Annotated in this window: 49 protein-coding genes, 1 pseudogene and 3 riboswitches (1 of these 53 running past the window's edge); of the genes and pseudogenes, 45 read left to right on the top strand and 5 right to left on the bottom strand. The window is 29.6% G+C overall.

Translation table 11 applies throughout. The features are described 5' to 3' along the window. From cdaA to fabZ, 18 genes are all read left to right on the top strand, one after another. Nucleotides 1-19: the 3' end of a diadenylate cyclase CdaA gene (cdaA, locus tag VN21_RS06070; protein ID WP_046822493.1), read on the top strand. The gene continues 830 nt to the left of window position 1, outside the view; the window shows 19 of its 849 coding nt (coding positions 831-849); the start codon falls outside the window, past its left edge; the stop codon is at nt 17-19. Further along, the gene (locus VN21_RS06065; protein WP_046822492.1) at nt 16-1,206 is read left to right on the top strand and encodes a CdaR family protein; all 1,191 of its coding nucleotides are present in this window, start codon (nt 16-18) and stop codon (nt 1,204-1,206) included. The genes cdaA and VN21_RS06065 overlap by 4 nt, the downstream gene beginning before the upstream one ends. Before the next feature lie 136 nt (nt 1,207-1,342). Further along, on the top strand, nt 1,343-2,248 hold the full coding sequence (gene ptb, locus VN21_RS06060; RefSeq protein ID WP_046822491.1) for a phosphate butyryltransferase: 906 nt from the start codon (nt 1,343-1,345) through the stop codon (nt 2,246-2,248). Between the two features lie 22 nt (nt 2,249-2,270). Then, on the top strand, nt 2,271-3,374 hold the full coding sequence (buk, locus tag VN21_RS06055; protein ID WP_046822490.1) for a butyrate kinase: 1,104 nt from the start codon (nt 2,271-2,273) through the stop codon (nt 3,372-3,374). A gap of 11 nt (nt 3,375-3,385) precedes the next feature. Then, nucleotides 3,386-4,063 carry a hypothetical protein gene (locus VN21_RS06050; RefSeq protein WP_046822489.1) on the top strand — a complete coding sequence of 226 codons (678 nt, stop codon included), beginning with the start codon at nt 3,386-3,388 and terminating at the stop codon, nt 4,061-4,063. 41 nt (nt 4,064-4,104) lie between these two features. Further along, complete coding sequence (locus tag VN21_RS06045; protein ID WP_021428297.1) at nt 4,105-4,320, top strand: 4Fe-4S binding protein; 216 nt, start codon at nt 4,105-4,107, stop codon at nt 4,318-4,320. A 24-nt stretch (nt 4,321-4,344) separates the two neighbouring features. Then, entirely contained in the window at nt 4,345-5,427 is a 1,083-nt protein-coding gene (locus VN21_RS06040) for a 3-methyl-2-oxobutanoate dehydrogenase subunit VorB (RefSeq protein WP_021428273.1), read from the top strand. Continuing rightward, on the top strand, nt 5,427-6,179 hold the full coding sequence (locus VN21_RS06035) for a thiamine pyrophosphate-dependent enzyme (protein ID WP_035117711.1): 753 nt from the start codon (nt 5,427-5,429) through the stop codon (nt 6,177-6,179). The genes VN21_RS06040 and VN21_RS06035 overlap by 1 nt, the downstream gene beginning before the upstream one ends. A 1-nt stretch (nt 6,180) precedes the next feature. After that, nucleotides 6,181-6,741 carry a 2-oxoacid:acceptor oxidoreductase family protein gene (locus VN21_RS06030; protein ID WP_021428304.1) on the top strand — a complete coding sequence of 187 codons (561 nt, stop codon included), beginning with the start codon at nt 6,181-6,183 and terminating at the stop codon, nt 6,739-6,741. Between the two features lie 175 nt (nt 6,742-6,916). Continuing rightward, a complete protein-coding gene (gene glmM / locus VN21_RS06025) occupies nt 6,917-8,263 on the top strand; it encodes a phosphoglucosamine mutase (RefSeq protein WP_046822488.1) in 1,347 nt (448 codons plus the stop codon). 242 nt (nt 8,264-8,505) lie between these two features. Beyond that, a complete protein-coding gene (glmS, locus tag VN21_RS06020) occupies nt 8,506-10,332 on the top strand; it encodes a glutamine--fructose-6-phosphate transaminase (isomerizing) (RefSeq protein WP_046822487.1) in 1,827 nt (608 codons plus the stop codon). A gap of 227 nt (nt 10,333-10,559) precedes the next feature. Then, nucleotides 10,560-10,643: riboswitch (cyclic di-GMP riboswitch) on the top strand. A gap of 166 nt (nt 10,644-10,809) precedes the next feature. Further along, nucleotides 10,810-11,556: a YwmB family TATA-box binding protein gene (locus VN21_RS06015; RefSeq protein ID WP_046822486.1), complete on the top strand. Its 747-nt coding sequence runs from the start codon at nt 10,810-10,812 to the stop codon at nt 11,554-11,556. 18 nt (nt 11,557-11,574) lie between these two features. After that, entirely contained in the window at nt 11,575-12,828 is a 1,254-nt protein-coding gene (gene murA / locus VN21_RS06010; protein WP_046822485.1) for a UDP-N-acetylglucosamine 1-carboxyvinyltransferase, read from the top strand. Nucleotides 12,829-12,902: 74 nt separating this feature from the next. After that, complete coding sequence (gene spoIID / locus VN21_RS06005; protein ID WP_046822484.1) at nt 12,903-13,943, top strand: stage II sporulation protein D; 1,041 nt, start codon at nt 12,903-12,905, stop codon at nt 13,941-13,943. Nucleotides 13,944-14,163: 220 nt separating this feature from the next. Beyond that, nucleotides 14,164-14,844, top strand: coding sequence for a M23 family metallopeptidase (locus VN21_RS06000; RefSeq protein WP_046822483.1), 681 nt, complete (start codon nt 14,164-14,166; stop codon nt 14,842-14,844). Between the two features lie 97 nt (nt 14,845-14,941). Beyond that, a complete protein-coding gene (gene spoIIID, locus VN21_RS05995) occupies nt 14,942-15,208 on the top strand; it encodes a sporulation transcriptional regulator SpoIIID (protein ID WP_021428251.1) in 267 nt (88 codons plus the stop codon). Nucleotides 15,209-15,314: 106 nt separating this feature from the next. Then, nucleotides 15,315-16,358, top strand: coding sequence for a rod shape-determining protein (gene mreB, locus VN21_RS05990; RefSeq protein ID WP_046822482.1), 1,044 nt, complete (start codon nt 15,315-15,317; stop codon nt 16,356-16,358). 4 nt (nt 16,359-16,362) lie between these two features. After that, complete coding sequence (gene fabZ, locus VN21_RS05985; RefSeq protein ID WP_046822481.1) at nt 16,363-16,791, top strand: 3-hydroxyacyl-ACP dehydratase FabZ; 429 nt, start codon at nt 16,363-16,365, stop codon at nt 16,789-16,791. A gap of 56 nt (nt 16,792-16,847) precedes the next feature. On the opposite strand, the gene yyaC is transcribed toward fabZ, so the two are convergent. After that, complete coding sequence (gene yyaC, locus VN21_RS05980) at nt 16,848-17,357, bottom strand: spore protease YyaC (RefSeq protein WP_021428266.1); 510 nt, start codon at nt 17,355-17,357, stop codon at nt 16,848-16,850. A 138-nt stretch (nt 17,358-17,495) separates the two neighbouring features. After that, a riboswitch (SAM riboswitch) is annotated at nt 17,496-17,600 on the top strand. A gap of 145 nt (nt 17,601-17,745) precedes the next feature. Here yyaC and metK point away from each other — a divergent pair. The 10 genes and pseudogenes from metK (at nt 17,746) to VN21_RS05935 (ending at nt 31,411) form a co-directional block, all read left to right on the top strand. After that, nucleotides 17,746-18,936, top strand: a complete 1,191-nt coding sequence (gene metK / locus VN21_RS05975) for a methionine adenosyltransferase (protein WP_046822480.1) — start codon at nt 17,746-17,748, stop codon at nt 18,934-18,936. Nucleotides 18,937-19,065: 129 nt separating this feature from the next. Then, nucleotides 19,066-21,294 (top strand): SF1B family DNA helicase RecD2, encoded by a 2,229-nt coding sequence (gene recD2, locus VN21_RS05970; protein WP_046822479.1) that lies wholly within the window; start codon nt 19,066-19,068, stop codon nt 21,292-21,294. Further along, a pseudogene (locus VN21_RS19400) lies at nt 21,290-21,451 on the top strand (double zinc ribbon domain-containing protein); the annotation flags it as partial. The gene recD2 and the pseudogene VN21_RS19400, both read left to right, overlap by 5 nt. Nucleotides 21,452-21,619: 168 nt before the next feature. After that, nucleotides 21,620-22,039, top strand: coding sequence for a ComF family protein (locus tag VN21_RS19065; protein ID WP_226896678.1), 420 nt, complete (start codon nt 21,620-21,622; stop codon nt 22,037-22,039). Nucleotides 22,040-22,657: 618 nt separating this feature from the next. After that, the gene (hpf, locus tag VN21_RS05960) at nt 22,658-23,209 is read left to right on the top strand and encodes a ribosome hibernation-promoting factor, HPF/YfiA family (RefSeq protein WP_046822477.1); all 552 of its coding nucleotides are present in this window, start codon (nt 22,658-22,660) and stop codon (nt 23,207-23,209) included. 123 nt (nt 23,210-23,332) lie between these two features. Beyond that, the gene (secA, locus tag VN21_RS05955; protein WP_046822476.1) at nt 23,333-26,005 is read left to right on the top strand and encodes a preprotein translocase subunit SecA; all 2,673 of its coding nucleotides are present in this window, start codon (nt 23,333-23,335) and stop codon (nt 26,003-26,005) included. Nucleotides 26,006-26,019: 14 nt separating this feature from the next. Then, nucleotides 26,020-27,133, top strand: a protein-coding gene (prfB, locus tag VN21_RS05950; RefSeq protein WP_408633643.1) for a peptide chain release factor 2 whose coding sequence is annotated in 2 segments (ribosomal slippage) — nt 26,020-26,082 and nt 26,084-27,133 — 1,113 coding nt in all. Because the reading frame shifts where the segments join, the coding sequence is not laid out codon by codon here. 56 nt (nt 27,134-27,189) lie between these two features. After that, complete coding sequence (locus VN21_RS05945; protein WP_046822474.1) at nt 27,190-29,340, top strand: Tex family protein; 2,151 nt, start codon at nt 27,190-27,192, stop codon at nt 29,338-29,340. Nucleotides 29,341-29,349: 9 nt separating this feature from the next. Beyond that, entirely contained in the window at nt 29,350-30,513 is a 1,164-nt protein-coding gene (locus tag VN21_RS05940; RefSeq protein WP_046822473.1) for an amidohydrolase, read from the top strand. A gap of 63 nt (nt 30,514-30,576) precedes the next feature. Beyond that, nucleotides 30,577-30,695, top strand: a riboswitch (FMN riboswitch). A 110-nt stretch (nt 30,696-30,805) separates the two neighbouring features. Then, nucleotides 30,806-31,411: an ECF transporter S component gene (locus VN21_RS05935; protein ID WP_046822472.1), complete on the top strand. Its 606-nt coding sequence runs from the start codon at nt 30,806-30,808 to the stop codon at nt 31,409-31,411. Nucleotides 31,412-31,556: 145 nt separating this feature from the next. Here the strand turns inward: VN21_RS05935 and VN21_RS17825 are convergent, their stop codons facing one another. Next, the gene (locus VN21_RS17825; protein ID WP_052951993.1) at nt 31,557-32,405 is read right to left on the bottom strand and encodes a GNAT family N-acetyltransferase; all 849 of its coding nucleotides are present in this window, start codon (nt 32,403-32,405) and stop codon (nt 31,557-31,559) included. Between the two features lie 168 nt (nt 32,406-32,573). Here VN21_RS17825 and tsaE point away from each other — a divergent pair, with 168 nt between their 5' ends. The 10 genes from tsaE (at nt 32,574) to VN21_RS05880 (ending at nt 45,462) form a co-directional block, all read left to right on the top strand. Further along, nucleotides 32,574-33,026: a tRNA (adenosine(37)-N6)-threonylcarbamoyltransferase complex ATPase subunit type 1 TsaE gene (gene tsaE, locus VN21_RS05925; RefSeq protein WP_046822471.1), complete on the top strand. Its 453-nt coding sequence runs from the start codon at nt 32,574-32,576 to the stop codon at nt 33,024-33,026. Further along, nucleotides 33,026-33,742, top strand: a complete 717-nt coding sequence (gene tsaB, locus VN21_RS05920) for a tRNA (adenosine(37)-N6)-threonylcarbamoyltransferase complex dimerization subunit type 1 TsaB (protein WP_046822470.1) — start codon at nt 33,026-33,028, stop codon at nt 33,740-33,742. The genes tsaE and tsaB overlap by 1 nt, the downstream gene beginning before the upstream one ends. Continuing rightward, nucleotides 33,732-34,190 carry a ribosomal protein S18-alanine N-acetyltransferase gene (gene rimI / locus VN21_RS05915; protein ID WP_046822469.1) on the top strand — a complete coding sequence of 153 codons (459 nt, stop codon included), beginning with the start codon at nt 33,732-33,734 and terminating at the stop codon, nt 34,188-34,190. The genes tsaB and rimI overlap by 11 nt, the downstream gene beginning before the upstream one ends. A gap of 1 nt (nt 34,191) precedes the next feature. Then, the gene (tsaD, locus tag VN21_RS05910; RefSeq protein WP_046822468.1) at nt 34,192-35,208 is read left to right on the top strand and encodes a tRNA (adenosine(37)-N6)-threonylcarbamoyltransferase complex transferase subunit TsaD; all 1,017 of its coding nucleotides are present in this window, start codon (nt 34,192-34,194) and stop codon (nt 35,206-35,208) included. Nucleotides 35,209-35,488: 280 nt separating this feature from the next. Next, the gene (gene glgB / locus VN21_RS05905; protein WP_264303192.1) at nt 35,489-37,393 is read left to right on the top strand and encodes a 1,4-alpha-glucan branching protein GlgB; all 1,905 of its coding nucleotides are present in this window, start codon (nt 35,489-35,491) and stop codon (nt 37,391-37,393) included. 36 nt (nt 37,394-37,429) lie between these two features. Further along, nucleotides 37,430-38,557, top strand: coding sequence for a glucose-1-phosphate adenylyltransferase (locus tag VN21_RS05900; RefSeq protein WP_152650778.1), 1,128 nt, complete (start codon nt 37,430-37,432; stop codon nt 38,555-38,557). Nucleotides 38,558-38,569: 12 nt separating this feature from the next. Further along, entirely contained in the window at nt 38,570-39,697 is a 1,128-nt protein-coding gene (gene glgD / locus VN21_RS05895; RefSeq protein WP_046822465.1) for a glucose-1-phosphate adenylyltransferase subunit GlgD, read from the top strand. Nucleotides 39,698-39,710: 13 nt separating this feature from the next. Then, nucleotides 39,711-41,168, top strand: a complete 1,458-nt coding sequence (gene glgA, locus VN21_RS05890; protein ID WP_046822464.1) for a glycogen synthase GlgA — start codon at nt 39,711-39,713, stop codon at nt 41,166-41,168. A 2-nt stretch (nt 41,169-41,170) separates the two neighbouring features. Continuing rightward, nucleotides 41,171-43,591 carry a glycogen/starch/alpha-glucan phosphorylase gene (locus tag VN21_RS05885; protein WP_152650777.1) on the top strand — a complete coding sequence of 807 codons (2,421 nt, stop codon included), beginning with the start codon at nt 41,171-41,173 and terminating at the stop codon, nt 43,589-43,591. Nucleotides 43,592-43,623: 32 nt separating this feature from the next. After that, nucleotides 43,624-45,462 carry a glycoside hydrolase family 13 protein gene (locus VN21_RS05880; RefSeq protein WP_046822463.1) on the top strand — a complete coding sequence of 613 codons (1,839 nt, stop codon included), beginning with the start codon at nt 43,624-43,626 and terminating at the stop codon, nt 45,460-45,462. Between the two features lie 266 nt (nt 45,463-45,728). Here VN21_RS05880 and VN21_RS05875 read toward each other — a convergent pair whose 3' ends face one another. Further along, nucleotides 45,729-47,105, bottom strand: a complete 1,377-nt coding sequence (locus VN21_RS05875) for an MATE family efflux transporter (RefSeq protein ID WP_046822462.1) — start codon at nt 47,103-47,105, stop codon at nt 45,729-45,731. A 108-nt stretch (nt 47,106-47,213) separates the two neighbouring features. Next, nucleotides 47,214-49,127, bottom strand: a complete 1,914-nt coding sequence (locus tag VN21_RS05870; RefSeq protein WP_046822461.1) for an ABC-F family ATP-binding cassette domain-containing protein — start codon at nt 49,125-49,127, stop codon at nt 47,214-47,216. Between the two features lie 131 nt (nt 49,128-49,258). On the opposite strand from VN21_RS05870, the gene VN21_RS05865 reads away from it, so the two are divergent. After that, the gene (locus VN21_RS05865) at nt 49,259-49,888 is read left to right on the top strand and encodes a redox-sensing transcriptional repressor Rex (protein WP_046822460.1); all 630 of its coding nucleotides are present in this window, start codon (nt 49,259-49,261) and stop codon (nt 49,886-49,888) included. 55 nt (nt 49,889-49,943) lie between these two features. On the opposite strand, the gene VN21_RS05860 is transcribed toward VN21_RS05865, so the two are convergent. After that, nucleotides 49,944-50,114: a DUF362 domain-containing protein gene (locus tag VN21_RS05860; RefSeq protein WP_021428309.1), complete on the bottom strand. Its 171-nt coding sequence runs from the start codon at nt 50,112-50,114 to the stop codon at nt 49,944-49,946. A 181-nt stretch (nt 50,115-50,295) separates the two neighbouring features. On the opposite strand from VN21_RS05860, the gene VN21_RS05855 reads away from it, so the two are divergent. From VN21_RS05855 to VN21_RS05830, 6 genes are all read left to right on the top strand, one after another. Then, entirely contained in the window at nt 50,296-51,381 is a 1,086-nt protein-coding gene (locus VN21_RS05855; RefSeq protein WP_046822459.1) for a CapA family protein, read from the top strand. 154 nt (nt 51,382-51,535) lie between these two features. Then, nucleotides 51,536-53,437, top strand: a complete 1,902-nt coding sequence (cooS, locus tag VN21_RS05850) for an anaerobic carbon-monoxide dehydrogenase catalytic subunit (RefSeq protein ID WP_046822458.1) — start codon at nt 51,536-51,538, stop codon at nt 53,435-53,437. Beyond that, nucleotides 53,430-53,900, top strand: coding sequence for a 4Fe-4S dicluster domain-containing protein (locus VN21_RS05845; protein ID WP_046822457.1), 471 nt, complete (start codon nt 53,430-53,432; stop codon nt 53,898-53,900). Before cooS ends, VN21_RS05845 begins: the two co-directional genes overlap by 8 nt. Next, nucleotides 53,875-55,104 (top strand): NAD(P)/FAD-dependent oxidoreductase, encoded by a 1,230-nt coding sequence (locus tag VN21_RS05840; RefSeq protein WP_046822456.1) that lies wholly within the window; start codon nt 53,875-53,877, stop codon nt 55,102-55,104. Before VN21_RS05845 ends, VN21_RS05840 begins: the two co-directional genes overlap by 26 nt. Nucleotides 55,105-55,263: 159 nt before the next feature. Then, nucleotides 55,264-56,073, top strand: a complete 810-nt coding sequence (locus VN21_RS05835; protein ID WP_046822455.1) for an ATP-binding protein — start codon at nt 55,264-55,266, stop codon at nt 56,071-56,073. 132 nt (nt 56,074-56,205) lie between these two features. Beyond that, nucleotides 56,206-57,504 (top strand): Glu/Leu/Phe/Val family dehydrogenase, encoded by a 1,299-nt coding sequence (locus tag VN21_RS05830; RefSeq protein WP_046822454.1) that lies wholly within the window; start codon nt 56,206-56,208, stop codon nt 57,502-57,504. The last annotated feature ends 167 nt before the right edge of the window (nt 57,505-57,671 follow it).

Below are 57,671 nucleotides of genomic sequence, written 5' to 3'. Positions count from 1 at the left end.
AGGTGGTATATTTAGATGAAAAATAGATTAAAAAATAATACTAAAATAAAATTAATATCATTATTAAGCGCATTAGTTCTATGGCTATATGTTATGACAGTAGAAGATCCAGTAGAAACTAGGACCTTTAGTGATATACCTGTAACAATTACTAATATGAGCATACTAGAAGAAAGAGGGTTAACGGTATATCCAAAAGAGGAATTACTTGCAGATATATCTATAAGAGCTAATTTATCAAGCTTAAGACCTATAAATAGAGATAACATATACATTTATGGAAGACTAGATGATCCTAAAGAAGGAAAAAATGTAGTATATTTACAAGCTAATTTACCTGAGCGTGTAAATAAGTATGATATTAAGCCAAATGTCATAACATTAGATTTAGAAAAAGTAGTAAATGAGAAAAGAAGTATATCTGTAGATGTTGAAGGAGAACCAAAAACTAATATTGATAATATAGATATAAATAAGAAAACTGTAGATGTGAGTGGACCTAGAACTCTTGTTAATAAGGTGACTAGAATTAAAGCTACTTTGGATGCATCTGATAAATATAAAGACTTTTCGACTAAGTTGAAATTAGTGCCAGTAGATGCTAATGGAGATGTAGTTAAAGGGGTTAAATTAGATGATAATTTTGTTGTAGCAACAGTAAAATTTTTACAAGAAAAGGTAGTTCCAGTTAAGTTAGTATTTGATGACAGTGTAGCTAATCAATCTAATTTAGAAAACTATTCTATAAATCCAAAGGATATAACTATAGAAGGAAAGAAAGAAGCACTAGACAATATAAATGGTATAAACACAAAACCTATAACTGCTAATGATTTGAAAAGTAATAATAGCATAGATGTAGCATTGGATATACCTAAGGATATAAAAATTAAAAATAATATCTCAAGTATCAAGCTAAACATAAATAAAAATATAACAAGTGAGTTTCTAATTTCAAAATCTGATATAGAAATTATCTCAAAAGAAAATGAAACTGGAAAAGAGGTCGATTTAAGTAAAATTCCAGAAAATATAAAAATAACAGTTAGTTATTCTGATGAGATAAAGGATTTAAGCCAAAAAGATATACAATTATATATAGATATGGCGGATACATCCCAAGGTGAAGGTAAATACGTTATAAAATATAAAAGTGAATATAATTTTAAAAATGTTCAAATAGAACCTAAAACGGTAGAAATATAGCGAAAAATAAGAGGATGTGGCAAAAATTAGTAAGTTAAATAAATAATTTTTGTTGCATCTTTTTTATTTTAGATATATGATAAAAATGTGAAGGAAAACAATTTCATAGATATCTAAAATAAAATGGGGTGACGTTTTGAGAAGCTTTAATGATGTAATAAAGTACGCGAAAGAAAGAGGGCCTAAAATCATATCAGTTGCTTGCTCTCAAGATAAAGAAGTTTTAATTGCTGTTGATATGGCGAAAAAAGAAGGAATAGCTAATGCAATATTAGTTGGAGATATAGAAAAAACAAAAGAGATAGCGAAGGAATTAAATATAGATTTAGATGGATATGAGTTAATAGATGAAAAAGACTTAGCTCAAGCATCTTTAAAAGCGGTTAGTTTAGTATCTGAAGGTAAAGCAGATATGGTAATGAAAGGCTTAGTGGACACATCAATAATATTAAAGGCGGTATTAAATAAAGAAGTTGGATTAAGAACAGGAAACATATTAAGTCATGTTGCTGTTTTTGATGTTAAAGGATATGATAGACTTTTCTTTATAACAGATGCTGCTATGAACTTATCACCAGATGTTCAAGGTAAAAAACAAATCATAGAAAACGCTTGCGTAGTTGCGCATGCACTAGATATAGAAGAACCAAAAGTAGCTGCTATTTGTGCTAAAGAAAAAGTAAATCCTAAGATGCAAGATACTATAGATGCAAAGGATTTAGAGGAAATGTGTGCAAATGGAGATATAAAAGGATGTATAGTAGGGGGACCGTTTGCTTTAGATAATGCTGTTTCAGAAGAAGCTGCAAAACATAAAGGAATGAGTCATCCTATAGCAGGAAAAGCAGATATATTACTAGCTCCAGATATAGAAGCTGGAAATATACTATATAAATCACTAGTATTCTTCTCTGAAACAAAAAATGCAGGAGTTATAGTAGGGGCTAAGGCACCAATAATATTAACTTCAAGAGCTGATAGTGAAGAGACTAAGCTAAATTCTATAGCATTAGGAGTTTTAATGGCTGCAAAAGTTAAATAGATGAATATACAGGGGGCTTAATATGGAAAATTTATTTAAAATACTAACGATAAATCCAGGATCAACATCAACTAAGATAGCAGTTTTTGAAAATGAAAACTTATTATTTGAAAAGACATTAAGACATTCATCAGAAGAAATTGGACAATATGAAAAAATATCAGATCAATTTGAATTCAGAAAAAAAGTTATAGAAGATGCATTATTAGAAGGTGGAATAAAAGTATCAGACTTAAATGCTGTAGTAGGTAGAGGTGGACTTTTAAAACCTATAACAGGTGGTACATATAGTGTAGATGAAGATATGATGGAAGATTTAAAAGTAGGAGTACTAGGAGAACATGCATCTAACTTAGGAGGGCTAATAGCTAAAGAAATAGGTGACAGTGTAGGACTACCTTCATATATAGTAGATCCAGTTGTAGTTGATGAATTACATGATGTAGCAAGAATATCAGGAATACCAGAAATATCAAGAAAAAGTATATTCCACGCACTAAATCAAAAAGCTACTGCAAGAAGAGCTGCTAAAGATTTAGATAAGAAGTATGAAGATTGTAACTTTATAGTTGCTCATATGGGTGGAGGAATTTCAGTTGGAGCTCATAAAAAAGGTTCAGTTATAGATGTTGCAAATGCTTTAGATGGAGAAGGTCCTTTTTCTCCAGAAAGAAGTGGGGGTCTTCCAGTAGGAGACTTAGTAAAAATGTGTTTTAGTGGAGAATATTCACTTGATGATATAAAGAAAAGAATAAAAGGCAATGGAGGTTTAGTAGCATACTTAAATACTAATGATGGTAGAGAAGTAGAATCTATGATTGCTGAAGGAAATGATAAAGCTAAATTGGTTTATGAAGCAATGGCATACCAAGTTGCTAAAGAGATAGGAGCTTGTGCATCAGTATTAAATGGAGATGTAGATGCAGTTTTATTAACTGGAGGAATAGCTTACTCAAATATGTTTACGAACATGATAATTGATAAAGTTAAATTTATAGCTGAGGTAAAGGTTTACCCAGGGGAAGATGAAATGATAGCATTAGCTCAAGGTGGTCTTAGAGTTCTAAATAAAGAAGAAGAAGCCAAAGTTTATGGAAAAGAATTAGCTACTGCTAATACATTATAAAAGGTGATTATATGATAAAAAATGACAAGAGGATTAGAATCATTATAGGTCATTATGGTAGTGGCAAAAGTGAGTTTTCTATGAATTATGTAACAAAGCTTAGAGACCTTACTGATGCTAAAGTTGCGATATCAGATCTTGATATTGTAAACGTTTACTTTAGGACTAGAGAAAAAAGAGATTTTTTACAATCTAAAAATATAATGCCTATAGATAGTTCAATACAAGCAACTTCATTAGATTTACCAGCTGTATCAGCTCAAGTTACAGCGCCTTTAACAGATAAATCGTATGATTATGTAATTGATGTAGGAGGAGATGATGTAGGGGCTAGAGTTTTAGGTAGATTTAGTCATCTTGTAGAAAAAGACGATTATGATATGTTTTGCGTGGTTAATGCAAATAGAGAGCAAACTCAAACTACGAGTGATGTGATAAATCATATTCGAGCTATAGAAAACTCATCAAAATTAAAAGTAACAGGACTTATAAATAATACACATTTAGTTAGAGAAACTACTATAGAAGACATCCTAAAAGGACAAGAACTAGTTAAAGAAGTTTCAAATATAACTAATATACCAATAAAGTATGTTACTTGTTTAGAAAGCTTAATACCTCAACTTCCAACAAACTTAGATGGGGATATATTTCCAATAAATTTATACATGAGAGAATGTTGGATGTAAAATGAGGTTTAAATATATACAGTTCAAGGAGGCTAATTAAAATGGCTAAGGGAAAAGTTACTTTTGACCAAGACTTATGTAAAGGGTGTGCACTTTGTGTTTCAGCATGTCCAGTTAAGATTGTAGAAATAGACAAGGCTACAATAAACAAAAAAGGATATAATCCAGCTTCTGTTTCTGATATGGATAAATGCGTAGGATGTGCAAATTGTGCAACTATGTGTCCAGATGCAGTTATAACAGTAGAGAGAGACTAAATACAAACTTAAGGGGGAATTAAAATGGCTAAGATACTTATGAAGGGTAACGAAGCAATAGGGAAAGCAGCTATGGAAGCTGGCTGTAAGTATTTCTTTGGTTATCCAATAACACCACAAAACGAGTTACCAGAATATATGTCTAGAGAACTACCAAAAAATGGAGGAGCTTTTGTTCAAGCAGAATCAGAAGTATCTGCGATAAATATGGTTTATGGAGCAGCAGGAGCAGGTGCTAGAGTTATGACATCTTCATCTTCGCCAGGAATAGCTTTAAAACAAGAAGGTATAACATACGCAGCAGGAGCAGAGCTTCCATGTGTTGTTGTTAATATAATGAGAGGTGGTCCAGGACTTGGAGGAATACAACCATCTCAATCTGACTACTTTATGTCAACAAGAGGTGGAGGAAATGGAGATTATAGAACTCCAGTTTATGCACCAGCAACTGTTCAAGAAGCTGTTGATATGGTAATGGAAGCTTTTGAAGTTGCAGATTACTACAGAACTCCAGTTATGGTAGTTGGAGATGGTATGATAGGTCAAATGATGGAACCAGTAGAATTTAATAAGCCTAAAACAAGAGAATTAGCTCCAAAAACTTGGGCTAGTGTTGGAACTAAAATGGAGAGAAAACCAAATATAATAAACTCTTTATACTTAGATCCAAAATCTCTAGAAGATCACTGTATAAATTTAGATGCTAAATATAAAGAAATAGAAAAAAATGAAACTGCATATGAAATGTACAAAACAGAGGATGCTGAAATAGTATTCGTAGCATACGGAACTACTTCAAGAATCGTTAAAAATACAATAGAAAGTTTAAGAGAAGAAGGTATAAAAGCTGGTCTTATAAGACCTAAAACTTTATGGCCATTCCCATTTGAAGCATTTAATCAAATACCAGAAGCTAAGAACTTATTAACAGTAGAAATGAGTACTGGACAAATGGTAGAGGATGTTAGACTAGCTATAGAAGGTAGATTACCTGTTCACTTCTATGGAAGAACAGGTGGTATGATACCATCACCAGCAGAAATAGCTGCAAAAGCTAAAGAAATAGTAGAACAATCTCAACAAGTTGCTATGGGAGGTGCTAGATAATGACACTTGTATTCAAGAAAACTCAAGGATTAACAGATAACCAAACACACTACTGTCCAGGATGTACACATGGTATAATCCATAGATTAGTAGGAGAAGTATTAGAAGAACTAGGTGTATTAGGAGATACTATAGGGGTTGCTCCTGTTGGGTGTTCAGTTTTAGCATACAATTACTTTAACTGTGACATGCAAGAGGCTTCTCATGGTAGAGCACCAGCTGTTGCTACAGGTATAAAAAGAGTTCATCCAGATAAAGTAGTATTTACTTATCAAGGAGATGGAGACTTAGCATCTATAGGAACTGCTGAGATAGTTCATGCGGCTGCAAGAGGAGAAAAATTTACAACAATATTTGTAAATAATGCTATATATGGTATGACAGGTGGGCAAATGGCTCCAACAACTTTATTAGGTCAAAAAGCTACTACAGCTCAAAGTGGAAGAGATATAAATTTACAAGGAGCTCCTATAAGAATGGTTGAAATGTTAGGAACTTTAGATAGAGCTGTATTTGTAGAGAGAGTTTCTGTAGATACTCCTGCTAATGTAAGAAAAGCTAAAAAAGCTATAAAGAAAGCTTTTGAAGTTCAATTAGCTGGATTAGGATTTGGTATAGTAGAAGTATTATCAACTTGTCCTACAAACTGGGGATTAACTCCTCAAGATTCATTACAATGGCTAAGAGATAATATGATGCCATACTATCCAATAGGAAATATTAAAGATGTTAAAGTTGAGGAGGCGAAGTAATATGGCTACAGAAAGAGTAATATGTGCAGGATTTGGTGGTCAAGGTGTTATGTCTATGGGACAATTACTTACTTATGCAGGAATGCTTGAGAAAAAGGAAGTTTCATGGCTACCATCATATGGACCAGAAATGCGTGGAGGAACTGCTAACTGTTCAGTAACAATTTCTGATACTCCAGTAGGATCACCAGTTATAACTGATGATGCAACTTGTGCTATAGTTATGAACTTACCTTCACTTGATAAATTTGAAAAAGATGTTGTTCCTGGGGGTAAAATACTAGTGAACAGTTCATTAATAGAGAAAAAAGTTGAAAGAACAGACGTAAAAACTTACTACATACAAGCTAATGAATTAGCTTTAGAACTTGGAAATCCAAGAGTTGCTAATATGATAATGTTAGGAGCATACTTAGAGTTAAATAAATGTGTGGAAGTAGATTCTGTATTAGAAGCATTTAAAAAAGTTTTCGGGCCAAGTAAAGAAAAATTTGTTCCATTAAACAAAGCCGCTTTACTAAAAGGTGCTGAAGCAGTTAAATCTCAAGAAGCGCTTGCATAATTGAAATATGTCATATTTAGTTAATTAAAGACAGAAAAAAGACAATGGTGTAAATACTATTGTCTTTTTTTGTGAAACATATTACAATAACAATTATGAACTAAAGACTATGATTGAACATAATATAAAACTGTGATATATTTAAAAGTCTTTATTGCTGGAAGGAGTTTTTTTGATGAGAAAATATTTTGGAACTGACGGAGTAAGAGGAATAGCCAATACAGAACTTAACTGTGATCTAGCGTATAAGCTAGGTAGAGCAGGTGGGTATGTTTTAACTAAAGGGAAAGATAAAGTTAAGGTTGTAGTTGGTAAAGATACTAGAGTATCTGGAGATATGCTAGAATCAGCTCTTATAGCTGGACTTATGTCAGTTGGATGTGATATTATAACTGTTGGTGTAATACCAACTCCAGGAGTAGCATATTTGACTAAACACTACAATGCAGATTGTGGAGTAGTTATATCAGCATCTCATAACCCAGTAGAATATAATGGAATAAAATTCTTTAATGAACATGGATATAAACTTGATGATTCTATTGAACTTGAAATAGAGTCATATATAGATGATATAGAAAAAGTAGAAGTACATCCAACTGGAGATAAAGTTGGTAAAAAGATACACGAACATGACGCTGTAAGAGATTACGTTGATTATTTAAAAACTATAGTTAATATAGATTTTAATGGATTAAAAGTTGTGTTAGACTGTGCGAATGGAGCTGCATACAAAGTTGCGCCAATGGTGTTTGAAGAGTTAGGAGCAGATGTTGTAGCTATAAATAATACACCAGATGGAAATAACATAAATGATAAATGTGGATCAACACACCCAGAAGGACTTCAAGAAGCTGTATTAAAAAATAAAGCTGATTTAGGACTTGCATATGATGGTGATGCAGATAGACTAATAGCTGTAAATGAAAAGGGTCAAATTGTAGATGGTGACCATATAATGATATTAAGTGCAATATATTTAAAGAAGCACAACAAGTTAGCTAAAGACACTTTAGTTGTTACAGTTATGAGTAATATAGGTTTAGTTATAGCTGCAAAAGAAAACAACATAAATCTAGCAACAACAGCTGTAGGAGACAGATATGTTTTAGAGGAAATGAAAAACAGTGGATATAATTTAGGTGGAGAGCAATCAGGTCATATGATTTTCTTAGATTATAATACGACTGGAGATGGAACTTTAAGTTCTTTAGTTTTGGCTCAAATAGTTAAAGAAGAAGGTAAAACTTTATCAGAACTTGCAGCAGTAATGAATCAATATCCACAAGTATTAGTTAACGCTAGAATAAAAAATGAAAATAAAAATAGATACATGGAAATACCAGAAATTAAAGCTGAAATAGAAAGAATAGAAAAACTAATGGATGGATGTGGAAGAGTCTTAATAAGACCATCAGGAACAGAGCCATTAGTAAGAGTTATGTTAGAGGGTAAAGATGAAGGTCAATTAAAAGAGTTAGCTACAAATTTAGCTAACTTAATACAAGAAAAATTATCATAATTTAATAAGTAAATGCTGAAGGTTATATTCAGTATTTACTTTACAAGCGCCAGAACTTAGTAAAATCTAAGTTGACGAGGACAGAGTTAATCGAATTGTCGGCGGATACTCTGCGGTGTGTTTACCATCGTAAAGCTTTTACAAACCATATAAGTGATTATATGTACAAAAAAAAGTTTATGTAAACTGACCTGAATCTTAAAAATATATATAAAATTAATATTTTTAGGAGGACACAAATTATGTGTGGTATAGTTGGATATTTAGGAAATAAAATGGCAACAGAAGTTTTAGTAGAAGGATTATCAAAGCTTGAATACAGAGGGTATGATTCTGCAGGTGTTGCTATAAATACAGGAAATGAGTTAGAAATAAGAAAGTTTAAAGGAAGATTAGCTGTTTTAGCAGAGGATTTAGAAAAGAACCCTATAAATGGAGGTTTAGGAATAGGACACACAAGATGGGCGACTCATGGAGAGCCATCAGATGTTAATTCACATCCTCACTTTAATATGGATAGAACAATAGCTGTAGTTCACAATGGAATTATAGAAAACTATATGGAATTAAAAGAAGAATTACAAGCTGAAGGTGTAAAATTCTTATCTCAAACAGATACAGAAGTAGTAGCACATTTAGTTGATAAATATTATGAAGGTAATTTACTAGATGCAGTATATAAAGCTACTCAAAGATTAAGAGGAGCATATGCATTAGGTGTTATATGTAAAGATAATAATCAAGAATTAGTATCAGTTAGAAAAGATAGTCCTTTAGTTGTAGGACTTGGAGATGGAGAAAACTTTATAGCATCAGATATACCTGCAATATTAAAATATACAAGAAATGTATATTTCTTAGAAAATGGTGAATTTGTTCATATAGTAGGAGATAAAGTTACTATATTAAATGAAAATAGAGAAGTAGTAAATAAAGAAGTTAATGAAATTACTTGGGATGTTGAAGCTGCATCTAAAGGTGGATACGAACATTTCATGTTAAAAGAAATATATGAACAGCCTAATGGAGTAAAAGAAACATTAGTAAGAAGATTAAATGAAAACGGAGAAATCCATTTAGATGATATAAAAATGACTAAAGAAGATTTAGACAATATAAATAGAGTTTATATAGTAGCGTGTGGAACTGCTTATCATGCTGGACTTATAGGAAAGTTCGCTATAGAAAAATTTGCTAAGATACCAGTTATAACAGATATAGCATCAGAATTTAGATATAGAGATCCATTTATAGATGATAAGACATTATTAATATTAGTAAGTCAATCAGGAGAAACTGCAGATACTTTAGCTTCTTTAAGATATGCTAAAGAAAGAGGAGCTAGAATATTATCAGTAACTAACGTTGTTGGGTCTTCAATTGCAAGAGAATCAGACGATGTATTCTATACTTGGGCAGGACCTGAAATATCAGTTGCATCAACTAAGGCATATACAACTCAATTAGTATCATTCTATATGATAGCTTTAGACTTTGCTATAAAGAAAGGTACTATAACTAGAGAGTACTATAATGAAATGATAGAAAAACTAAAAGAAATGCCTTCAAAGGTTGAAGAAGCTTTAAAACAAGAAGATCATATAAAAGAAATTGCTAAGACTTTAAAAGAAAAGCATAGCGCATTCTACCTAGGTAGAGGATTAGATTATAATATAGCTATGGAAGGTGCTTTAAAAATAAAAGAAATATCATATATACATGCAGAAGCATTTGCTGCAGGTGAGTTAAAGCATGGAACTATAGCATTAATAGAAAAAGGAACTCCTGTAGTTGCTATAGCTTCTCAAGGAGAGTTATTTGAAAAAATGGTTTCTAACATGGAAGAGGTTAGAGCAAGAGGAGCATATGTAATTGCTGTAGCTCAAGAGAAAAATAAAGAAGTTGAAAAATCTGCTGATGAAGTGGTATATATACCTAATGTTGAGGATGTTTTATCAAGTATATTAACAGTTTTACCACTTCAATTATTATCTTACTATGTTGCAGTTGAAAGAGGTTGCGATGTAGATAAACCAAGAAATTTAGCCAAATCAGTTACTGTTGAATAATAAAAATCAAAGGTGATATCTCGATTTTATATTGAGAATCACCTTTTTAAACTTTATGTATAATTTTATATACAATACTAATTTAAGATACTGAGTAATTAACTAAATCTTAAAAATAGTGATTTGAAGCTTTTGAGAGTATAAGATAGGGTAAATCCAAATGAAACTCATACGAAAGCTTAAAAGCGCCAAATTTAGCCTCTAATGCGCAATTAAATATATTTCATAATGAATTGAGAAGCGAAGAACTATATCCTATATGTGGGCATCTTGGATATATGGAGTTATTGATGCAACCAGCTACACTTAAAATATTAAGTATAGCTTTTTTATTGTGTAAAATTATATATAATTGAATGTATATAGAAAAAATTATAATAATATATTAAAATATTTTTTGGAATCGATAATAGTATAACCGACCATTTTTTGTTAATACTTTATAGTATAAAACTGGAAATATGGGGAGGAAATACTATGAAAAAAATATTAGTAAGTACAAGTTTGATATTTATATTTTTATTAGGGATAGTTGTTTGCTATGGAGAATCAAAAAATGAAATAAAGAGCAATGGATATAAGCAACTAGTAAATACTTTTGAAAGCATAGATAGCAATTTTAAATTTTATAATATGAAAGCTAATGCGTATTTAGATAAATCTTTAAAAAAAGAAGAAATGAAAAATATTTGCATGGAAATAATTTCAAATCTAGGGCTTGAAGAATCGAATTTGAAATGGATTGAAAGTAAAAAGGATACTCAAACACAGGTATATGCACAGATAGATGAAAAAGATAGAAATATATCTATCATTGTCGCTAATAAAGGTAAAAATGAGTCATATATTATAGTTGACATATTAGAAAATAAAGTATATAAAGATATAGTGGATATTTATACGGTTGTAGAAAATACTCTAAATTTGTATTGCAAAAAAGTCGATATTTATACATGTATGGCTGGAGAGTATAAAAAAAAGTTACAACTACACAAATATGATGATATTTTGAAAAAAATATTATATAATATGAATGCTAAAGAAATAGATAGGGTTGAAGAAGAAAATTTTATGTCGGTAACAGCTTTTAGTAAATTGATTAAAACTGATTACCTTGAATATTTGGGAAATAAGGTAAATTTAAATATAGGAATTAGGTATAGCGAAAATGAAGAAAAAACTATGATTTACATAGCTACACCTATAATAAAATTAGATTATTAGTGTGAGGAGAAAAGTGAAATGGCAAAAATTTTAGTTAAGAAGAGTAATCCACTTGTAGGAAGTGTTAAAATAGATGGGGCAAAAAATGCAGTATTACCAATAATAGCAGCAACTTTATTAGCTGATGGGAAATCAGTATTAAAAGGGGTTCCTAATTTAAAAGACGTACATGTAATATCTGACTTATTAAGACATTTAGGGGCAGAAGTTGAATATAAAGACTGTACATTAACAGTAGATGCAAGTAATATAAAGACTTGTGAAGCTCCATATGAGCTTGTAAGAAAAATGAGAGCATCATTCTTAGTAATGGGACCATTACTTGCTAGATTTAATCATACAAAGATATCTATGCCAGGAGGATGCGCAATAGGAACTAGACCTATAGATTTACATCTAAAAGGATTTAAGGCATTAGGAGCTAATGTAATAATAGATCATGGATTTGTTGAAGCTAATGCAGAAAAATTAGTAGGAAGCAAGTTATACTTAGACTTCCCATCAGTAGGAGCTACAGAAAACATAATGATGGCTGCTGCTTTAGCAGAAGGAACAACGATAGTAGAAAATGCTGCAGAAGAACCAGAAATAGTTGATTTAGCAAACTTCTTAAATGAAATGGGAGCTGACGTAAAAGGGGCAGGAACTAATACAATAAGAATCAAGGGAGTTAAGTCACTTAAAGGTGCTGAACATACAGTTATACCAGATAGAATAGAAGCAGCTACATATATGGTTGCAGCGGCTATGACAAAAGGGGATATAACTATAGAAAATGTAATCATGGAACACTTAAAGCCTGTTGTAGCTAAATTAAAAGAGGCTGGATGTGAAATAATAGATATGGATAATGCTGTAAGAGTCAAAGGACCTGAAGTGTTAAAGCCAATAGATATAAAAACATTACCACACCCAGGGTTCCCAACAGATGTTCAAGCTCAATTTATGGCTATGGCTACTGTAGCAAATGGAACGGGAGTAGTTATAGAAACTGTATTTGAAAATAGATTTATGCATGTTGCAGAGTTCAATAGAATGGGTGCTAATATAAAAATAGAAGGTAGAAGTGCTATTGTTTCAGGTGTAGATCAATTACATGGATCAACAGTAAAAGCAACAGATTTAAGAGCTGGAGCTGCATTGATTTTATGTGGACTTATAGCTGAAGGAGTAACTGAAATAGGAGATATATATCATATACAAAGAGGATATGTAGACATAGATAAGAAGATACAAGCATTAGGTGGAAATATAGAAATAATTGAAGACTAAAAATTAGTCATAATTAACACGGGTTTTTCATAAAATTTATGGATTATAAGTATTTATCCAAGGAGGAAAATTTTATGAAAAACCCATTGTTAGTTTTAGCTAGTACTGTTTTGGTAACTGCGGCTATACCTATTTGTGTATCTATACTTGCATATAGTTCGGATTCAAAGCTAGATATAGTACCGCATATTCAAAACAAGCTAAAAATTGAAACTAAGCTAAAAATTAATAAAAAGAAAAGTATTAAAAATTACGAAACTATAGATAAGGAATCACCTAAAATAAAAGTTTATAATCATAAAAAAGGAATAGTGGAAACTCTAGACATAGAGGCTTACTTATGTGGAGTTCTTGCAGGTGAAATGTCCGCAGAGTTTGACAAAGAGGCTTTAAAGGCACAAGCGGTGGCGGCTAGAACATTTACGGTATATAGTGAAAAAACTGGTAAGCATAAGAATGCAGCTGTATGTACAGATTATAAGCATTGCCAGGAATATAAAAGTAAAGAAGAATTGCTAAATAAAAATGGCCAAGCTTGGATGGATAAGTCTTATACAAAAATAGAACAAGCTGTTAAAGATACTAAGGGTCAAATTATAGTATATAAAGATGAACCAATTTTACCATTATATTTTTCTACATCATCAGGAAATACAGAAAATAGTGAAGAGGTATTTAGTACTAAATATCCATATTTGAGATCTGTAGATAGTCCTTATGATAAAAATGCACCTAAATATGCATCTAATGTTAAGATAAATAATTCAGACTTTATAAATACATTAAGAAAAGGTTATCCGAATATGTCAATATCTAGTGATAAACTATCAAAACAAGTTAGTATAGAAGAAAGAAGTAAAGGTGGATCGGTTGAAAAGATAAATGTTGGAAATAAAGAGATATCAGGCCGTGATATAAGAAGTTTATTTAATTTGAATTCTGCTAACTTTGATTTGAAGTTTAATAAAGATTATGTGGATATTATTGTAAAAGGATATGGTCATGGTGTGGGCATGAGTCAATGGGGAGCAGAGGGAATGGCTAAGGATGGGTATAAATACTATGAAATATTAGAACATTATTACTCAGATGTAAATATTAAAGATACATATTAAAAACTCTAAACTAACTTGATTTACAAGTTAGTTTAGAGTTTTTTTACATTTTAAGAATTATGATGAAGTAAAAAATTGAAGAGATATTAATTTATTTATATATAGTGAAAAATTAATATTAAAAATATGAAAAGAAAATAAATATAAAAGAATAAAAATTGTATAAAAATAACAAATAAGGTACAAAATACAAATGTATGAATATATTTGGAGGTGCGTCATGAAAAAGAAAAAACTATTAGAGAAAGATGGTTTTTACTTAGCCTTATTTGTATGTGTTTGTTTAGTAGCAATTGGAGGTATTTGGTTTACAAAAAATAGTGTGGATGATTTAGCTTCAAAAAATGGTTTCTTAGATAATCAAAATAAAGTGGCAAAAGGTGATGAAGAAGGCGAAATTCACCTAATAGAAAAAGATGATAAAACTGTGCCAACAGCTACCAATTCAAAAGAGAACTTAGATAAGGTAAAAGAAAAAGAAGTTGTTAAAAAGGAAGAGAGCAAAATAAACTATCTAGGAGAAAAAGTGACTAGAGAGTATTCAGAAAAAGAGCCTAGTTACTCAAGTACATTAGATGTATGGGAAATACATAAAGCATTAGATGTACAAGCTAAAAAAGGAAGTAAAGTAAAATCAATAATTAATGGGAAAGTAACAGATGTTTTTAAAGATGACCAACATGGAATATCTGTAAAAGTAGAATCTAAAGATAAATTAGCTGTTGTGTATTCAAACTTAGATGACAAAGTATCTGTTAAAAAAGGACAAGAAGTTAAAGACGGAGATGTAATAGGAAAAGTAGGTAATACTACTAGTGTAGAAAGCTTAGAAGGTGCACATGTGCATGTAACTGCAACAAAAGATGGCAAAGATATAGACCCTATGAAGTTAATTAAATAAAAAATATAACAAGCTTAATCAAATTTGATTAAGCTTGTTATATTTTTTTGTTTTTTTACATATATATCACTAAGGTAGGATTTAAGGGGGGGAAGCTTTGAGATCGCATATAGAGGAAAGAGCTATAGTTGTAGCAAAGTATATATTAGAGAAGAAAACAACAGTTAGACAAACTGCTAAAACATTTGGTGTAAGTAAAAGCACTATACACAAAGATGTAACTGAACGATTAGAAGAAATTAATCCATCTCTTGCAAAAGAGGTTAAAATGGTTTTGGAAAAAAATAAATCTGAAAGGCATATAAGAGGGGGAATGGCAACAAAACAAAAATATGAAGTGAAGTGCAATAAAAATGTAGGTTGAAAAACCTACATTTTTTTCTTGACTAAAAACAAGTTTTTGTATATTTTGTATGTAGAGTGTTAAAATTAACGAAAAGTTTATATAAATTGAGAAGGAGTTGAATTTAATGACAAAAGGAGCTGATATCGGTATCGATTTAGGTACTGCAAATGTTCTTGTATATGTCAATGGAAGGGGTATTGTTGTAAAAGAACCTTCTGTTGTAGCAATAGATAAAAAGTCACAAACTGTTTTAGCTGTAGGTGATGAGGCTAGAAAGATGATAGGAAGAACACCAGGAAATATAGTAGCTATAAGACCTTTAAAAGATGGAGTAATATCTGATTATAATATTACTGAAAAAATGTTAACATATTATGTAGACAAAGTGGTAGACAAGAAAGGTTTTTCACGATTTTTTATGCCTAGAATAATGGTGTGTGTTCCAACGGGAGTTACTGAAGTAGAAAAGAGAGCTGTAGAAGAAGCTACAAGACAAGCTGGAGCTAGAGACGTTTATATTATAGAAGAGCCTATTGCGGCAGCTATAGGAGCTGGATTAGATATAGCTAAGCCTGATGGGAATATGGTTGTTGATATAGGTGGAGGAACAGCAGATATAGCTGTAATATCTTTAGGAGGAGCGGTTGTAAGTGAATCTATAAGAATGGGGGGAGACAAATTCGATGAATATATAGTAAATTATATGAGAAAAAAGCATAATTTACTTATAGGTGATAGAACTGCTGAACAAGTTAAAATTAATATTGGAACTGCACATCCTAGAGAAGAAGAAGTTACTATGGATGTAAAAGGTAGAAATTTAGTAACAGGACTTCCTCAAAAAATAACTATAGATTCAAAAGAAATGTTGAATGCTTTAGAGGATGGAGTTAACCAAATTGTATCTACTGTTAGATCTGTACTTGAAAAAACACCTCCAGAACTTGCAGCAGATATAAGTGAAAGTGGGATAATAATGACAGGTGGAGGAGCTCTTTTACATGGACTAGATAAAAGAATAGAGGAAAGTACAGGTATGCAAGTTAAAATAGCTGAAGATCCTTTATCGTGCGTTGCTAAAGGTACAGGAGAGTCCCTATCAGCACTAGATATGTTAGAAACAGGTGGAACAGGTTTATTTAAAAGAAAAATTATAAAAGGAGAATAATAATATGCTAAATATTGATCAAATAAAGGAATTAATACCTCATAGATATCCATTTTTACTTGTAGATAAAGTTATTGAACTTGAAGAAGGGAAAAGAGCTGTAGGTATAAAAAATGTAAGCGTTAATGAACCATTTTTCCAAGGTCATTTTCCAGAATATCCTATAATGCCAGGAGTTTTAATTATAGAAGCGATGGCTCAAGTTGGAGCTGTAGCTATGATGTCTATAGACGAAAATAAAGGAAAACTAGGTGTATTTGCAGGTATAGATAAAGTTAGATTTAAAAAAGAAGTTAGACCTGGAGATACATTAAGAATGGAAGTTGAAATGACTTCTTTAAGAAGAAATATAGGAAAAGCTAATGCGAGTGCATATGTTGATGGAGAATTAGTTTGTAGTGGAGAATTAATGTTTGCATTAGTTCAAAAATAAAGAAGCTGCCTTTTGACAGCTTCTTTATTTTTGATTGTAAAGGGGATATATTGAAATCAGGTTGAAAGTATCAAGGATAATGCTATTATTTCAGCCATATCTAAAATAAAGCTTAGACGTATACTGTTAAATGAAAATTTATTATTTTCGTCTACTTTATCAACAATACCAACAATGGAATAATTCCCAATTTCAGGAAGTTTCTTACCTACTCCCTTTCCGGGCAGGATAGGTCCTTTTCTTACTTGTAAATTTCCTATATTGCTCTTTGATCCTAGACAAGCATCTATAGCCAGAAAATTACCATTAACATGTTTTTTCTTTATAGACTGTAGGGATTCATATATATTTAAAGCATGAATAGGTTTATCTAAAGTACCATAAACAGGATATTTATAATTGCTGTTTTTTAACATCGTTCCAACTAAAGGGCCTAAAGAATCGCCTATAGCTCTATCTGTTCCTATACAAACTATAACCGTATTCTCATCAATTATATCTTTTAATGTATCACTAAGGATTTGAACAACATTATCTTTTTTATAGTTTACTTTAGCCAAATACATAGGAACATCCCCCCTTAAAATAAATATATGAGAGCCTAAAGTAAAAAATAACATTTAAAATTTAAAGAAATATATTGATAAGAATCATTAATCATAGTATACTTAAAAAGTAATAAAAATTAATAAAATTTCTTAATTACCTTATTAAGAGAGGTGGAGGGACAGGCCCTGTGAAACCCAGCAACCATTCCGAATGGAAAAGGTGCTAATTCCTACAAGATGTTATATCTTGAAAGATGAGGTTAGTTAATTATTGACGAATATAATTAACCTCTTCTTTTAAAAAGAAGAGGTTTTTTTAATATCAAGAAAGACTATTCCAAGTATGGATCTAAGGTAATAGAAAGAATTTTAATCTAAGGTTAAAAGAAAATAGGAGGAAAGTTTAATGGCAAAACATTTATTTACTTCAGAATCAGTTACAGAAGGGCATCCAGATAAAATATGTGATCAAATATCAGATGCAATATTAGATGCACTTTTAGAAAAAGATCCACAAGCTAGAGTTGCTTGCGAAACAACAGTTACAACAGGATTAGTATTAGTTGCAGGAGAAATAAGTACAAACACTTACGTTGATATACCTAAATTAGTTAGAGAAACAGTTAAAGGAATAGGATATACTAGAGCTAAGTTTGGATTTGACGGAGATACTTGTGCAGTTATAACTTCTATAGATGAGCAATCAGGGGATATTGCTATGGGAGTTGATGAAGCTTTAGAAAATAGAAGTGGAGAATTAACTGAAGATGAAATAGAAAAAATAGGAGCTGGAGATCAAGGAATAATGTTTGGTTTCGCGTGTAATGAAACAGAGGAATTAATGCCTCTTCCGATATCTCTTGCTCATAAGTTATCAAGACGATTAACAGAAGTTAGAAAAAGTGGAGAGTTAGAATACTTAAGACCAGATGGAAAGACTCAAGTTACTGTTGAATATGATGGAAATAAAGCAGTTAGAGTTCATACAGTATTAATATCTACTCAACATTGTGAAACAGTAAGTACTGAGACAATAAGAAAAGATTTAATAGAAAAAGTTATAAAAGTTGTTATACCAGAAACACTTTTAGATGAGGAAACTAAAATATATATAAATCCAACTGGAAGATTTGTTATAGGAGGACCTCAAGGAGATACAGGGCTTACTGGAAGAAAGATAATAATAGATACTTACGGTGGATACTCAAGACATGGAGGAGGAGCTTTCTCAGGAAAAGATCCTACAAAGGTTGATAGATCAGCAGCATATGCTGCAAGATACGTTGCTAAAAATATAGTAGCAGCAGGGCTTGCAGACAAATGTGAAATAGAATTAGCTTATGCTATAGGAGTTGCTAGACCATTATCTGTATTCATAGATACATTTGGAACTGGAAAAGTAAGTGAAGAATTACTTGTTGACTTAGTTAACAAGAACTTTGATTTAAGACCAGGAGCAATAATAAGAGATTTAGACTTAAGAAAGCCTATGTATAAAAATGTTGCAGCTTACGGACATTTTGGTAGAACTGATTTAGATTTACCATGGGAAAGAACAGATAAATCTGAAACTTTAAGAGAACAAGCTGGTTTATAATAAATATTTACATTAGTAAATAAGAAGACTGTAGATTTACAGTCTTCTATTTTTTTTATATAAATTTAGCTGTATAATAATAGTAAATTATGTAAACGCTAAAGTTAGAATTTTTATAGGAGATTATTTATGGAAAAGATTGAAGGAATGATAAGTGATATTATATTTAAGAATGAAGATAATGGATATGTTATAGCTCATTTATCAAACGAAAATAATGATATAGTTATAGTTGGATGTATGCCTACTTTAACAGTTGGAGAGAGTATAGAAGTTGAAGGAAAATGGATAAATCATAAAACTTATGGAACTCAATTTGAAGTTAACTCATTTATGCCAGTTACACCATCATCTATAGAAGGTATATATGTATACTTATCCTCTGGAATAATAAAAGGTATAGGAGAAAAGATGGCAAAGAGGATAATCGAAAAGTTTGGAGTAGATACCTTAGATATTATTCAAAATTCTCCGCATAGACTTTCAGAAGTTGAGGGCATAGGGAGTAAAAAAATTGAGCAGATAGCTAAAAGTTATGAAGAAAATAGAGAATTAAGAAATATAATAATGAATTTATCTCCTTATGGAATAACTCCTAACTTTTGTTTGAAGATATATAAAAGATATAAAAATAAAGCAATAGATATAATAACTAAAAATCCATACAAGTTAGCAGAGGATATAAGAGGAGTAGGGTTTAAAGTAGCAGATAAAATAGCATCAAATTTAGGAATAGATAAATTTTCTAAAGACAGAATAATGCAAGGTATTCTATACACATTAAATCAATCTTTAGGAAGTGGGCATACATATTTACCTAAGAATGCCTTAATAGATGAAGCTAGCAAACTGTTGGGTGTAGATAATGAATATATTTCAGATTCAATTTTAAGATTAGCGTATGATCAAAAAATTCATATTGAAAGAAATTTGGGAGATGAAGATCACATATACCTAATACCATATTATCTATCTGAGAATGGAGTTTGTAAGCAAATAATAAAGTTATCTCAATCTCAATTTAAAGAACTAAATATAGATATAGACGAAGAAATAGAAGATATAGAAAAAGAAACTAATATAAAGTTAGCTACAAATCAAGTATTAGCAGTAAAAGAAGCTGTTGAAGGTGGATTAGTAGTTATTACTGGAGGGCCCGGTACAGGAAAGACGACAACTATAAATACTATAATAAAAGTATTTGAAAATAATAAACAAGAAGTTCTTTTAGCTGCACCTACAGGTAGAGCAGCAAAAAGAATGAGTGAGACTTCTAATAAAGAGGCTAAGACAATCCACAGGCTATTAGAAATGGGATATGCAACAGACTCAGAAGAACTAGTTTTTTTAAAAGATGAAGAAGATCCTATAAAAGCAGACGTAGTTATCGTTGATGAAGTTTCAATGGTAGATATTGTTTTAATGTATAGTTTATTAAAAGCAATAAGACCAGGAACTAGATTAATTTTAGTTGGAGATAGTGATCAGTTACCATCTGTTGGAGCTGGAAATGTTTTAAAAGATATTATTGATTCAGAGGTTATAAATGTTGTTAGATTGGATGAAATTTTTAGGCAAGCTCAAGAAAGTATGATAGTTGTAAATGCCCATAGAATAAACAAAGGATTACCACTTCACCTAAATGTTAAAGGGAAAGATTTTTTCTTTATAAAAAAAGATACAAATGAAGCAATTCTAGAAGAAATAGTTGGATTAGTTAGCGAAAGGCTACCTAAATTTTATAACTTAGATAAACTACAAGATATACAAGTTCTTGCACCTATGAGAAAGGGTGATTTAGGTGTTACAAATTTAAATATAGAGTTACAAAAATATTTAAATAAAGAAGAAAAGTTTAAAGTTGAAGAAACACTACAAAAAAGGATTTTTAGAGTTGGCGATAAAGTTATGCAAATAAAAAATAATTATACTAAAAAATGGGAAAATGAAGATAAGAGTGAAAATGGAGAAGGTATATACAATGGAGATATAGGTTATATTTATCATATAGATAAGGAAAATAAAATTATATATGTTCTATTTGATAAAACTAAAATAGTGTCTTATGAATACTCTGAGTTAGATGAATTGGATCATAGTTTTTGTACGACAATACATAAAAGTCAAGGAAGTGAATTTCCAGCTATTGTAATTCCAGTAACTTGGGCCCCGCCTATGCTATTAAATAGAAATCTACTTTACACAGCGGTAACTAGAGCTAAACAATTAGTAGTTTTAGTTGGAGATGTTAAATACTTAGAATTTATGATAAAAAACAATAGGATAAATGATAGACACTCTAATTTAAGTAAAAAGTTGAATAGATTAAAAAAAGAAGGGGTGTTGATAAAAAATTAAATCAATTTTTTATAAAATTTTAGATATAATATATCCAGAAAATATTAAGTGTATTATATGCAATAAACCTATTAGTAAAAATAATACATACTCATTATGTAAAGATTGTTTCAATGAACTAAATTTTATAAATGATGGATGTCTAAAATGTGGAAAAACTATATTAAATGAAACTATAGAAACATTAAAGCCTGAAGACTTATTAAATGGATGTCCATCTTGTATAAATAAAACGTATTATTTTGAAAAAGCTATAGGATGTATAGAATATAGTGAAACTAGTAAAAAGATAGTATTTGGATTTAAATATAATGATAAAACATTTATGGTAAATATTATATCTAAGATAATGAAAGAAAAGTTAGATACTCAAAATATAAATTATGATTATATACTGTATGTTCCATTACATAAGAAAAGAGAAAGAAAAAGAGGGTTTAACCAATCAAAACTTATTGCAAAAAAACTTGGTAAAATAGAAAATATAAAGGTTTTAGATTCTATATATAGGAATAAGAATACTACTAAATTATTTAAATTAACAAATGAAGAAAGATCAAGAGAAGTAAAAAATGCATTTGGTTTTTATAAGAGTATAAATTTATGCAAAAATAAAAATGTATTACTTATAGATGATATATTTACTACGGGAAGTACTGTAAATGAAATATCAAAAATGTTGAAATTTAAAGGTGTGAAAAAAATTTATATATGTACATTTTTAACTAGAATAAATTGTTATTGACATATGAGTCTTAAGATATTAAAATGTATTAGTAATGTGTTAGGTCTGTGGTTGAAAGTTCATGCCAGTTGCAGGCGAAAGGACCCACGTAAGTTAATTCTAAAAATGGGATTAATGATCATGGTGCAGCTTAGAAGTAAGACCTGCCGATATTAAAATCGAGAGAGTCAGTAGTGCGGCGAACCCAAGCGAAATCTCCAGCAGGCGAGTGTGGGGGCAAAGACCAGGTCAGCTAAAATATTACTAAAGTACCTTTAGAGGTGCTTTTTTTTTGTTTAAATGCAATTTTTTTTTAATTTATTCGAAAATATGACAACAATAAACAAATTAATAACAAATAAACATTAGTTCTGTGGATATAAATAAAGCAAAGAATGTGTAAAAATAAATAAATACAGACTTATTAACATTTTTATCCACATTATCCACAGGTTATAATGATAAATCAATCCACATGTTGTTCAAGGTTTACAATTAATCGACAAAAATAAATTTATTTACCTTGAATATTATAATTCCAAGAAGCTAACAATAAAAATAAAGGAAATTGAATTTAAACATAGAAATTAAATAAGTATAAGTTGTTGTGCTTATATATATCTGAAGGGAGATGTTCTTATGAAGATAAAAATATCTGGGAAACAAATGCAATTAACAGATGCAATAAAGGATTCAGTAGAAGAAAAATTAGAAAGATTAGACTACTACCTTCACCCAGAAACAGAAGTAAAAGTTACAGTAAGTGCTAAAAAGGCAAGACAGAAAGTAGAAGTAACTATAATACCAATAAGCGGTCCTATAATAAGAGCAGAAGATACAGAGGAAAATTTATATGCTGCTATAGATGTAGTATATGATAAGTTAAATACTCAGTTAAGAAAGTATAAAAAAAGAGTACAAGATAAGCATCAATCAAATGAAAGTATAAGATTTAGCCATATAGAAGATTTATCGGAAGAAGAGTTAAATGATGAAAATGAAAATTCTATAGACATTTCAATAAAAAGAAATAAGAAATTTAATATGAAGCCAATGAGTCCAGAAGAAGCAGTATTACAAATGGATTTATTAGGACATGATTTCTTCATATTTACAAATACTCAAACTGATGATATATCAATAGTATATAAAAGAAAAAATGGCGGTTATGGAATGATAGAGCAAGAGTAGAATTTAAATTAGTTATTAAAGCTATCGATAAAAATTATAATCGATAGCTTTTTAAATATAAAATACAAAGATTTTATGGTAGAATGTATATTATACATATAATGGACGAGGAGAGATAAGTATATGGGTTTCTTAGATAATATATTTAATATAGCTGATAAAAGAGAGATGAAAAAATTCAGCAAAACAGTTGATGAAATAGATGCTTTAGAATCGAAATTTCAAGGAATGTCAGATAATGAATTAAAAAATATGACTAATGTTTTTAAAGATAGACTTAATAATGGGGAAACAGTAGATGACATATTAGCAGAAGCATTTGCAGTTGTAAGAGAAGCTTCAAAAAGAGTACTTGGGATGAGACAATATAGAGTTCAGCTTATAGGTGGTATAGTTCTTCACCAAGGAAGAATAGCTGAGATGAAGACTGGAGAAGGTAAAACTTTAGTTGCAACAGCTCCAGTTTATTTAAATGCGTTAACAGGTAAAGGTGTACATGTTGTAACAGTAAATGATTACTTAGCAAAACGTGATAAAGAACAAATGGGTAAAATATACGAGTTTTTAGGCATGACAGTTGGGGTTATAGTTCATGGACAAAGTCCTCAAGAAAGAAAAGAACAATATGAATGTGATATAACTTATGGAACAAACAATGAATATGGATTTGATTATCTAAAAGATAACATGGTTATACATAAAGAGCAAAAAGTTCAAAGAGAATTAAACTATGCAATAGTCGATGAGGTCGACTCTATATTAGTTGATGAGGCTAGAACACCTCTTATAATATCAGGTCCTGGAGATAAATCAACACATCTATATGGTGATGCAAATACATTTGTACATACTTTAAAGGAAGATAACTATGAGATAGATGAAAAACAAAAATCAGTTTCTTTAACTGAAAGTGGTATACAAAAAGCAGAAGTTTATTTCAATGTTGATAATATAACAGATGTAGCTCATATAGAGTTATACCACCATATAAATCAAGCATTAAAAGCTCATAAAATAATGAAGTTAGATGTGGATTACGTTGTAAGAGATGGCGAAATAGTTATTGTTGATGAATTTACGGGAAGACTTATGTTTGGTAGAAGATATTCTGAAGGATTACATCAAGCAATTGAAGCTAAAGAAGGATTAAGAATACAAAGAGAATCTAAAACTTTAGCAACTATAACATTCCAAAACTATTTTAGAATGTACAATAAGTTATCAGGAATGACAGGTACAGCTAAAACAGAAGAAGAAGAATTTAAAGCAATATATAAAATGGATGTTGTACAAATTCCAACTAATAAACCTATATTAAGAGAAGACTTAGCAGATTGTGTTTACAAGAGTGAACTAGGAAAATTCAACGCAGTTGTTGAAGATATTATAGAAAGACACAAGAACAATCAGCCAGTACTTGTTGGTACAGTATCTATAGAAAAGTCTGAAGTTCTATCTATGCTTTTAAAGAGAAAAGGTGTAAAACATGAAGTATTAAATGCTAAAAACCATCATAAAGAAGCTGAGATAGTAGCTCAAGCAGGTAGATTAGGTGCAGTAACTATAGCTACTAACATGGCAGGTCGTGGTACGGATATAGTTTTAGGAGGGAACCCAGTATTTTTAACTAAAAAAGAAATGAAAAAAATTGGATACCCTGAAGATATAATAAATAAGGTAGACGCAGATATAGAGAGTTTAGGTATAGAGTTAACTGACGAAATAGTGAAAGCTAAATCTGATTTTGATAAAATACTTGAAAAATATAAGAAACAAACTGAAGAAGAGCAGGATAAAGTTAGAGAAGCTGGCGGATTAGCGATAATAGGTACAGAAAGACATGAATCTCGAAGAATTGATAATCAGTTACGTGGTCGTGCTGGTCGTCAAGGGGATCCAGGAAGTTCAAGATTCTATATAAGTTTAGAAGATGAACTTATGAGATTATTCGGAAGTGATAGAATTTCTGGAATGGTTGAAAAAATAGGCTTAGATGAAGAAACACCTATAGAAGCTAAGATGTTAACCAAATCAATAGAAAATGCTCAAAAGAAAGTTGAAGGAAGAAACTTTGGTATAAGAAAGCACGTTCTTCAATATGATGATGTTATGAATAAACAAAGAGAGATAATATACGAACAAAGAGGTCGTGTATTAGAAGGTGAAAACTTAGAAGAGCAAGTTCAAACAATGATAATGGCTATAATATCAGATGGATATGATATATATGTGACAGATCAAGGGTTTGATTTACATGCATACAAAGATTATTTATATCATATGTTTATGCCTAAAGGTAGCTTAGAGGCTGAAAATCTTGAAAACATGAATAAAGAAAAAGTTATAGATACAGTATATAACTTAGCTAAAAAAATATATGAAGAGAAAGAAAATATGGTTGAATCTGAAAGGATGAGAGAAATCGAAAGAGTTATACTTTTACAAGCTGTTGACTCTTATTGGATAGACCACATAGATGCTATGGATCAATTACGTCAAGGTATCGGACTTAGAGCTATAGGTCAACAAGACCCAGTTGTAGCTTATAAGTTAGAAGGATTTGACATGTTTGATAATATGACAAAAGCTATACAAGAAGATACTGTAAGATATTTATATAACTTTACAATAGAAGAACCTATACAAAGAAAACAAGTAGTAGATGTAGAAAAAATATCTTCAAATGCAGATGAAGGACAAGGAAACAGACCTGTTAAGAAGGATGAAGAAATAGGTAGAAATGATGAATGTCCTTGTGGAAGTGGTAAAAAATATAAAAAGTGTTGCGGAAGATAGTTTGGAGGTTATATATGCTTAATGTACAAGAATATAGACATAGAATAGAAGAAATGTCTAATAATATAGAAGAATTGAGGGCTTCTCTTTGACATAGAAAGTCTGAATGAAAAAATTATTAGAAGTGAAAAAATAATGAGTGAACAAGACTTTTGGAATGATAATGAAAAAGCACAGCGTGTACTTCAAGAAAATAAAAATCTAAAAGATATCGTAGATGAGTATAATCATCTACAATCATCTGTAGAAGATGTAGAAGTACTTCTTGAGCTAGCTCAAGAAGAAGCTGATGATTCATTAGAAAAAGAAGTTGAAAGTACAATAACTTCAATTGAAAAAGAGATTGATAAAGTTAAAATAAAAACTTTACTGAGTGGAGAGTATGATAGAAATAATGCAATTTTATCTATAAACGCAGGAACAGGTGGATTAGATGCTCAAGATTGGGCAGAAATGCTACTGAGAATGTATGATAGATGGGCTAACTCTAAAGGATTTAAAGTTAAAACTCTAGATTTACAATCAGATACAGAAGCTGGTATAAAAAGTGCAACTATACAAATTGAAGGACTTAATGCATATGGGTATTTAAAAAGTGAAAAAGGAGTTCATCGAATTGTAAGGATTTCTCCTTTTGACCCATCTGGAAAAAGACACACTTCTTTTGCATCAATTGATGTAATTCCAGAGTTAGATGAAAGTATAGAAATTGATATAAATCCTTCAGATTTGAAAATTGATACATATAGAGCATCTGGAGCTGGTGGACAACATATAAATACTACAGATTCTGCAGTAAGAATAACTCATATACCAACAGGTGTAGTTGTTCAGTGTCAGAATCAGAGGTCTCAACACAGTAATAAGGATACTGCCATGAGAATGTTAATGGCTAAACTTATAGAGTTAAAAGAATTAGAACAAAAGGAAACAATAGAAGATTTACAAGGCAAGTATTCTCAAATAACTTGGGGAAGCCAAATTAGATCTTATGTATTCCAACCATATAAGTTGGTAAAGGATCACAGAACAAACGCTGAAATAGGAAATGTTGACAGTGTTATGGACGGTAATATAGATTTATTTATAAATGAATATTTAAAAATGACTAAAGTAAATAATGTATAGAACATAAGGGTGTGTTTCAAGTTTTGGGACACGCCCCTTTTTAGGAGGGATTTAAATTGGATATAAATAAAATTTTAAAAGAAGAGTTTAATTTAAGAGATTCTCAAGTTGAAAATACTATAAAGCTTATAGATGAAGGGAATACTATACCATTTATAGCCAGATATAGAAAAGAAATGACTGGTGAAATGAGTGATGTTATACTTAGAGCTTTTTATGATAAATTAGTTTATTTAAGAAATTTACAAAGTAGAAAAGATGATGTACAAAGGATAATAGAAGAACAAGGCAAGTTAACGGATGAAATATTAAAAAATATAAAGCTAGCTAAAACACTTCAAGAAGTTGAAGATATTTATGCTCCATATAAGCAAAAGAAAAGAACAAGAGCAACTATTGCAAAAGAAAAGGGTTTAGAAAATTTAGCTATAGCTATATTAAAGGATAAAGTAGATTTAAATTTAGAATGTAAGAAATATATAGATAAAGAAAAAGAAGTAAACTCTGAAGAAGATGCATTAAAAGGAGCTAAAGATATAATAGCAGAATTAGTTTCAGAAGATGCAAAGCTAAGAAAGTATATAAGAGAGCTAGCTTTAAGAGAAGGAGTTATATCAAGTAAAAATTCAAAAGATGAAAAATCTGTATATGATATGTATTATGAATTTAGTGAATCTGTGAAAACTATAGCTCCACATAGAGTATTGGCTTTAAATAGAGGAGAAAAAGAAGAATATTTAAAAGTTAAATTAGAAATTAATAATGAAAAAGTAATAAATCATATAGTTGATGTATATGTTAATAAAAATAACCAAATAAACAAAGAAGAAATAATTTCTGCTATAGAAGATTCATACAAAAGACTTATATTCCCTTCAATAGAAAGAGAGATAAGAAATCATTTAACTGATTTAGCCCATGAAAGAGCAATAAGTGTTTTTGGACAAAATGTTAAGAGCTTATTACTTCAACCTCCTGTAAAGGATAAAGTGGTTATGGGATTTGACCCAGCATATAGAACTGGATGTAAGATAGCTGTTGTAGATAAGAATGGTAAGTTATTAGATTACACAACTGTATATCCAACTAAACCTCAAAATGATGTAGATGGAGCTAAGAAGACTTTAAAAGGACTTATAGAAAAATATAATATAGATATAATTTCTATAGGTAACGGTACAGCATCAAGAGAATCAGAACAATTTGTATCTGAAATGATAGGTGAAATAAATAGTAATGTTCAATACACTATAGTAAGTGAAGCAGGTGCATCTGTATATTCAGCATCAGAGCTTGCTAATGAAGAACACCCAGATATAAATGTATCTATAAGAGGTGCTATATCTATAGCAAGGAGATTACAAGATCCTTTAGCTGAGTTAGTTAAAATTGATCCTAAAAGTATTGGAGTAGGACAGTACCAACATGATCTGAATAAAAAAAGATTAGAAGAAGTTTTAAGTGGAGTTGTAGAAGATGCGGTAAACTCTGTAGGGGTGGATTTAAATACAGCTTCATATTCATTACTTGAACATGTAGCTGGGATAAGCAAAACTATAGCAAAAAATATAATTGAGTATAGAGAAGAAAATGGTGATTTCACATCAAGAGCTCAAATTAAAAAAGTTAAAAGATTAGGACCACAAGCATTTACTCAATGTGCAGGGTTTATGAGAATAATAAATTCAAAAAATCCTTTAGACAATACTGGAGTACATCCTGAAAGTTATGATACTTGCAAAAGTTTACTGGAGAGACTAGGATATTCATTAAATGATTTAAAAAATAGAAATGTAGATGAAATAGATTCTAAGATAGCAGATATCGGAATACACAAATTAAGTGAAGCATTAGAAGTAGGAATTGTTACTTTAAAAGATATTATATCTGAAATAAAAAAACCAGGAAGAGATCCTAGAGAAGAAGGGATTAAGCCTGTACTTAGAACAGATGTATTAAAAATTGAAGATATAAAAGAAGGTATGGTTTTAAAAGGAACTGTAAGAAATGTTGTAGATTTTGGAGCATTCGTTGATATTGGAATAAAAAATGATGGTTTAGTTCATAAATCACAAATGAGTAATAAATTTGTAAAAGATCCTATGACAGTAGTAACTGTAGGGGATGTAATAGATGTAAAAGTAATAGGTATAGATTTAAAAACACAAAAGGTTTCTTTAACTATGAAAGATATAAAAGAAGTATAGGAGGAATAAATGCTTTTTATAAAAAATGGAATTATAAACACAGTCACTAATGGAATTATACAGGGTGACATACTTATTGAAAATGGGAAGATAATAGAAATTGGAGCAGATATAGTTGCTCCATTAGATGTAGAAGTTATAGATGTAAATGGAAGTTTAATTTTTCCTGGATTTATAGATGCACATACACATTTAGGTTTATGGGAAGATGGTATGGGGGTTGAGGGAGCTGATGGTAATGAAGAAACAGATCCAATAACGCCACATTTAAATCCTATAGATGGCATAAACCCTATGGAAAGAAGCTTTGAAGAAGCGAGAAACGGTGGAATTACATCTGCATGTAGTACACCAGGAAGTGCAAATGTTATGGGAGGACAATGTATCGCTATAAAGACTGTTGGTAGAAGAATAGATAAGATGATAATAAAAAATCCTGTGGCATCAAAAATAGCTTTTGGTGAAAATCCAAAAAGTTGTTATGGACAAGAAGAAAAAGCTCCACAAACTAGAATGGCAATTGCTGCAATGTTAAGAGAAACATTAAAAGAAGCAGAGCAGTATCTAGAAGATATAAGATTACATGAAGAAGATGATGAAAATGAAAAGCCTGATTATGATATGAAAATGGAAAGTTTACTTCCAGTACTAAATAGAGAAATTCCATTTAAAGTACATGCACATAGAGCTGATGACATGTTTACAGCGATAAGAATTGCGAAAGAATTCAATTTAAAGTTAACATTAGATCATTGTACAGAAGGGCATTTAATAGTTGAAGATTTAGTAGAAGAAGAGTACCCAGTTATAGTAGGGCCTTCGCTTTCTGAAAGATCAAAAATAGAATTAAGAAATTTAACTTTTGATACAGCTGGGGTTTTATCAAATGCAGGAATGCAAGTTTCACTAACTACAGATCATCCTGTAGTTCCTCTACATTACTTACCTGTATGTGCAGGAATAGCAGTTAAACATGGAATGGATTCTAAAAAAGCTATAGAAGCAATAACTATAAACCCTGCAAAAACATTAGGGATAGACAATAGGGTAGGTTCTATAGAAGTTGGGAAAGATGCAGATATAGTTATATGGGATAATAATCCTTTAGAAATTCAAAGTAATGTCATGTATACTATAATTGATGGAAAAGTTGTATATAGAAAACAAGGTTAATTAATATTGACATATCTAAATTTTATTAATAATATATAGATATAAGGAAAATTAAATAGCACGTAAGATCTTCGGGGCAGGGTGAAATTCCCTACCGGCGGTATAGCCCGCGAGCTACATTTGTAGCATGACTTGGTGAGATTCCAAGGCCGACAGTAAAGTCTGGATGAGAGAGGATTAGTATATATGTATAAGAAAGATATTATTGTTTTAATATACTTAAAAAACTAAGCTCGAAGAGATTCTTTGGGCTTTTTCTTTTTCCTAAAATTAAAATTAGGAGGTTTTTTAAATGGATAATATATTCATCAATAAAAAAACTATGAGTACAAATACAATGACAAAGGTAGCTATTTTAGCAGCAATTTCTTATATTTTAATGTTTATAGCAATACCTATTCCAGGTATATTTCCTGATTTCTTAAAACTAGATATATCGGATGTACCGGCTATATTTGGAGGTATGACATTAGGACCAGTAGCAGGTTTTACAATAGTTCTTATTAAAAATTTATTCCAAGCAATGACGGCATCAACAACAGCTTGGATAGGTGAAACAGCAAACTTACTAATTGGTGGTTCATATGTAGTAATTTTATCATTAGCATATAGACATAAAAAAAATATAAAGGGATTATTTTTAGGGTTTTTCTTAGGAACAATAGCTATGATAGTAATAGGTTGTTTAACTAACTATTACATGTTACTACCTTTTTATGGGAAAATAATGCCTATGGAAGCTATAGTAAATATGGGACATGTAATAAATCCTAATGTAGTAGATTTAAAGAGTTTTGTTATTTGGATGATAGCTCCATTTAACTTAGTTAAAGCAATACTAATGTCAGTGATTACATTACCTCTTTATAAAAAGATGGAGGTAATATTAAAAAAATAAATTAATTAAAAGATTTTTCAAAGTATAGAGCGAATGGTAACTATATAAGTTTTAATGACATTTTAAAAGCATATTTTCAGCTTTCATGGAGTAAAACTTATATAGTTACACATGAGCAAGTTAAATTTGAAAAATCTTTTTTTATTTATTTTTCATCGTAAACATAATAGACACAATCATTTTCAAAATTAGACATTGATTCAAAATTATTTTCTTTAAGCTTATTTATAAGATTATCGTATGGATTTGTTATATAAATTTCAGCCTCTTTTGATTTATATTTCAATAAAGAATAATTAGTAGAATCACTAATTCCTTCAAATGTGTTATCTATGCATATAATAGATGGACATCCTTTCATTTTTATAATACATTTATGACCATTAACTATTAATAAAGAATCACTTTTAACTAGATCATTAAAAATATTTTCGCAAATATTTAAAAATGTAAATCCATAAGTTAATTTATTATTACAAGTTTTAAAATAATCGAGATTTTTAAATTCTTCATAAGAAATATTCCATTTTTCAACTTTAAAATCTAATAAATTTAAGTTAGATTTCTTTATGAAATCATAATTTTTAAAAACTATTAAGCAACTCTGAGCTAAATAAAAATTCTTAGCTTCCATCATTTTTATACTAGCTGGAGTGTCTATATGAGTACACATTGCTATATTAGTTATTTTATTATTTCTTAAATCTTCTCTTGCTAAATTAAATAGCATATCAGAAATAGCATGGGCAAGTTGCTGTCCTCTATAATCTATATGTACTCTAAGTCCTTCAAGCCATCCTTGTCTATCTGGTAAAACTGTATACTTACCAACTGCTATAACTTTACCTTCTTTAACTAATCCAATAAAACAACCTTCTTTATCATCAACCCATTTGTGAAAGACTTTGGGTAAATAGTCATGACCATCCCAAATGTTTCGAGATATATCTACTATATCATCGAAATCATCGTGTGTTAGAACTTTATAATTCAAAAATATCACCCCTTTTAATAAATAATATTACCATAAGTTGTAAAATATATGGTATATAATAAAAACTTTGTAAATGTAAGGCTTTATAATAGTAATTTGTTATAATATAATAATATCTGTTACGTTAACAATTTAGATAAACAAGTCTTACTTATGGAGATGATATAGATGATTAAAATATATTTAGAAAATGAAGAGCAAACAAGAGATATAGGATTTAAATTAGGTAAACTTTTAACGCCAAGAAGTGTAGTATGCTTAATAGGTGATTTAGGTGCAGGAAAAACTACTATGACTCAAAGCTTAGCACAATCTTTAGAAGTAGATGATTATATAACTAGTCCTACTTTTACAATAGTAAATGAATATGAAGGGAAAATGCCTTTATACCATTTTGATGTGTATAGAATTGGAAGTAGTGATGAAATGTATGATATAGGATTTGATGAGTATATAAATGGAGATGGAGTTTGTATAATTGAATGGGCAAACTTAATCGAGGATATACTACCAGACGAATATTTATATATAGAAATGAACTATAAAGAAAATGGAAGAGAAATGATACTGAATCCAAAAGGAGAAAAGTATGAAGAAATAGTTAAGGAGCTGACTAAGTAATGAAAATTTTAGGTATAGATACAGCTACACATTCAACAAGTGTATGTATTGTAGAAGATGATAAGTTAATATGTGAATATACAGTTAATACTAAAAAAACACATTCACAAAAACTGATGGTTATGATTGAATCAATGATAAAAGAAAGTGATTTAAATATAAAAGATATTGATGCAATAGCTATATGTATAGGTCCAGGATCATTTACAGGATTAAGAATTTCTATGGCTACAGCTAAGGCTATATCACAAGTTAGAAACCTACCAATAATAGCTGTTGATTCACTAGAATCTTTAGCTTTCAACATGAATCTTTGTGATAGAGTAATTTGTCCTATATTAGATGCGCAAAGAAACCAAGTGTACACAGGAAAATATAGATTTGAAAATGGAGAATTTAAAACATTAGAAGATGTAAAAGTAGTTACAATAGATGAATTAGTAGATGAACTATCTAAATCAAATGAAGAGTTTATTATTGTTGGAGAAGCTACAAATTTATATAAAGAAAAACTTGATGAAGTTAAAAATTCTTATATAGCAGCTGTATCTAACAATGTAAGTAAAGCTAGTAGTTTATGTGCCGTAGCTGGAATTAAATTTAAAAAAGATGTAGATGTACATAATTGCTATACTATAAATCCGATGTACATAAGAAAGTCTCAAGCGGAAGTTCAGTATGAGGAAAAAATGAAGAGGCTAGAAAATGATAAATAATAATTTAATAATAAGAGATATGACAAGCAGTGATGTAGATGGAGTTTTTGAAGTTGAAAAGAATTGCTTTAAACATTACTGGCCTAAAGGTGAATTTGAAAAAGAGATGAAAAATGATGTTGCTAATTATTTAGTAGCAGAAATTGATAAAAAGATTGTTGGTTACGTAGGTATATGGTTTATAGCTGGAGAAGGTCATATAACAAATGTAGCTGTACATAGTGATTTTAGAGGACAAAAGATAGGTGATGAACTTATCGAGCATCTTGTTAAAAAATGCAAAGAAAATCATATATTTGCTATGACATTAGAAGTTAGAGTATCTAATGTAGTAGCTCAAAATTTATATAAAAAATATGGATTTAAATTAGCAGGGATAAGAAAAGAGTATTATAGTGACAATAAAGAAGATGCAATGATAATGTGGAGCCAATTAAAAGAGGTGTAGTATGAAAAAAGATATAATAACATTAGCTATAGAATCTAGCTGTGATGAAACAGCATGTGCAATTTTAAAAAATGGAAGAGAAGTTTTAAGTAATATAATTTCTACGCAAATAGAATTACATAAAAAATTTGGAGGAGTTGTTCCTGAAGTAGCATCTAGAAAACATATAGAAAATATACCAATGGTAGTACAACAAGCTTTAGATGAAGCAAATGTAACTTTTGATGATATAGATCATATAGCGGTTACTCATGGACCAGGATTAGTAGGGGCTGTTTTAGTAGGACTTTCATATGCTAAGGCATTAGCTTATACTCTAGATATTCCTTTAGTTGGAGTTAATCATATTGAAGGACACGTAAGTGCAAATTATATAGAGGATAAAAATTTAAAGCCACCATTTATAACTTTAATAGTTTCAGGTGGACATACACACTTAGTAGAAGTTAAAGACTATGGGAAGTATGAAATTTTAGGAAAAACTAAAGATGATGCATCAGGAGAAGCATTTGATAAAATTGCAAGAGCTATGAATCTAGGTTATCCAGGTGGACCTATAATAGATAAATTAGCTAAAAAAGGAAATAAAAAAGCAATAGACTTCCCAAGAGCTTGTATGGATGAAGGATATGATTTTAGTTTTAGTGGATTAAAATCAGCAGTTTTAAATTACTTAAATGCTAAGAAAATGAAGAATGAAGAAATAATAGTTGAAGATGTTGCAGCATCATTCCAAGAAGCTGTAGTAGAAGTTTTAGCAACAAAAGCTATAAAGGCAACTAATGAAAAAGGATACAATACAGTTGCATTAGCAGGAGGGGTTGCTGCAAACTCTGCATTGAGAGAAAAGTTAACTTTAATGGCAAAGAAACAAAATATACAAGTTAAGTATCCATCAATTATATTATGTACAGATAATGCGGCTATGATTGGTTGTGCTGGATATTATAATTTTATTAACGGAAAAATTAATGATATGAGTTTAAATGCTGTTCCTAATTTAAAAATAGGTCAGTAGAAAAAAATCGGAGTGATTCAATGTTTTGAATTAACTCCGATTTTTTTGTATACACAATTTAGGAAAATGTTTTCTTTGTTTTATAAAAATGTATATTTTTGTAATTATATATACAAAAAAGAGTTAATAGATTGAATGATGTAAATTTGTAGCTATCATCGTCTAAATTTTTAGAACAATACTTTTTATAATAAAGTAAAAGTTCATATATAATTAAAAATAAGCGAGTAATCGGTTTTAAAATACATTTAATATATGCTTAAAGATGGGGGATTTTATGTTGAAGAAATATGAGGATATAATTAACAGCTATAATATAAATTTATTTAAAGAGGGGAAACATTTTAGAAGCTATGAATTTATGGGAGCTCATAAAGTACAAAAGGGAAAAGAAAAAGGAGTTACTTTTACAGTATGGGCTCCAAATGCAAATCAAGTATATTTATCTGGAGAATTTAATGATTGGAATAAAACCTCCCATCCTATGAAAAATTTAGATAAGAGTGGAATATGGAATATATTTATACCTAAAATGGAATTTAGAGATTTATACAAATATAATGTTGTAGATAAAAACGGTAATAGTAAGTTAAAGTCTGATCCTTTTGCATTTTATTCGCAAATGAGACCTGAAACAGCTTCAATTGTATTCGATATAGACAATTATTCTTGGAAGGATAAAAAGTGGATAGAAAAAAGAGAAAAGACAACATACAAGGATTTACCTATGAATATATATGAAGTTCACTTGGGATCATGGAAAAGAAAATGGGATGGAGACTTTTTTAGTTACGAAGAACTATATGAATTAATAGACTATGTATGTGAAATGGGATATACACATATAGAGGTTTTACCAATAACAGAACATCCATTAGATGAATCATGGGGTTATCAAACAATAGGATATTATAGTCCTACTAGTAGATATGGAGATTGTACTAGTTTAATGAAATTTATTGATAGATGCCATAAAAAAGATATTGGAGTAATTCTAGATTTTGCATATAGTCATTTTTGTAAAGATGATCATGGATTATATAAATTTGATGGAACACCTCAATTTGAATATGAAGATAAGTTGAGAGCTGAAAATATTGGTTGGGGAACAGCCCATTTTGATTTAGGAAAACCTGAAGTGCAAAGTTTCTTAATATCTAATGCAATTTATTGGCTAGAAAAGTTCCATGTAGATGGTATTAGAATGGATGCGGTTGCAAGCATGCTTTACTTAGATTACGATATAGGTCCTTGGAAACCTAATAAATACGGTGGTAGAGAAAATATAGAAGCTATTGAGTTTTTAAGAATGTTTAATGAAGTTATTCATAAGGAGATAAAAAATCCAATTATAGTTGCAGAAGAATCCACATCTTGGCCGATGGTATCGGGACCTTCGTACAAAGGTGGATTAGCATTTGATAGTAAGTGGAATATGGGATGGATGAATGACACGTTAAAATATATGGAAATGGATTCTATATATAGAAAGCATCATCATGAGTTAATAACTTTTTCTTTTATGTATGCTTTTTCTGAAAATTTTATACTTCCATTATCTCATGATGAAGTTGTGCATGGGAAAAAATCTCTTCTCGATAAAATGCCTGGAGATCCATGGCAAAAATTTGCAGGAGTAAGATTACTTTATGCGTATATGATGTTGCATCCAGGAAAAAAATTATTATTTATGGGATGTGAATTTGCACAAGGATTAGAGTGGAGATTTGCATATGGATTAGAATGGGAACTATTAATGAATGAACCGCATAAATCAATGCAAACGTATACGCGAGATTTGAATTTACTATACAAATATGAAAAAGCTATGTATGAAATAGATGAACATAACTCAGGATTTGATTTTATAGATCCTCACAATATAGATCAAAGTGTAATTGTTATTATGAGAAAAGGTAAGAAGAAAGAAGATTTTATAATAGGAGTATTAAATTTCACACCAGTATTTCATCCTGAATATAGGATAGGAGTGCCATATGAGGGGATATATCAAGAAGTTTTCAATAGTGATGATAAGGAATATTGGGGATCAGGACAAACTATGAAAGATGTGGAGTTAAAATCAGAAAATATAGCATGGCATAATAAACAGTATTCCATAAATATAAAGGTTCCACCTATGGGGGCAACTTTTATAAAAGGTAAAAATATAAATATCTTATAAAATTTATTAATTTATTAGGGGGATTAGGAGTAAATTATGAAAAAAGAAATGATAGCAATGATATTAGCAGGGGGACAAGGATCAAGACTAGGAGTTTTTACTAAAAATATAGCAAAACCAGCAGTTTCATTTGGAGGTAAATATAGAATAATAGATTTTGTTTTGAGCAATTGCTCAAATTCCGGGATAGATACAGTTGGAGTATTAACACAATATAGACCTTTACTATTGAACTCACATATAGGAATAGGTAGCCATTGGGATTTAGATAGAAGAAATGGAGGGTTATCAATCCTTCAACCATATATGAATGAAAAAGAAGGAAATTGGTATAAAGGTACAGCAGATGCTATATATCAAAATATGAATTATATAGATAGCTATGATCCAGAATATGTTTTAGTTTTATCGGGGGACCATATTTATAAAATGGATTATAGCGATATGCTAGAAGAACATAAATCAAAAGATGCAGATGTAACAATTGCTGTTATGGAAGTTGATTGGGATGAAGCTAGTAGATTTGGAATAATGAATGCAAATGAAGATGGGAGTATATATGAGTTTGAAGAAAAACCTGAAAAGCCTAAGAGTAATTTAGCATCTATGGGAATTTACATATTTAACTGGTCAAAGATGAAAAGTTATTTTAAATCAGATAAAGAATATGTAGATTTTGGTAAGGATCTAATTCCTAAAATGCTAGATGATAAGGTTAGCATGTATGCATATGAATTTAATGGATATTGGAGAGACGTAGGAACTATAGAAAGTCTGTGGCAAGCAAACATGGATTTAATTAATCCAGATAATGGGTTTAATTTAAATGATTCTAATTGGAGAATTTATACAGATACAATGGCTATGCCACCACAATATCTAGGAAAAAATTCTAATATAAAACAATCTATAGTTGTAGATGGATGCAGGGTTTTTGGAAATGTTGAAAATTCAGTATTATCTCATGGAGTCAGTATAGGAGAGGGAAGTACAGTAAAGGATTCTGTAATAATGTCAAATGCAAAAATAGGTAAAAATGTGATTGTAGAGAAAGCTATAATAGGTGAAGGTGCGGTAATAGAGGACGATTGCAAGATTTCTAGTGGTGACGATAGTATAAGTATAGTATCTGAATTTGATGTTGTTTCTATGGAATTAGTATAGGGGGATTAAAAAATGAATAAAGAGTGTATGGGAATAATTAATTTAAATAGAAAAGGTGATAACTTAAAAGAACTAAGTGATTCAAGGGTAGTAGCATCAATACCTATAGGTGGAAGATATAGAATAATAGATTTTGCTCTTTCTAATATGGTTAACGCAGGTATGAAAAATATAGGGATTTTTTCAGATCAAAAATATAGATCATTAACAGATCATTTAGGAAATGGTAGTCATTGGGATCTATCAGCGAAGAATGATGGATTATTTGTATTTAGTCCTGAGAATACTAAAAAACAAATTTGCAGAGCGATAAAAAAAGGAGACGTTCATAATGTTTTTTCTAACATAGATTATATAGAAAAAAGTAAACAAGAATATGTGCTTATATCTCCTAGTTATATGATTTGTAATATAGATTATAAAAAAGCACTTAACTATCATAAGTTATCAGGCAACAACATAACTGTTATTTATAAAACTATAGATAATGCAGATGAGGATTTTTTAGGAACTACAAAATTGAATATAAATGATAAAAATCAAATTACCAGCATGGGAATAAATATAGGAAGAGAAAAAAATGCAGATATATTGATGGATATGTATATCATGAAAAAAAGCTTATTTATAGATATGATATATGATGCAGTATCACGAGGGGAATATGCACATATAGAAGATTGTATAAGTGAAAGCATAGAAGAAATAAGAATAGGGGCATATGAATATAAAGGATATTTAAAATGTATAAATTCTACTAAAAACTATTTTGAAGCCAATAAAGATTTATTAAATGTAGATGTAGCGAATGAATTATTTTATTCAGATAGAAAGATATATACAAAAGAAAAAAATGAGCAGCCTACGTTATACACAGAGACCTCTAATGTGAAAAATTCATTTGTGGCTACTGGTTGTGTAATAGAAGGAGAAGTTCAAGATAGTATTATATTTAGAAAAGTTCATGTTAAAAAGGGAGCAGTTATAAAAAATTCTGTAGTTATGCAAAGTGGAACTATACAAGAAAATGTGAAACTAGATAATGTAATACTAGATAAAAATGTGTTTATATCTAGAGATAAAGAATTAAAAGGAGATATTAAACTACCATTAGTAGTAGAAAAAAATGTAATTTTATAGAGGGGGATAAGTTTTGAAAGTTCTTTTTGTAACGGCAGAGTGTTGGCCTTTTGTAAAGACTGGGGGATTAGGAGATGTTTCTTATGCGCTTCCAAAGGCTTTAAAAAGAGAAGGAGTGGATATAAGGGTTATAATGCCCAAGTATGTCAATATTCCTAAATATTTAAAAGATCAAATGAAAACAGTAGCAGTATTCAATGTAAACGTAGCATGGAGAAATCAATATTGTGGATTAATGGAACTAGAGCTAGATGGAGTTAAATTTTACTTTATAGATAATGAATTCTACTTCAAGAGAGATGGTGAATATGCGTATTTATATGGATATGACGATGATGTAGAAAGATTTACTTTCTTTAGTAATGCGGTACTAGAATCTTTAAAAAGAATAGATTTTTTCCCAGATGTAATAAATTTAAATGATTGGCACACTGGTATGATACCATTATTTTTAAAAGAAAATTATAGTCAGGATGAAAGATATTCTGAAATAAAAACTATATATACTATACACAATCTTCAATACCAAGGTGTATTTTCAAATAAAAATATAGAAGATGTGTTATCTATACCAAGACATTATTTAGACGATGGACATATAGAGTATTATGGTGGTATCAACTTTATGAAATCCGGAATAGTATATTCGGATAAAGTAAGCACAGTAAGTCCTACTTATGCTAATGAAATACAAACAAAGTTTTATGGAGAAAGTTTAGATGGATTGATCAAATCTAACTCACATAAGTTAAAGGGAATTGTAAATGGAATTGATTATGAAATAAATAATCCTGAGACAGATAAAAATATAGTATGCAATTATAATATAAATTCAATAGGTGATAAAGTTAAAAACAAATTAGAATTACAAAAAATTCTTGGATTAGAAGTTAATCCAGATATTCCTATGATAGGTATAGTTTCTAGACTTGTATCTCAAAAAGGATTGGACTTAATATCATATATGATGCCAGAAATAGTAGGAGAAAATTTACAATTAGTGGTTTTAGGTACTGGAGATGAACAATATCAATCTATGTTAAATTACTATTCAGGTAAATATCCAAACAAAGTAGCAGCTATATTAACATTTGATGCTGCACTTGCGCAACAAATTTATGCATCATCAGATATGTTTTTAATGCCATCTTTATTTGAGCCTTGTGGAATTGGTCAGATGATAGCAATGAGATATGGATCGATACCTATAGTAAGAGAAACAGGAGGATTAAAAGATACTGTAAAACCTTTCAATAAATATACAGGAGAAGGAAATGGATTTAGTTTTGCAAATTATAATGCACATGAAATGTTTTACTGTATTAAAAGTGCAATAGATATTTATAAAAATGATAAAAAGTCATGGTTTAAAATAGTTAAAAGTGCTATGAGTACTGATAGTAGTTGGGCTAAGTCCGCAAATGAATATATAAAAACGTATAATGAAATAGTTTGGCAAAGGAGTTGGTAATATTGACTCTCATAAATAGGGAGGAATTTAAGCTAGAATTTAAAAATCAAATGGATTTTTTATATAAACAAAGTATTGAAGAAGCTAACAATGAGCAGTTACTAAATACATTAGTAACTGTTCTTAAATCTAAAATAGCAAATATATGGAAAGAGAATAGATTAAAAGAGGAAAAGGAAGTTTACTATTTTTGCATAGAGTTTTTATTAGGAAGACAGCTGCAGTCAAATCTTTTAAACTTAGGAGTAATGGAAGAAGTAAAATCTATATTAGCTACTATGAACATAAATCTAGATGATTTAATAGATGCAGAATCTGATCCTGCATTAGGAAATGGTGGATTAGGGAGATTGGCTGCATGCTTTCTAGATTCGATGGCATCTACTAAAATAAGTGGACATGGTTATGGGATTAGATATGAATATGGATTATTTGAACAAAAGTTTGTAAATGGTCACCAAGTTGAGGTCCCTGATAATTGGCTAAAAGAAGAATCCTATATTTGGGAAACTGTAAGACCAAATAAAGCGGTTATCGTTAAATTTGGAGGAGAAGTAGAACTTGTAAGTAATAATGGAAAGCTAAAGGCTATTCATAAAAACTATATACCTGTAATGGCCCTACCTTATGATATACCTATTATAGGGTATGAAAATCAGTATATAAATACATTGAGGCTATTTAAATCAGACATACCTAGAAAAGATTTTGAACCAATACTAAAAGATTCAAAAAACAGCTATGGTAGCTATCATGATGCACTCCAATATAGATATTACGTAGACGAGATATCACAAGTATTATATCCAAATGATTCTAACGATGCAGGTAAAATACTAAGATTAAAACAGGAGTATTTTTTAGTTAGTGCAGGATTACAGGATATATTAAGGAAGTGTAAAAAAAATAAAATCAATATTAATAAGTTAAATGAAAAAATAGCTATTCATATAAATGATACTCATCCATCATTATGTATACCTGAATTAATGAGAATACTTATGGATGAAGAAGCTCTTGGATGGGATGAGGCTTGGGAAATTACAAAAAAATGCACTTCATATACGAATCACACCATAATGACAGAAGCTATGGAAAAATGGCAAATATCAATGATAAAAGAATTACTTCCAAGAATTTATATGATTATAGAAGAAATAAATAAAAGATATTTAAATAAGTTAAGAAGTAAATATTCAAATGACATTCAAAAAATAAATAAGATGGCTATTATTTATAATAATAATGTAAATATGGCTAATTTAAGTATAGTTGGAAGTAGCAGTGTAAATGGAGTTGCAGACCTTCATACTAAAATTTTGAAAAAAGAAGTATTAAAAGAATTTTATGAGGATGAGCCATATAAATTTAATAACAAAACAAATGGAATTGCTCATAGAAGATGGCTAATGTTATCAAACCCTCAGCTATCTAGTTTAATAACTACTCTTATAGGTAGTGACTGGGAAAAGGACACTATGAAACTAAAGCAACTTGAAAAATATAAGAATGAAAAAGATGTATTACAGGAACTAGAAAAAATAAAATATAACAATAAGCTAAGCTTATCAAAAATTATAAAAGAAAGAAATAATATATCAATAGATCCAAATTCTATATTTGATATACAAATAAAAAGGCTACACGCATACAAACGACAACTTATGAACGCACTTCACATACTTCATTTATATCATGAATTATTAGATAATCCAAACCTAGACATAAAGCCAAGAACATTTATATTTGGAGCAAAGGCTGCTCCTGGATACTACTTTGCCAAATGCGTTATTAAATTTATAAATGAATTAGCTCAAAAAATTAATAATGATAAAAGAGTTAATGAAAAATTAAAAGTAGTATTTATAGAAAATTACGGGGTTTCATTAGCAGAAAAAATAATACCGGCTGCAAATGTAAGTGAACAAATATCAACAACTACAAAGGAAGCTTCAGGAACTAGTAATATGAAATTTATGATGAATGGAGCTATAACTTTAGCGACTTTAGATGGAGCAAATATAGAAATACATGAACAAGTAGGCGATGAAAATATAATAATTTTTGGATTATCAGCAAATCAAGTGCTAGAATACAATAAGTTTGGAGGATATTCAGCAGCAGATATTTATTCTAATAATTTCTATATAAAGAGGGTTGTGGATGATTTAGTTAATGGATTCATACCAAATATAGGTGAAGAAGGTAGAGAAATATATAATTCTTTAATAACCTATAATGATGAATTTTTTGTATTAAGAGACTTTGAGAACTATATAGAAGCACAGAAAAAAATTAATAATTTATATAAAGATAGATATAAGTGGAATTCAATTTCTTTAACAAATATAGCAAATTCAGGAATATTTTCGAGTGATAGAACTATAAATGAATATGCTAAGGATATATGGTATAAAAAATAAACAGTTCAAAAGATAAAAGGTGGGAGATCAAAATGAGTATAACATATAATTCTTGGTTAGAAAGTTATAAAAAGCCTTTCGGAGCTTTGGAATTAGGAGAAAAATTAAGTTTAAGTGTAAAAGCTACAGAAAATGTAAAAGAAGTATATTTAATTATAGAAAGAGATGGAAAAAATTTAGAAGAAATAAAAATGACAAAAGCATCCGATTGTATGTTTAACATAGATAAATATGAATTTAAACAAGCAGATGTTTATTTTTACTTTTTTAAAACGATAGAAAGTATAAATGGAAATAACGAATTAAAGTACTATGGCAAGAGTAAAAGAAATGGTATATGCGAAGAAAATTTTGATATTGATAGTTTAAGTAAGTATCAAATTACAGTTAGTAAGAATGCTAAATCTCCAGATTGGTTTAAAGAGGGGGTTTTATACCATATATTTGTAGATAGATTTAATAAAAGTGGTAAAATAAATAACCCTAAAAAGAATAGTTTTATATATGCAAATTGGGAAGATACTCCTATGTATATAAAAAATAGTGAAAATGAAATAATTAGATGGGACTTTCATGGAGGAAATCTAAAAGGGATAATAAGTAAATTAAGTTATTTGAAAAATTTAGGGGTTAGCATAATATACTTAAGCCCTATATTTGAATCACAGAGTAACCACAAGTATGATACAGGAGACTATAAAAATATTGATCCAATGTTTGGGAATGAAGAAATATTTAAAGAGTTAATAAATGAAGCAAATAAAAAGGGAATAAATATTATTCTAGATGGTGTATTTAGTCATACAGGAGATGATAGCTTATATTTTAATAAGTATGGAAATTACGATTCCATAGGTGCATATCAATCACAAGATTCACCGTATAGCTCTTGGTACAAATTTGACAACTACCCGCAAAAATATGATTGTTGGTGGGGAGTTAAATCTTTACCAAATGTCAACGAGACTGAAACTTCATATATTGACTATATTATAAAAGGTGATAACAGTGTAATAAAAAAATGGATGGGATATGGAGTTAAAGGTTGGAGACTTGATGTAGCTGATGAATTACCTTCTAAATTTATAGAGGAGTTAAGGAGTGAGACTTTAAAACTAGATAAAGAATCTATTCTTGTAGGTGAAGTTTGGGAAGATGCATCTAATAAAATTAGTTATGATGAAAGAAGAAAATATCTTTTAGGTAACCAACTAAATGGGGTTACAGGGTATGTGTTTAAGAATATATTTGTAGATTTTTTAAATTATAAAATTGATTCAAATGATGTATACAATAGCCTTATGACTATAAAAGAAAATTACCCAAAAGAATCTTTTAAATCTAATTTAAATATATTAGGTACACATGATACAAGAAGAATACTTACAGAGTTAAATGAAGATAAAGAACTTCTTAAATTAGCGGTTGCTATACAAATGACTTTTGAAGGAGTGCCATATATATATTATGGTGATGAAGCAGGACTTTTAGGTGAAACAGATCCAGATAATAGAAGAACTTATCCATGGAAAAATGAAGATAAAGAAATTTTAAATTTCTATAAAAATATTATTAAGGATAGAAACAAAAGTAAAGTGTTAACTCGTGGAGAAACTAAATTTTTAGAATTAGAAAATCCTAATGTATTTGGATATATAAGATATATTGAAGATATAAATGATGATAATATTTTAGTTTTAGTAAATAGGTCAGAACGAGAAGAAGTTATAAAAATAGATATGAAAGAATGTCTTAATAGTAAATATACAAATCTAGTTGATGGGCTTATCCAGGTAAATTATGATAATGTTGAATTTAAACTAGAGCCTAAATCACATAAGTTAGTTAAATTAGAAAAAAATTCAAATTAATTTTTTATTTAAGCTAAAATGAAAAATGTAATACTACAGGTTTCACTCCCAAAGCGTAAAAATGCTTTAAAGGTCGTTAAAACCTATAGTATTACATTTTAATATAGTAAATAAAAAGGTACTATTATAAAATTATTTTATAATAGTACCTTTTTATTTACTTTAAAATATCTAAGTTGGAATATATTATTGTTGAAGTAGCGTTAAAGACTATGATTTTAGGTCTTTCAGCGAATAAAACAATAATATTTTCCAACGAGCACTACCTAATCAATTTCTTTTACAATATTAGCAACCCATTTTTTAGATAATGCTCTAGGAACCCCAAATATAAACTTAACAATCTCTTCAGAGTAAGTAAGAAGGACAAGCACATAAATAGGAGCTCCTTTAATTGCAAATATAAAAGTAAGAGGAAGCGATACTAACCACATACATCCTAGTTCTAAAAATAAAGAATATTTAGTATCTCCACCACTTCTTAAAATACCTATAATTAAAAGAGTATTAAAAGATTTCAGACCCATTAATAATCCCATAATAACAAATATTTTAACAATATCAGGAGCTAGATTATCCGAAACACTAAACATTTTAAGTAGAGTTGGTATGTTTAGTATAAGAAGTATACCAAATAGAGTTCCTACTATAAAAACTATTTTAGAAAACTTTTTAGCATAATCAATAGCTACTTTTTTATTATCAGCACCAAGCTCATTACCTAGCATAATAGATGCTCCTATAGCAACGCAGACAGCTGTCATAATAAAGAAATTTCCAGTACTAGTAGCTATTTGGCTAGCTGCAATTGCGGAAGTACCAGCTTTTGCATAAGCAACAGAATATAAAACTGTACCTATTGCCCAACCACTATCATTTAATAATATAGGTGTACTTTTTTCAAAGAAAGCATTTATAAATTGTTTATCTATAGATTTTAAATTTTTAATATTGAATTTTAAAACATAATCTTTCTTTATGATATATACATATACTATTAAAAGTGAAAACTCTATCAATCTAGCTATTACAGTAGCTATAGCAGCTCCACGAACTCCTAATTCAGGCAATCCCAATTTCCCAAAGATTAAACCGTAGTTTAAGATAATGTTACTTACAAGAGCGACTGCACTACAAACCATTCCTAGTTTAGGGTTTCTAACACTTCTAGATCCCATACTAAATACAGTACTAACAGCTATTAAAGGATAACAAAATGCTATAATACTAAAATATTGGATACAAAGTTTAACAACTTCAGGATCATAAGAGAAAAAATGTATTATGAATTTAGGGAACATAAAAGCTGGTATAAAAAATAATAAACCTAATATTATTCCAAGTAAAACATTTAGTCCAGTAACCTTTTTTATATTATTAGCATCATTTTTACCAAAAAACTGAGATATAAATAAACCAGCGCCTCCTGTTAAACCGGATAAAGTCATATTAAATAAGAAGAAGTACTGATTAGCAACTCCAATTGATGCTACAGATGCCTCTCCTAAACTACTTATCATAACTGTATCTATAATATTTACAGATGTAGATATAAGATTCTGTATTATTATAGGAATACAAAGTGAAACTAGTAATTTATAGAATTTCTTATTTTCATCATTTAAATTAAAAATATTTGTCAATTAGACACCCCCTTAAATTTAATATCTATACTATGTTAATATAAAAAGCATATATATATCAACCAATTTCTTATATAAATTTCAGAATTATCAAAAACAAAGAACAGCCTACATTAGCTGTTCCCATTCTTCATATAAATTATTTAATCTATCTTCTAAAGAAGATTTGTTTTGGCTAACTTCCTTAGATTTTTCAGGATTAGAATATATTTCTTCTTTGCACATAAGTACATTAAGTTCTTCTATTTCAATTTCTATTTCTTCAATTTCCTTTTCTATGCTCTGCCTTTTAACTCTAGCTTTTTTTTCTAACTCTCTTTGTTCTCTTTCCTTTCGCTTTTCATCTTTTAATTGAGTCTTTGTTTTCTCCTCAGTTGTTTCTATAGCGTTCATCTCTATGGTTTGTTTTTTCTTATCTATATAATAATCATAATTACCTAGATATTCTGTTATTCCATCAGAATCAAGAACAAGTATTTTATCAACAACTGTATTTAAGAAATATCTATCATGAGATATTGTAAATAAAGTTCCTGTATAATTTAATAAAGCTTCTTCAAGAACTTCTTTAGAGTCTATATCAAGGTGATTTGTAGGCTCGTCCAGTAATAAAAAGTTAGAATTAGATAAAATTAATTTTAATATAGCAACTCTAGCTCTTTCTCCACCGCTTAGTGTAGATATTTTTTTAAATACTTCTTCATCTTCAAATAAAAAAGATCCTAACATGTTTCTAAGCGTAGTTTGGTTTAAATTAGGATGATCATTCCAAATTTCATCAATAATAGTATTATCTAGGTTAAGAGTTTTTTGTTCTTGGTGGAAGTAGTCTACATAAACATTTGCACCAAGTTTAGCAGTACCAGTTAACGGTATTATTTCATTCATTATTATTTTAAATAAAGTAGATTTTCCTATTCCGTTAGCTCCTATTAAAGCGACTTTTTCACCTCTATATATATTGAAGTTTATATCTTTGAAAAGTATTCTTTCACCATAACCCATAGAAAGATCTTCTACTTGTAAAACATCATTACCACTAGATACAGAAGGACTAAATTGAATGCTAGCTTTTTTTCTAAACACATCAGGTTTATCTAATACATCAACTTTATCTAGCATTTTTTCTTTACTTCTAGCTCTTTTTAAATGTTTTTCTCTTCCGTAAGCTTTTAGTCTATCAATTGATTCTTCTTGTTTTTTAATTTCTTTTTGCTGATCTTCATATCTTTTAACTTCTAACTCTTTTTCTACTTTAGATAATTCTATGAATTTAGAGTAATTTCCATTATATGTTTTAAGCCTTTTATTATGAATTTCGAACACTCTATTTACAACCTGATCTAAGAAATATCTATCATGAGATATGATAATTACTGTTCCTTTATATTGCTTTAAGAAAACTTCTAACCATTCTATAGCATCTGAATCAAGGTGGTTAGTTGGCTCATCTAGAAGTAGAAGTGAAGGATTTTTTAGTAGTAACTTTGAAAGTAAGACTCTTGTTTTTTCTCCTCCAGATAATATATTTATTGGAGTTTCCATGTCAGAATCAGAAAAACCTAGACCTTTCAAAATACCTTTTACTTCTGATTTATAGCCATAACCATTTAGCTCAGAGAAAAGCTCTAGTTTTTGAGAATACTCATTCATCAGTTTATCTAAAATTTTTGAATCAGGATTAGAACCTTCTTCAGCTATTTTAATTTCTAAATCTCTTATATACTTTTCCATATTCATTAAATCAGAAAAAACCTCTAAAACCTCTTCATATATAGTTTTTTCTGATTGGAAATTTGTATTTTGTTCAAGATATCCTATTTCTACACCTTTACCAAGATATATATCTCCGCTATCATATCCATAAATCCCAGAAAGTACTTTAAATAAAGTGGTTTTACCAGTTCCATTTACACCTATAATACCAACCTTATCGCCTTCATTTACAGTGAAGCTAATATTTTCTAATATAGTATCTATTCCAAAACTTTTATTTAAGTTATTGCACGACAAAACAATCATAAAATTATACCTCCTTTAAACTATCTAAAATTATAATGTTTTGGTATAATATAATCAAGGATATATGCATTTTGTTAAAAAAATAGCATAATATATAAAACAGGGATAATGAATATATAGGAGGTGATGAGATGAGTAATAAAAATATTTCTATGGCTGTAATAAGAAGATTACCTAAATATCACAGGTACTTAGGAGATTTGTTAGATAGAGATATACAAAGAATATCTTCTAAAGAATTAAGCGATATAATTGGTTTTACAGCATCTCAAATAAGACAAGATTTAAACAACTTTGGTGGATTTGGACAGCAGGGATACGGATATAATGTCGAAGAGTTATATAATGAAATAGGTAAAATATTAGGGTTATCTAGAACTTATAATTCTATAATAATTGGGGCTGGAAACTTAGGACAAGCAATAGCTAATTATGCAGGGTTTACTAAAGCAGGATTTAAGATAAAAGCTTTATTTGATGCAAATCCAAGAATGATAGGATTAAAAATTAGAGATTTTGAAATATTAGATTCTGATGACATCGAGGAGTTCGTAGCTGAAAATGATATCGATATAGCGATATTATGTATACCAAAAAATGGGGCGCAAGAAGTTGTCGATAGATTAGTTAAATCAGGTATAAAGGGAGTTTGGAACTTTGCACCGTTAGATTTAGAAGTACCAAATGATGTTATAGTTGAAAATGTAAACTTAACTGAAAGTTTATTTACTTTATCATATCTTATGAATGAAGATAAATAAATTAAAATAAAAAAACTACCTACAAAGTAGGTAGTTTTTTTATTTTAATTTATTATTATTCTGGTTGTGGAGCATCTACTGGACAAACTCCGTTACAAGCACCACACTCTATACAAGTATCTGCATCTATAACATATTTGTCATCTCCAGCTGATATACAGCTAACTGGGCACTCAGCTTCACAAGCACCACAGCTTATACAAGCATCATTAATTTTGTAAGCCATTTTCAATCTCCTCCTAAAATATGTAAAATTATGTTCATTAGTATTATAACAAAAAAAATTATATATAACAATAATTAGAATGCATACAAAAAAACAAACATATTACATAAACCGATTTATTTTGACAAATAGTATAAGCTATAATATATTTAGGGGTTATTACTTTGGTGGAGGTAGACAAATGAAGAAAAAGATTAATAAAAAAAAGCTATCACTATTAATATCTGGAATAATTATTGTAGTGGTAGTTATTTGTATGCTTATTTTTAAAATTGTTGTAGGAAGTAATAAAATTAAAGATATTAATGAACAATCAAAGAAAGTTGATGAAGTAATAGAGGTAAAAAAGGAAAGTATAACTATTAATTTTGTAGGGGATATAACTATGGGGAACTATAAGGGAGCCTCATATTATGGATCTTTTGATAATGAGTTTGAAAATCAAGGACAAGATTATGGATACTTTTTAAAAAATGTTAAGAAAATTTTTGAGGAGGATGACTTAACAGTAGCAAATTTAGAGGGGCCTTTAACTAGCGCAAGCAAAGCAAAAGTTAAAAAATTTGCGTTTAAAGGAGATCCTTCTTATGTAAATACACTTAAACAAGGTGGAATAGATGCTGTAACATTAGCGAATAATCACTCGGAGGATTATTTTGATGAGGGTATGAAACAAACTAAATTTATATTAAAAGAAAATAATATAGATTATTTTGGCTTAGGAGAGAAAAGCATAGTAGATGTTAAAGGTGTAAAGGTCGGATTATTAGGTTACAATGGTTGGCCTGAAAATTATAATGAAGAATTTTTAAATAATATGAAAAAAGATATACAAAGTGTTAAAAAAGAATCGAATGTAGTATTTGTGTATTTCCATTGGGGAACAGAGCGACAATATTATCCGGATCAAGTTCAAAAAGATCTTGCGCATTTTGCTATAAATAATGGAGCTGATGGGGTGTTAGGAAGTCATCCTCATGTTATGCAAGGAATAGAAGAATATAAAGGCAAGTATATTGCATATAGCCTAAGTAATTTCTGTTTCGGAGGTAATAAAAACCCTCAAGATAAAGATACTTTTATATACAAACAAACGTTTAAATTTGAAGATAATAAACTTATAAGTATAAATAAGCCTGAAATTATACCTTGTTCTATATCATCTGAAGGTAATGTTAATAACTATCAACCAACACCACTAAATGGAACAGAATCAGATAGAGTAAAAAATAAATTAAAAAATATAAGTGAAGGCTTAAATAAATAGATTATAAAAAAACTTATTTAATTATTGGATTTTTTCAAAATTAAATAAGTTTTTTAAATTAGGAAAACTCTTTCAAAAATATGTTTAACTATTAACAATGAATGGTATATATAAAAAGGATTACCATAAAAATATATTTAGGGGGATGTAATTTATGTCTTGTGTTAGTTGTAAAATGTGCGAAAGTGCAGATAAAAGGTTAGAAAGTTTTGTAGCGTCGAAGGATGTTGAAACGGCATTCCATAGAACTGAAGATCAAAAAATTAAATGTGGTTTTGGACTTCAAGGTGTATGTTGTAGATTATGTGCAAATGGTCCATGTAGAATAACACCTAAATCTTCAAGGGGAATTTGTGGAGCAGATGCTGATACAATAGTTGCTAGAAACTTTTTAAGAGCAGTTGCAAGTGGAGCTGCATGTTATCTGCATGTTGTTGAAAATACAGCTAGAAACTTGAAAAAGTTAGGTGAAAATAAAGGAATAATAAAGGGAGAAAAGACAATAGATGAATTAGCTGATATATTTGGAGTTGAAGCTAATGATAGACATGAAAAATGTATAAAAGTTGCACAAAAAGTTCTAGATGATTTATATAAAGCTAGAGATGAAAAAATGGAGTTAGTAGAGAAAATAGCATATGCTCCAAGAGTTAATAAGTGGAGAGAAATAGGTATAATGCCAGGAGGAGCTAAATCAGAAGTTTTTGATGCAATCGTTAAGTCATCTACAAATTTAAATAGTGACCCTGTTGATATGCTTATAAACTGTTTAAACTTGGGAATATCTACTGGATTATATGGACTTACACTAACTAATCTTTTAAACGATGTTATTTTAGGAGAGCCAGTTATAAGAACTGCACCTGTAGGATTTAGAGTTATAGATAAAGATTATATAAATATAATGATAACAGGACATCAACATTCAACATTTGCTCACTTCCAGGATAGATTGAAAGATGAAGATGTTGTTAAATTGGCAAAAGAAGCAGGAGCAAAAGGATTTAGATTGGTTGGATGTACTTGTGTAGGGCAAGATTTACAGTTAAGAGGGGAGCACTATCAAGATGTATTTGCAGGTCATGCTGGAAATAACTTTACAAGTGAGGCTGTTCTTTCTACAGGAGCAATAGACATGATTGCATCTGAATTTAACTGTACTATACCAGGTATAGAGCCTATAGCAGATAAATATAAAGTAAAAATGGTTTGTTTAGATGATGTAGCTAAAAAAGTTAATGCAGAATATGTACCGTTTGATAGAGAAAATATAGAATCAATTTCAGAAAAATTAATAAATGAAGCCTTAATAAGTTATAAATCAAGAAGAGGCGAAGTTGAAATAGACATACCTAGTGACCACGGACATGATGTTTCATTAACAGGTGTAAGTGAGAAGAACTTAAAAGCATTCTTAGGGGACTCATGGAAACCTCTTATAAACTTAATTGCAGAAGGTAAAATAAAAGGAATAGCAGCGGTTGTTGGATGTTCAAATATGACGGCAAAAGGACATGATGTATTTACTGTAGAATTAACTAAAGAGCTTATAAAAAGAGATATAATCGTTTTATCTGCAGGATGTTCTACCGGAGGATTAGAAAATGTTGGATTAATGTCTCCTGGAGCTGAAGAATTAGCAGGTGAAAATTTAAAAGAAGTTTGCAAATCTTTAGGAATACCACCAGTATTGAACTTTGGACCATGTTTAGCTATAGGAAGACTTGAAATAGTTGCCACTGAAATTGCTAAAGAATTAGGAATAGATATACCTCAGCTTCCACTAATTTTATCTGCACCTCAATGGTTAGAAGAACAAGCTTTAGCAGATGGAGCATTTGGATTAGCTTTAGGATTACCTCTTCACTTAGCATTACCACCATTTATAACAGGTGGTAAATTAGTTACACAAGTTTTAACTGAAGGATTAAAGGATATAACTGGAGGGCATGTTATAGTTGATTCAGAGGTTGTATCTTCAGCTGATACATTAGAAAAAATAATTATAGATAGAAGAGAAAAATTAGGCTTAAAGGATGTGGAATGTTATGCATAGGATTCTAATTAATAAAGAATTATGTACCGGATGTAAGAGTTGTGTTTTAGCATGCATGTTAAGAAACGATTTACAAAAAGATATATACTCTTTAGATTTAGAAGACCTAGATAACGAAAGTAGAAACCATATAGAGTTAAATAAATTTAATAATCCAATTCCTATTATTTGTAGACATTGTGAAACTCCAGAGTGTGTACTTACATGTATGAGTGGAGCTATGACAAAAAATAAAGAAACTGGAATAGTAAGTTATGACAAAGATAGGTGTGGAGTTTGTTATATGTGCGTTATGGCATGCCCATATGGACTTTTAAAGCCTGACGATAAAACAAAACAAACTATTTTAAAATGTGATATGTGTGAAAGTATAGGATATCCCAAGTGTGTAGCTAATTGTCCAACTGGAGCAATAACGCTACAAGAGGAGGTAAAAAATGAATTATGTAGTTCTGGGTGCTAGTGCGGCAGGCATTAACGCTATAAAAGTATTAAGGGAGTTAGATGAAAAAGCTAATATAACATTAATATCAAAAGATGAACACATTTACTCAAGATGTATGTTGCATCATATTATATCTGAACATAGAACATTAGATAGCTTAAACTTTGTAGAAACTAAATTTGATGAAAAATATAATATAAGTTGGAAAAACTCATGCACTGTAAATAATATAGATATAGAAAATAAAGAAGTATATATACTAGAGACTGGTGAAAAAGTTAAATATGATAAACTATTAATTGCAACAGGGGCATCATCAGCTATGCCTCCTATAAAAAACTTAAAGAAAGCAAAACATGTGTATGGACTTAGAAATATAGAAGATGCTTATGAAATAAAAGAAAAAGCAAAAAAATGTAAAAAAATAGCCATACTAGGGGCTGGGCTTGTAGGAATAGATGCTCTTATAGGATTATTAGAATATAAAAATTTAGATATATCTGTAATATATAGAGAACCTTTTATACTAAATAGGCAGTTAGATGAATACGCTGCATCGGTATATGAAAATAAATTTAAAGAATTAGGTGTGAAATTCTTTAAGGGTGCAAGTGTTAATGAAATTTGCATAGATAATAATGAAAATATAATTGGAGTAGTATTAGATGATGAAACTTATATAGAATGTGATATGGCAATCGTAGCAACAGGGGTTATCCCAAATGCTGAATTTATAAATAAAGAGTTTATAAGTTATGATAGAGGAATAATCATAGATGAGAATTGCAAAACTACTGCAAAAGACATATTTGCGGCAGGTGATGTTGTTGGGAAAAATGCAATTTGGCCTTTAGCTGTGAAGCAAGGAATAGTAGCTGCCTATAATATGGCTGGAAGAGAAGAAAAAATAGATGATTCATTTGTATATAGAAACACAATGAATTTTTTAGGAATACCTACAGTTTCGCTAGGTATAATTGATATGGAAGAAGACTGTATCGTAAATGTTAGAAAAGATGAAACAGGGTATAAAAAGTTTATAATAAAAGATAATGTTATTAAAGGAGTAATAGTTCAAGGTGATATATCTTATGTAGGGGCTCTTACTCATTTGATAAAAAATAATATAGAAATACCAGATTTAGAAAAAAGAATTTTTGAAATAGGATATGCAGATTTCTTTTCTGTTAAAGGAAATGGAGAGTTTTGCTATAATATATAATTAAGGGAGTGTCTCAAAATAGTATAGTGTGAAAGAATGAATATAAGTTTTGATCCTAAAGCTGAAAAGATGCTTTGAAAGTCGCTAAAACTTATATTTATTCTATCCCTACTTATTTTGAGACACTCCTTTTTAAATATATATTATAGGAGTGTAAATATGAAGGTTTATGCATTAGTAGGAGAGAGTGGTTCTGGAAAAAGTTATAAAGCATTAGAGTTAGCCTATGAAAAAAATATAAACTATATAATAGATGATGGAATTTTAATTTTTAAGAATAAAATAATTGCTGGAATATCGGCAAAACAAGCAAGTACCAAAATTCAGGCAGTTAAAAGAGCTATATTTCACGATGAAAACCATAGAAATGAAGTGAAATTTAAAATAGTGGAAGAAAATATAGAGTCTATTTTAATAATAGGAACATCAGATAAAATGGTAAACCAGATAGCTAGTAAATTAAATTTAGGGAAAATATATAAAACTGTTTATATAAATGAAATATCGACACAAGAAGAAATAGATATTGCAAAAGAGTGGAGGAGTAAAGGAAATCACATAATACCACTTCCGACATTAGAAGTTAAATCTATTGCTAGTGGGCTGAGTATCAATCCAATTAAAAAGTTATTTAAAAGAGAAAATAAGGAATCTATATTAGTTGAAAAAACTATCATTAGGCCGACTTTTAGCTATATGGGAAATTTTTATATTAAAAAAAATGCAATAAATCAAATAATATTTTTTGAACTATCAAAATTTGATTACATAAGCAAAATTAATTCAGTAAAATTTAACAATAAAAAAGGAAATTTAGAAATATTTATTATTTTAGAATTAGATTTATTTAACTGTATTGAGACTATATTTAAGCTTCAAGAACATATAATAAAGGCATTGTATGATGTTACTTTAATAAATGTAAGTAGGCTTGATATAAGACTGAACAAGATAAAAAGTGTTAAATAAAAAACTAATAGAAATTTTATACAAATAAATAAAAAACTGTGCTATAATCAAACTGTAAGTAAGGGAAATCATTTTCCGACAAACAATAAAGGGGATTTAAAAAATTAAAATATTTTTAAGGGGGCTTTTAAAATGGCTGAAAAAACTTTAAATGTTCTAGAGATAGCAAGATCTCAAGTAAAAACTGCTTGCGATAAATTAGGGGCAGATCCAGCAGTATATGAAATATTAAAAAATCCAATGAGAGTGTTAGAAGTATCATTCCCAGTTAAAATGGATGATGGGACTGTAAGAACATTTACAGGATATAGATCACAACATAATAATGCTTGTGGACCATTTAAAGGAGGATTAAGATTCCATCCAGCAGTTTGTATGGACGAGGTTAAAGCTTTATCTACTTGGATGACTTTCAAGTGTTCAGTAGTAGGAATACCTTATGGTGGAGGTAAAGGTGGTATGGCCATCGATCCTACAGAATTCTCTCAAGCTGAGTTAGAAAGAATATCTAGAGGATTTGCTAAGTCAATAGCTCCAATAATAGGAGAAAAAGAAGATATACCAGCTCCAGATGTTAATACAAATGGACAAATAATGGCTTGGATGGTTGATGAGTATGCAAATGTTACAGGGGAATTCCAACCAGGAGTATTTACTGGAAAACCAGTTGATTTCTACGGATCTTTAGCTAGAAATGAAGCTACAGGATATGGAGTTGCTACAATTGCAATGGAAGCAGCTAAGAAAAAAGGAATAGATGTATCTAATGTTACTGTAGGACTTCAAGGATTTGGTAATGTTGGAAGCTTCGCTGGTATGTACATAGATGAAGCAGGAGCTAAAGTAATATATGTAGAAGACCATACAGGAACTATATATAATAAAGATGGAATAGATATGAAAGCTTTAATGGCTTACAATAAAGAACATAGATGTATAAAAGGATTCCCTGGTGCAGAAGCTGTTGACCAAAGTGTAATAACTGCAGAAGTTGACGTATTAATGCCTTGTGCACTAGAAAATCAAATAACTTCAGCAAATGCTGGAGATATAAAAGCTAAAATAGTATGTGAAGGAGCTAATGGACCAACTACTCCAGAAGCAGATAAAATACTATTTGAAAAAGGAATAACTTTAGTACCAGATATATTAGCTAATAGTGGTGGAGTTACAGTTTCTTACTTTGAATGGGTTCAAAACTTAATGAGATACAACTGGAGTTTTGACGAAGTTCAAGAAAAACAAAGAGCTTTAATGAAAAAAGCATTTGAAGAAATATGGACATTAGCAGGAGACCATAATGTTGAAATGAGAACAGCTGCATACATGATGTCAATTAAGAGAATAGCTGATGCTATGAAATTAAGAGGATGGTATACAGAAGCTCCTGTTAAAGAAGATGCTAAAAAAGAAGCTACATCTTTAGCTTAATAAATAAGAATAAAATAAGTAAAATTTAGAATAAAAAAAGTGTACATCTTTTCAGTATAAAACTGATTAAATGTACACTTTTATTTTATGCAAAAAATAAAAAAAGCATATAAAAAAATTTATATACTAGATATAAAAATTTGCATGCTAATATATGCTAAAATATC

Source organism: Paraclostridium benzoelyticum, assembly GCF_001006285.1.
Lineage (GTDB): Bacteria > Bacillota > Clostridia > Peptostreptococcales > Peptostreptococcaceae > Paraclostridium > Paraclostridium benzoelyticum.
Note: the sequence above shows the minus strand (reverse complement) of the source record. Positions and strands in the feature narration are given on the sequence as shown.

What these genes read in the sequence shown, in the direction of transcription:
- VN21_RS05935 (WP_046822472.1), top strand. Translation starts at nt 30,806, where the DNA reads ATGGATAATATATTCATCAATAAAAAAACTATGAGTACAAATACAATG.
- murA (WP_046822485.1), top strand. Translation starts at nt 11,575, where the DNA reads ATGGCAAAAATTTTAGTTAAGAAGAGTAATCCACTTGTAGGAAGTGTT.
- VN21_RS06015 (WP_046822486.1), top strand. Translation starts at nt 10,810, where the DNA reads ATGAAAAAAATATTAGTAAGTACAAGTTTGATATTTATATTTTTATTA.
- VN21_RS06000 (WP_046822483.1), top strand. Translation starts at nt 14,164, where the DNA reads ATGAAAAAGAAAAAACTATTAGAGAAAGATGGTTTTTACTTAGCCTTA.
- recD2 (WP_046822479.1), top strand. Translation starts at nt 19,066, where the DNA reads ATGGAAAAGATTGAAGGAATGATAAGTGATATTATATTTAAGAATGAA.
- VN21_RS05855 (WP_046822459.1), top strand. Translation starts at nt 50,296, where the DNA reads ATGAAGAAAAAGATTAATAAAAAAAAGCTATCACTATTAATATCTGGA.
- VN21_RS05900 (WP_152650778.1), top strand. Translation starts at nt 37,430, where the DNA reads ATGAAAAAAGAAATGATAGCAATGATATTAGCAGGGGGACAAGGATCA.
- VN21_RS05845 (WP_046822457.1), top strand. Translation starts at nt 53,430, where the DNA reads ATGCATAGGATTCTAATTAATAAAGAATTATGTACCGGATGTAAGAGT.
- VN21_RS05860 (WP_021428309.1), bottom strand. Translation starts at nt 50,114, where the DNA reads ATGGCTTACAAAATTAATGATGCTTGTATAAGCTGTGGTGCTTGTGAA.
- hpf (WP_046822477.1), top strand. Translation starts at nt 22,658, where the DNA reads ATGAAGATAAAAATATCTGGGAAACAAATGCAATTAACAGATGCAATA.
- rimI (WP_046822469.1), top strand. Translation starts at nt 33,732, where the DNA reads ATGATAAATAATAATTTAATAATAAGAGATATGACAAGCAGTGATGTA.
- VN21_RS06065 (WP_046822492.1), top strand. Translation starts at nt 16, where the DNA reads ATGAAAAATAGATTAAAAAATAATACTAAAATAAAATTAATATCATTA.
- mreB (WP_046822482.1), top strand. Translation starts at nt 15,315, where the DNA reads ATGACAAAAGGAGCTGATATCGGTATCGATTTAGGTACTGCAAATGTT.
- tsaE (WP_046822471.1), top strand. Translation starts at nt 32,574, where the DNA reads ATGATTAAAATATATTTAGAAAATGAAGAGCAAACAAGAGATATAGGA.
- yyaC (WP_021428266.1), bottom strand. Translation starts at nt 17,357, where the DNA reads ATGTATTTGGCTAAAGTAAACTATAAAAAAGATAATGTTGTTCAAATC.
- glgD (WP_046822465.1), top strand. Translation starts at nt 38,570, where the DNA reads ATGAATAAAGAGTGTATGGGAATAATTAATTTAAATAGAAAAGGTGAT.
- glmS (WP_046822487.1), top strand. Translation starts at nt 8,506, where the DNA reads ATGTGTGGTATAGTTGGATATTTAGGAAATAAAATGGCAACAGAAGTT.
- VN21_RS06045 (WP_021428297.1), top strand. Translation starts at nt 4,105, where the DNA reads ATGGCTAAGGGAAAAGTTACTTTTGACCAAGACTTATGTAAAGGGTGT.
- VN21_RS06030 (WP_021428304.1), top strand. Translation starts at nt 6,181, where the DNA reads ATGGCTACAGAAAGAGTAATATGTGCAGGATTTGGTGGTCAAGGTGTT.
- VN21_RS06040 (WP_021428273.1), top strand. Translation starts at nt 4,345, where the DNA reads ATGGCTAAGATACTTATGAAGGGTAACGAAGCAATAGGGAAAGCAGCT.
- spoIID (WP_046822484.1), top strand. Translation starts at nt 12,903, where the DNA reads ATGAAAAACCCATTGTTAGTTTTAGCTAGTACTGTTTTGGTAACTGCG.
- cooS (WP_046822458.1), top strand. Translation starts at nt 51,536, where the DNA reads ATGTCTTGTGTTAGTTGTAAAATGTGCGAAAGTGCAGATAAAAGGTTA.
- VN21_RS05840 (WP_046822456.1), top strand. Translation starts at nt 53,875, where the DNA reads ATGAATTATGTAGTTCTGGGTGCTAGTGCGGCAGGCATTAACGCTATA.
- secA (WP_046822476.1), top strand. Translation starts at nt 23,333, where the DNA reads ATGGGTTTCTTAGATAATATATTTAATATAGCTGATAAAAGAGAGATG.
- VN21_RS05830 (WP_046822454.1), top strand. Translation starts at nt 56,206, where the DNA reads ATGGCTGAAAAAACTTTAAATGTTCTAGAGATAGCAAGATCTCAAGTA.
- metK (WP_046822480.1), top strand. Translation starts at nt 17,746, where the DNA reads ATGGCAAAACATTTATTTACTTCAGAATCAGTTACAGAAGGGCATCCA.
- VN21_RS06035 (WP_035117711.1), top strand. Translation starts at nt 5,427, where the DNA reads ATGACACTTGTATTCAAGAAAACTCAAGGATTAACAGATAACCAAACA.
- VN21_RS05880 (WP_046822463.1), top strand. Translation starts at nt 43,624, where the DNA reads ATGAGTATAACATATAATTCTTGGTTAGAAAGTTATAAAAAGCCTTTC.
- VN21_RS05835 (WP_046822455.1), top strand. Translation starts at nt 55,264, where the DNA reads ATGAAGGTTTATGCATTAGTAGGAGAGAGTGGTTCTGGAAAAAGTTAT.
- tsaB (WP_046822470.1), top strand. Translation starts at nt 33,026, where the DNA reads ATGAAAATTTTAGGTATAGATACAGCTACACATTCAACAAGTGTATGT.
- VN21_RS05940 (WP_046822473.1), top strand. Translation starts at nt 29,350, where the DNA reads ATGCTTTTTATAAAAAATGGAATTATAAACACAGTCACTAATGGAATT.
- tsaD (WP_046822468.1), top strand. Translation starts at nt 34,192, where the DNA reads ATGAAAAAAGATATAATAACATTAGCTATAGAATCTAGCTGTGATGAA.
- fabZ (WP_046822481.1), top strand. Translation starts at nt 16,363, where the DNA reads ATGCTAAATATTGATCAAATAAAGGAATTAATACCTCATAGATATCCA.
- VN21_RS06050 (WP_046822489.1), top strand. Translation starts at nt 3,386, where the DNA reads ATGATAAAAAATGACAAGAGGATTAGAATCATTATAGGTCATTATGGT.
- VN21_RS19065 (WP_226896678.1), top strand. Translation starts at nt 21,620, where the DNA reads ATGGTAAATATTATATCTAAGATAATGAAAGAAAAGTTAGATACTCAA.
- glmM (WP_046822488.1), top strand. Translation starts at nt 6,917, where the DNA reads ATGAGAAAATATTTTGGAACTGACGGAGTAAGAGGAATAGCCAATACA.
- buk (WP_046822490.1), top strand. Translation starts at nt 2,271, where the DNA reads ATGGAAAATTTATTTAAAATACTAACGATAAATCCAGGATCAACATCA.
- VN21_RS05865 (WP_046822460.1), top strand. Translation starts at nt 49,259, where the DNA reads ATGAGTAATAAAAATATTTCTATGGCTGTAATAAGAAGATTACCTAAA.
- VN21_RS05870 (WP_046822461.1), bottom strand. Translation starts at nt 49,127, where the DNA reads ATGATTGTTTTGTCGTGCAATAACTTAAATAAAAGTTTTGGAATAGAT.